Raw genomic sequence first — 55,251 nt, forward strand, 5'->3', positions numbered from 1 at the left:
ACCTTTAGAGAATCCTTTTTCCTCAACAATTCAATCCAATAGAAACCATATGCGATTCCCCTGGTGACGATGGGGAGGGTAGAAATCACCGCCCCGGTGCCACCAGCGAGAAGAATGCCCCTTGCGGATCAGTTGCCTGGACGATCCAGCTGCCGCCGGGGACTTCCATCGGGCCGTTGACGATCTTGCCGCCTGCTTCGTTGATCCGGCCGATGGCGGCATCGATTGCCGGCACATTGAAGTAGAAATTCCAGGCCGGCACGGGCATCTCCGCCGGCTTCGTCATGATGCCGCCGAAGTCGCGGCCGTCGATCTTGAAGATCTTGTATTGGCCCATCGGACCCATGTCGAAATCGGAACTCCATTCCCAGCCGAACATGCCGCAATAGAAATTGAAGGCCTTCGGGCCGTCACCGGCATAAAGCTCGTGCCAGCCGACATAGCCGGGTGCATTGGGTGCTGGCGCCTCCCAGTCCTGCCCTGGCAGCGGCGTGAAGAGGCAGAAGGCGGCGCCATAGGGATCGCCGACCACCGCGAAACGGCCGACGCCGGGAATGTCTGCCGGTTCGCGATAGACCTTGCCGTCCTTGGCAGCGATCGTCTTGGCCGCCTCATCGACACTGGGCACGCTGATATAGCCGGTCCAGCAAGGGGGCGTGCCCATGGCTTTCGCGTCGTCCGGCAGGATCATCAATCCGGCAATCGGCCCCGCACCGGCGCTGAACAAAGTGTAGGCCATTTCGATTTCCGGCATGCCGGCATCCTGGGCATCCCAGCCGACGACCTTGCGATAGAAGGCTTCCGCCGCCGCCATGTCGGTGGTCATCAGTTCGTACCAGACAAAATATCCCTTCGCAGCAGCCATTGTCTCTCTCCCTATTGCTTGCGGCGGTGATCGGCGATCGGCGATCGGCGATCGTGAGCTGCTTCCGGCACGTCCGGCTGGCAAGCCCTATCCATGACGTCTAAACACGGCGCTCCGGATCTTTGTTCCCTATGGCCTTCGGCCGCGACCTCGCGCAGCTAATCTCCCACGCTTCAGTGACAGCAGGATTGCGCCTTGGGGCTCTCCGCATATTCGTCATGACGACGAACGAAAGACATGGTGCCGTCTTCGTTGCGACCCTTGGGCGCTCGGTCGAGGATCATCAGCGTGCCGATCAGCTCTTCCGGGCCACGGGCATAGCTGGAGTAGGTATGAAAGATATCTCCGGCCTCGTTCTTATAGAAAGCGCTGAGACCTGGCAGCTCATCATGGCCTTCAGACGGGTCCATGGCCGTGAAATTGTAGAATATCGTCTCGCCGGCGAGCTGCTCCTTCGAGAAGGAGACGTGATAGTCGAAATTGAAATCGTCGGCGAAGGACGAGAACCACGGAAATTTCCAGCCCATGCGCTTCTTATAGGCCTCCACCTTCTCGAGCGGAGCACGGGAAACGGCGACCAGGCTGACGTCGTGATGATTGAGATGCGGCAAGGCTCCATCGAGATGATCCGCAAGGAAAGAACAGCCGGGACAGCCTGCTTCCCAATCCGGGCCGAGCATGAAGTGATAGACGATCAATTGACTGCGGCCGTCGAAGAGATCGGCAAGCGTTTTCTTGCCCGCCGGCGTGTCGAAGACATAGGTCTTGTCGACCTTGACCCAGGGCAAAGCCAGACGCTCGGCATTGACGCTGTCGCGCAGATGCGTCGCCTCCTTCTCCCGGGCAAGCAATTTGCGGCGGGCCTCCAGCCAAACGTCGCGGGAAACGATCTGGTTCATTGTCCGCCCTCCTCCGGCGTTCATTATTCCAAATCTTGACAAATATATTGATATCAATATTATTTCATCATGTCAAATGTGATTGAGATTCCCTTCGAAACAACGCTTCTGGTGCGCGATACCTGCCTTTGCCTGCATGTGCAGCGCGCCGCCCGAGCACTCGCGCGCCGCTTCGACGAGGCGCTAAGGCCGCTCGGGCTCACCAACGGCCAGTTTTCCCTGATGATGTCCCTGAACAGGCCGGAGCCCGCGCCGATGGGACCGGTCGCGATCCTGCTCGCAATAGACCAGACGACGCTGACAGCGGCCTTAAAGCCGCTGGAGCGGCGGGGCTGGGTGAATGTTCTCCCCAATCCTAGGGATCGCCGTGCCCGGCTTCTCAGTCTGACACCGTCAGGCAAAGCGGTGCTGGCCGCCGCGGTGCCGATCTGGGAGGCGACGCATGCCGAGGTGGAGCAGCAATTGCCCGATGGCAACGCTGACGGATTGCGGCGAGAGCTGCTGGCGCTGACCTGACCGCTATCTTCGCATCCGTGGATCGTCGCCGAAATCGCTGCGCGCGAAGCCGATGCGGCTCTTCGGAAAATCGCAAAGCGCCTGCACGCCGGCTGGCGACAGCCGAATGCGCCAGGTCTGCCGCTCGACAGGCTCGCGCGCGGCAAAGGCGCGAGCGGTCAGAAGCGCGATATTCTTGCCGCCCTTGGGATCACGGACGGACTGATAGAGGATCGCGTCAACGCCCCCTTCCCGCGCCGCATCGGCAAGCGACTGGCAGGCTTCGTAGCGGACAGGATCGGCCCAGGCTTCGCGATCGCGCGCCAATGGCGGGAGCGTCAGATCGACCGCCTGCTTGGTCGTAATCACAGCCGCGAAGGCGGTATATTCCGCCGCATTGGCGGGCAATGGCGTCTTCGGGGAATCGCTGAAGAAAAGCAGCCGGTAGAAGCTCATTTCCGCCAGTGCCGTCTCGACCTGCTCGGACGCATAGAAGACGCCCAGCGTGCGCCCTGCCCGGCGGAAGCGCGAGCCGTAGGGATAGATCGCGCCATAGCGAAAGGGCGTGGCCAGCAGATAATCCAGTCCGGCGCATTCCGGCGGCAGGGTGGGCTTGCTCTCTTCCAGAAGGGTCTCGAGAAGCGCCTGCTCCTCCAGCGTGTCGACCAGCTTCAATGTCGAGACCTGATGCTGCGCCTCCACCAGCCGCCAATAGCGGCCGGAAATCGGCCGGGCCTCAGACGAGAGCGCGTCGGGCGTCCAGGTATGCAAGGACATCGGTCAATCCGGAAATGGAAGTGATCTTTTCAAGCGGCGTTGCGCTGAAGGCGAGATTGGGATTGCGCAGCCATTGCCGCGCCACAGCCTCGTCGCCGCCGACGATCGCATCGAGCGAGCGGAAAAGACGCACGAAAAGGACGGCGAGTTCGAACGGCTTGCTGTGATGTTCCAGCAGATGGTCCCGCCGCTTCATGCGCGACACCGTCGCTTCCGAAACGCCGATGACATCTGCGAGTATGCGTGCGTTCAACCCCAGCCGCTCGGCGGCATTGACGGCCGCCTTGGTGATGACCAGAGCCTCGCCGGGGATTGCATGATGTATCGCTTGAGCATTTGCCATAGCCACATCCTTTCTCAAGAAAATATATAGCAACTTTCTTGCAAAAGAAAAAGGGGCGACACGCCGAAAAGCGTGTCGCCCCTTTTTGTGTACCGTCCGCTCCGTCAATCCGGAGCGAAGGCAGAGCTATTCTCAGGCAACCGTGACCGGCACTTCCGTCGAGGTGCGCAGAGCGTGGCTGTAAGGGCAAACGATGTGGGCTGCGGCAACGAGCTTTTCAGCTTCAGCCTTGTCCAGGCCCGGAATGTGAACCGACAGCGCCACTTCGATGCCGAAACCGCCGCCATCTTCGCGCGGACCGACGCCGACCGTTGCGGTCACCTTGGCGTCTTCCGGAATCTTGACCTTCTGCTGGCCCGCCACAAATTTCAGGGCGCCGAGGAAGCAGGCGGAATAGCCGGCAGCGAAGAGCTGTTCAGGATTGGTGCCGGTGGCGCCATCACCGCCAAGTTCCTTCGGCACGGTCAATGTGACGTCGAGGACGCCGTTTTCGGAAACAGCATGGCCGGCGCGGCCGCCGGTGGCAGAAGCTTTGGTCGTGTAGAGAATAGGCATGTCGGATCTCCTTTGCGGGGTTAGATGGGTTTTGTATATAACACGATTTAATCGTGCGCAATATATTTTTGCGATTTGATTTTGAAAAGTGAACCTGTGACAATGACACTAACAACAAAATGGTGGAGCAGCGATGACAGACAAGGTGCAGGGGCAAGCAATTCCGGATGAGGAAAAGCGGCTGGAGCGGCAGCTTTGTTTTGCAGTCTACGCCACCGCACATGCCTTCAATCGCGCCTATAAGCCGATCCTCGACCGTGTCGGCCTGACCTACCCGCAATATCTGGTGATGCTAGTACTTTGGGAAAAGGGCTGCCTGCCGGTCAAAACCATCGGCGAACAGCTCGATCTCGACTCGGGCACGCTGTCGCCGCTGTTGAAGCGCCTGGAACAGGCTGGCCTGATCGGCCGTGCGCGCGATCCGAAGGACGAACGGCAGGTGATCGTTTCATTGACGGAAAAGGGCACCGGCATGCAATGCCAGGTCAGCACCATCATGTCCGCCATCGGCGAAGCCACTGGCTGCGACATGGATGAAGTGGCCAGCCTGCGCGACCGCCTGCAACGGCTAAGGGCGAATTTGACGGCTGAATGAAAGCCGCCAAACCCGCCCTATCCTATCGTAAAACTATGTAAGCCTAGGCCTGCGTTACCAGGATCGGCGCGCGTTCCGGCACGCGATCGTAGAGATCGATGACATCCTGGTTCAGCAGACGGACGCAGCCGGAGGAAACGGCCTTGCCGATGGAGCGCCAGTCCGGATTGCCGTGCAGACGGTAGAGCGAATCCTGATTGTCCTCGAAGATGTAAAGCGCACGCGCGCCAAGTGGGTTCTTCAGGCCAGGATCCATGCCGCCATTGGCGATCGAATATTTGACGAGTTCCGGCTGGCGAGCAACCATTTCGTCCGGCGGGTTCCAGCGCGGCCACTTCTTGCGCCACTGGATGACGCCGCGGCCCTGCCAGGCAAAGCCCTCACGACCGACGCCAATGCCATAACGCATCGCCGTGCCACCCGCTTCGGTAACATAGAGGTGACGCTCGCGCGTGTTGACGACGACGGTGCCGGGCGCTTCACCGGTCGGGTCGGCAACGCGCTGGCGATAGAATTGCGGATCGATCTGCTGATAGGGCACGGGCGGAATGATGAAACCGCCATCCTCCACGGCCGCGTACATCACGGCCGGATCCGGTTGTTCGCCGCCATAACTGGAGAACCAGCTACGGAAGGGGCGAGAGGCCGGAGCGCCGGTGTATTGCACCGGGCTAACGACAGGGCCGCTTTCGACCGTGGAAGCGCAGCCGGCGAGCGTCGAAACGGCGCCGATACCAGCGAAAGCGAGGAAATTTCGTCGGGAAAAAGAAGAGGGCAGGCTCATGTCGACAGCATCATTCCTGTTGGAAGGGAAGCGAGAACCGATGACAACAAAGCTGATTCGGCTTCCCACGAGATTCGCAGAGACAGGAGCAAAACTAAAGAGCGCAAACCGGTCCGGCTATCGCACTTATGCAACATCACGAAAATTTGTTATAAACTGTCGTTATAAAACGACAATTTCCGCCTTATCGGGTACCCGACTATAGAGATCGATCACATCCTGGTTGAGCATACGCACGCAACCGGATGATGCCGCCTTGCCGATCGACTGCCAATCCGGCGTCCCGTGGACGCGATAAAGCGTGTCCTTGCCGCCCTTGAAAATATAGAGCGCCCGCGCGCCAAGCGGATTGGTTGGTCCAGGGTTCATGCCGCCACGTTCGGCCGAAATTGGCCTGATCTGCGGTTCACGCGCCACCATTTCAGCCGGCGGCGTCCAGCGCGGCCATTTCTGCTTCCACTGGATCATGCCCCTGCCATGCCAAGCATAGCCGGCAGCACCCAGACCGACACCATAGCGCATGGCGCGACCACCCGGCTCGATGAAATAGAGATAGTGGCTGCGGGTATCGACGACGATCGTTCCAGGCCGTTCATTGGTCTGATAGTCCACCTCCTGACGCAGGAACTGCGGATCGATGCGCTTGTAGGGGATGGCCGGCAGCGTGAAATCATCCTCACTCTTCTGCGCATACATGGCCTGATGCACGGGATTGAAGGTCGGCAGGCCGTAGGTCTGGTGGAATTGCGTGCGGAAGAGATCGCGCGATTGCGGCACCGGCTGCACCGGCAGGCGCTTCACCTTCTGCGGATCGATGCCTTCCGGCCGATAGAAGACAGGCGAGGTTTCCTGTACGAACCGGTCGGGGTCGGTCGCGCCCGTATCGGGAATGATGCTGCAGGCGGACAGCATGGCAAGAGCCGCCATGGCAGGCAGAAGGCGGGAAACAGGCAAAAGATCGGCCATCATCGGGAACCAGTTGGAATATGGATCAGTGAGCCGCATGATGACCGGCCCGGCTGGCGCGAGGCTGGCGTCGATCGCAAAGATATTGCACCAGGAGGTCAAACTTCTGTTTTCCCTCGCCCTGGCTTGGGTTAGACCTGAGCCAGACGGAGGATGGCATGAATAGCGACAGTCTCGACCCGAATCTTTTTGCGCCGGCAAGCCGGGACGCCTGGCTCAAGTTGGTGGGCCGTGCGCTGAAGGGGGCCGACTTCGAGGAGGCACTGGTATCGCGCACCGATGACGGCATCGCGATCCAACCACTCTATGCCCGCCGCCCCGACGCCACTCCGCTGCCACGTCGCCGGATCGACGCCCCCTGGACGATCAGCCAGCGCATGGACGACCCGGATATCGACCGCGCTTTCACACAACTCGACGCGGATCTCGCCAACGGCGCGAGCGGTATCAGTCCCATCTCGAACGCCAGCCCATCGGCCTTTGGCATCGGCGTAGACGCAGAGGCGGACAGGCTCGCGGCAAGATTGGCAGCCGCGCTTTCGGGCAAGGATATCTCGCTGCGCCTTGATGGCTTTTCCCCGGCCCTTGCCGAGGCGCTTGCCGGTTCCTCCAAGCTTGCAAACCTGCATGCCGGTCTCGACATCTTCACGTCGGGCAGTGTGACCAACGCGCTGACAGACAGCTTCAAGCGCCTGCTTGATACGGGAGGTGCCGGTACGATCCTCAATGCCGATGGCCGCGCCGTCCACAATGCCGGCGGCACGGAAGCACAGGAACTGGCCGTCGTTGCCGCCTCCCTCGTCGCGCATTTGCGGGTGCTGGAACAGGTAGGCTTGGCACCGAAGGCGATCCTGAAGGCCACAAGCCTTTGTCTTTCGGCCGATCAGAACCAGTTCGTCACCATGGCGAAAGCCCGCGCCGCGCGGATGATCTTTACCCGCATCGCTGAGGCCTGCGGCGTTTCCAATCCGCCTGCGGCCCATCTCTTTATGGAAACCAGCTACCGCATGCTGACCCGGCTCGATCCGGAAACCAATATTCTGCGCAACACCATCGCCGTCTTTGCCGCCGGTACTGGGGGCGCCGATGAGATTTCTGTGCTGCCGCATACGCTCACCCACGGCATTCCGGACCCGCTGGCGCGGCGGCTGGCGCGCAATACGCAGACCGTCCTGATCGCCGAAAGCCATCTCGATCACGTCATCGATCCCGCCGCCGGCGCCGGCGGCATCGAGGCGCTGACGGATGCGCTGGCGGAAAAGGCATGGGAGATCTTTGTCGGCATCGAACGTGACGGCGGGTTAGCGAAGATTATCGCCAGCGGCCAGTTAGCCTCGATGGTGGCGGAGGCACGCGCAAGCCACGCGGCAAAGCCGATCGTGGGGACGACATTGTTTGCGATGAAGACGGAGCGGCCGGTCGTGGTCTTGGGAGATCTGGGAACTGTTACGGGCGGCATGGGGTTGAGGCCGGTGCATCTTGATGAAGAGGCGCCCCTATGACCGCCATCCCCGACTTCAGCAAAATCGGCTGGCAAAAACCAAAGATAGCCGCATCGAAAACCGACGCTCCCTCCTGGCAAACCCCGGAAGGCATCGCTGTCAAGCGCGCCTATGGCACAGCCGATCTTGCCGGCCTGAACTTCCTCGACACCTATCCGGGTGCCGCCCCCTTCCTGCGCGGCCCCTACCCGACCATGTATGTCCAGCAGCCCTGGACCATCCGCCAATATGCCGGCTTCTCCACCGCCGAGGAATCGAATGCCTTCTATCGTCGCAATCTCGCGGCTGGCCAGAAGGGCCTTTCCGTCGCCTTCGATCTCGCCACCCATCGCGGCTATGACAGCGATCATCCGCGCGTGGCGGGCGATGTCGGCATGGCGGGTGTGGCGATCGATTCCATTCTCGACATGCGCCAGCTCTTCGACGCCATCCCGCTTGATGAAATGAGCGTGTCGATGACCATGAACGGCGCGGTGCTGCCGGTGATGGCGCTCTATATCGTCGCGGCGGAGGAACAGGGCGTTTCCGAGGACAAGCTGTCGGGCACGATCCAGAACGATATCCTCAAGGAGTTCATGGTCCGCAACACCTATATCTATCCGCCGCAACCCTCGATGCGGATCGTTTCGGACATTTTCAGCTATACCAGCCAGCGGATGCCGAAGTTCAATTCGATCTCGATTTCCGGCTATCACATGCAGGAGGCCGGTGCGACGGCGGATCTGGAACTGGCCTATACGATCGCCGACGGCATCGAATATGCCCGCGCCGGTGTTGCCGCAGGCCTCGATATCGACAGTTTCGCGCCGCGCCTCTCCTTCTTCTGGGCCGTTGGTATGAACTTCTTCATGGAAGTCGCCAAGATGCGCGCTGCACGGCTGATCTGGGCGGCGCTGATGCGGAAGAACTTTGCACCGAAGGACCAGAAATCGCTGGCGCTCAGAACCCATAGCCAAACCTCCGGCTGGTCGCTGACGGCACAAGACCCGATGAACAACATCATCCGCACCATGGTCGAGGCTATGGCGGCGACACAGGGCCATACGCAATCCCTGCACACCAATTCCTTCGACGAGGCGCTGGCACTGCCGACCGATCATTCGGCCCGCATCGCCCGCAACACACAGATCATGCTCCAGAAAGAATCCGGCACCACCGGCATCATCGACCCCTGGGGTGGCTCGGCCTATGTCGAGCGGCTGACGCATGATCTGGCGGCCCGCGCGCTGGCCCATATCGAAGAGGTCGAGGCGCTCGGCGGCATGGCGAAGGCGATCGAGAAGGGCATTCCGAAGCTCCGCATCGAAGAGGCCGCCGCCCGCACGCAGGCGCGCATCGACAGCGGCCACCAGACCCTCGTCGGCATCAATTTCTCACGGCCGGAACAGGATATCGAAGTCGACGTGCTGAAGGTGGACAATTCCGAAGTCCGCGCCCGGCAGCTCTCGAAACTGCAGCAATTGAAGGGCACCCGCGAAACGGCGGCGGTGGAGAGCGCTTTGGATACGCTGACCGACGCCGCGCGCAACGGCACCGGCAACCTGCTCGATTTCGCCATCAAGGCGGCACGGGCAAGAGCAACGGTCGGCGAGATCTCGCTGGCGCTGGAAAAGGCCTATGGAAGGCATGTCGCCGAGATCAAAACCATCTCCGGCGTCTACCGCAAGGAAGTCGGCGATGCCGATCCCGTCTTCAACAGGGCTGTTGCCAAGGTCGAGACATTCCGCAAGGCACGCGGCGAAAAACCCCGCATCCTCGTCGCCAAGATGGGCCAGGACGGCCACGATCGCGGCCAGAAGGTCATCGCCACGGCATTTGCCGATCTCGGCTTCGATGTCGTCGTCGGCGCGATGTTCCAGACGCCGGAGGAAGTGGCCGATGTCGCCGTGCGCGAAGGCGTCGATATCATCGGCGCCTCATCGCTCGCCGCCGGCCATCTGACGCTGGTGCCAGAATTGAAGGAGGCGCTCAGCCGCCGCCATGCCGGCCGCGTCCTCATCGCCGTCGGTGGCGTCATCCCGCCACAGGATTTCGCCGCACTGGAAGCCGCCGGCGCCGATGCGATCTTTCCGCCGGGAACGGTGATCGCGGAAGCGGCGGTGGCGCTGATCGATCGGCTGATGAGGTGACTGCTTAACACTCGATTTCGGACGGAAAAACCGCTGCGCACTTTTCCTGGAATTGCTCTACGCCGCCACACTCTTGAAGAACTGGATGCTCTGCTCGATTTCCGCCGGCAGGGCCGAGGTATGGTTGCCCTGAACAGTCGCCACCTCGATCTTGACGCCAGCGGCAACGGCGCGCTTGGCAAGCAGGGCGGCACGGCCATCGAAATGGCTTTCCTCCGTGCCGTGCATCACCTTCACCGGGCATTTGAAACTATGCGCGTAGCAGAGCGGCGAACGCATCTGGAATTCGCGCGGATTCTTGGCGTTGAAGCGGATATCCTCGGGATAGCGGTGGAAAAAGGCGAAGGCATCCGGATTGCCGGAGATCGGCGCGACGGCCCGGAAGCGCTTGGTCGACATCGCCGTCAGCATCGCCAGGGTGCCGCCGACGCTGTGGCCGGCAAGGAACAGACGATGCGGGTCGACGCCGGGAAGATGGCGCAGGCGATCGGAGGCGGCAAGCACGTCCGCCACTTCATCGTAGAAGCCGGAGAAATTGCCCTTCTGGCCGTTTTCGCCGCGCATCGACGGGATCATCAGGACATAGCCGGCATCGATATAGGCTTTCGCCTGCAGCCAATGGCCCTGGCCGATGGCGTTGCCGCCATGCAGGAACAGCACCGCCGGCCTCGGCTTCGGCGTGCGCTCGTAGCGCGACACCCAGGCGACCAGCTCAAGCTCGCCGCCGAGGCCACTGCGATAAAAGATCTGGTCGGCGCCGATAGGGGCGACCAGCGGCTCGTATTTGTCGGGCGCCGGCCCCTTGCTTAGAAGATCGGTTCGAAACTTGTGGCGTTCCTTGGCATAATCGCCGGCCAGAAGCGGCGGATCGGCCGGGGCGTCGGCCGTCTTGGCGACCGGAGCCTTGGGATCTACGCTCTTCGGATCTGCAACCTTGGCATCCGCCGCCTTGCTCTCAAGGACCTTGGTGTCGGTTGCTCTAGCGATGTTGGGGGCCAGGAGAGTTGCGGCGAGACCGGCAAGAACGATGCGACGGTTGGGGCGAAATGCTTTTTCTTCAGACGATGTCATATGCTCTGTCCAAATATGCCCGGCGAATCGATATCTGCACCGGTTGAAAGGCGAGGCCAATTCACTTTGTAGTGAGGAATCAGCCCAATCTATTCATCAACCGTGGGAGCCTTGGCGTCAATTAGCGCCACCAAAGTTTCCAGCCGGTCCGCCTCATAGGGCGGTTTCTCCGGCCGGAGACGGGCAATGCGCGGAAAACGCATAGCAACGCCGGATTTATGCCGCGTCGAGCGATTGATCCCTTCAAAGGCGACTTCGAGGACAAAGCCGAAATCGCGGTCGGCCCGCACGGCCCGCACCGGGCCGAAGCGATCGACCGTATTGTTGCGCACGAACTTGTCGAGCACTTCAAGTTCGGCATCGGTGAAGCCGAAATAGGCCTTGCCGACCGGCACCAATTGTTCGCCCTCCGGCGTCATCGACCAGACGCCGAAGGTGAAATCGGAATAGTAGCTGGAACGCTTGCCATGGCCGCGTTGGGCATACATCAGCACCGTATCGACATTGTAGGGATTGCGCTTCCATTTGAACCAAGGCCCCTTGGCACGGCCGGCGAGATAGGCGCTGTCGCGGCGCTTGATCATGACGCCCTCGATGACGGGATCCGGCGGGGACGAACGCAGCTGATCCAGCTCCTCCCAGGAGGTGAAATCGACCAGCGGCGACAGATCGAAACGATCATGTGGCGCTGCCTCGATGATTTCCGTCAGCCGCTCGCGCCGGTCGAGAAAACCGCGGGCACGCACATCCTCCTCGCCGTCGAAGAGCAGATCATAGGCGCGGATGAAGGCCGGATAGCCCTCCAGCATCTTTGTCGTCACCGTCTTGCGGTTCAGCCGCTGCTGCAGGTCGGAGAATGTGCGCGTCGCGCTGTTGGAGCGCACCGTGCCGCCGATCAGCAGCTCGCCATCAACGACGCCATCGAAGCTGATCGCATCGACAATATCGGGGAAAGCGCCGGAGATGTCGTCGCCAGAGCGTGAATAAAGTTTGCTCGTCGCGCCCGCCCGCGAAAGCTGGACGCGGATGCCGTCCCATTTCCATTCGGCGGCAAAATCCTTCGGGTCGAGCCCCTCGAGATCGCTCGGCTCGACAGGATTGGCCAGCATGACGGAATGAAAGATCGCCGGCGTCGCCAGCACCGGCCGGTCGGCTTTGCCCTCCAGCCATTGGAACAGGCTCTCATAGGGCGGCTGCAGACCATGCCACAGCGTTTCAATCTCGGTCACGTCCTTGCCGCTCAGCTCCGCCAGCGCCTGCTTGGCCAGCCGCGCCGACACCCCGATGCGCAGCGCGCCGGTCGCAAGCTTCAGGAAGGCGAAGCGGCCGGACGTGTCCAGCCGGTCGAGCAGATCGCGAACGAAGCTACGCACCTCGGTACGCCCTAGCGCATTCATGCGGCGCACGACCTCGCCGAGCCTGGGCTGCTCGCCGGGCGGGCGGACGATATCGCTTTCCTTGTCCCAGACCAGCGAGATGGTCTCAGCGAGATCGCCGACATAATCGTAGGAATAGCGGAACAGCACCTCGTCCATGCGCTCCAGCACGAGTTCGCGCAGCATGGCCGGCTTGACGTTGCGCACTTCAAGCGTGCCGGCGATTGCGGCCAGCCCGTAACCACGATCCGGGTCCGGCGTATCGCGGAAATAATCGGTCAGCAGCTTCAGCTTGCCATTACGGCTCGGCGTCAGCACCAGGCGGTCGAGAAGATCAGCGAAGGCTTTCATCAGTCGCCCTCGTCTTCATAGCCGATCAGATGCAGCGGCTTGGCGGTGATGCCCTGCAATTCGCACCAGCGCACGAGAGCTTCCTCGCGCCCATGGGTGACCCAGACTTCGCCCGGCTTCAGCTCCGAGATCGTCTCGGTCAGCTCCGGCCAGTCGCAATGATCGGAGATGACCAGCGGCAGCTCGACGCCGAGTTGCTTGGCGCGCTGGCGCACCATCATCCAGCCGGAGGCAAAGGCCGGGAGCGGATCATGAAACCGCCGCGCCCAACGGTCGGAAAAGGCCGATGGCGGCCCGACGACGATGGCGCCCTTGAAGATCGACTGATCCCGGCTTTCCACCGTTGCCGGCAACAGCTCGCCGAGCGCGATGCCCTGCCCGGCATAATAGCCGCATAGGGTCTCCAGCGCGCCGTGAATATAGATCGGCCTGTCATAACCGGCGTCGCGCAACAGCCGGATGACGCGCTGCGCCTTGCCGAGCGCATAGGCACCGACCAGATGGGTACGCTCCGGAAACTGCCGGAGCGAGGCCAACAGCTTTTCCGTCTCCGCCATCGGATCGGGATGATGGAACACCGGCAATCCGAAGGTCGCCTCAGTAATGAAGACGTCGCAGGGAACCGGCACATAGGCCGCGCAGGTCGGGTCCGGCCGGCGCTTGTAATCGCCGGAGACGACGATGCGCAGTCCGTCCTTCTCCACCGCGATCTGCGCGGAGCCGAGCACATGGCCGGCCGGATGAAACCGCACCTTCACCTCATTGATGATCACTTCCTCACCGAACCCAACCGCCTGCTCCGATCCGGCAAAGCCGCTGCCGTAGCGTATCCGCATGATATCAAGGGTCTGGCGGGTGGCAAGCACATGGGCATGGCCGGCGCGGGCATGATCGGAATGCCCGTGCGTGATCAACGCCCGCTCCACCGGCCGCACCGGATCGACATAGAAGCCGCCGATCGGACAGAACAGCCCTTCGGGGGCGGGATAAAGCAGTTGCTCCGGTCTCATAGGGAAAAGATAGTCTAATTTACGCAATTATGTAGCGATCAGCGGCGTTTTTCGATTGAATCCGCGCTCGGGCGGCTGATCGGGCAGGTCGAAGACCAGGACATCCTCGCTATGCGGCCTCGCTTTCGCAACGACGACGCCGTTCGGATCGACGATGGCGCTGCTGCCATAACTCATCCAGCCATCGTCATTGCTGCCGACGACATCCGATGCCATGACCCAGCATCCCGTATGCCTTGCGCATACTTGTAGGCCGGAGATACCTGGCTTATGCCATATCTCCGCCTTGTGCGGCCGCAGCATCAGATTGATGGGATTGCAGATGAGACCGGCTCCCTTTTTGGCAAGCCGGGATGCCGTGTAGGGGTATCTGAGATCGGCGCAGATATTGATGCCGAAGCGCCAGTCGTCGAGCGGCCAGATCGGAAAATCCGTTCCCGGCGTACAGCCGCTTTCCAGCGGATGCGCCTTGGCATAGACCCCGATTATCCGGCCAGCCTTCGCCACGATTGCGCTGTTGTAGATCGCCTCCCCTCGCCGCTCGAAAAGGCCGATGATCGCCGTCGTCCTCCCCGACGCACAGCGGCCGACCAAGGCATTCAGGGCGGGGTCATCGAGAGAGAGGGCGCGCCGCCTGGCAATTGCCTCGTTGTAGCTATGGCCCTGAAGATAGCACTCGGGGAAAAGAGCGAGATCGATGCCTTGTGCATCCGCCCATGCGAGGTCACGCGCAAGCACCTCACCCACCGCATCGACGGCGTCGAACAATGCCAGACGTTGAAAGGCCGCGATCCGCATGGCGAAGGGCTAACACGCTTCGCGAGTCGTCCCCAGAGCGGCGCGTGATTATTTCCGCGGCGGCGCAGGCGTAAACGAAGGGATAAAACGGAAGTCCTAGCGATCATTTTTGCACCAGAATGGGACAGATACGGATGGCACGCTTTCTGCTTCCGTAAGCATTGTTTTGGGAGTTCGTCATGATGCAGCGCCGCGCGTTCATCGCCTACATCACCGCCTCGGCCGCGGCCGGCCTTCTTGCACCACGCAGCTTTGCAGCACCGCTTGCCAAAATCGCCGGGGCCGAAATGCGTGGGCCGATCGACGCCATCGCCTACAAGACGACGCCGGGTACCAGCGATATCCGGAGCGGCAAGCTGCAAGCGATGATCGACAGCGCCGCGCGGGACAACACGCCTCTCTTCCTGCCGCCCGGAAACTACAACGTCTCGAACCTGACCCTGCCGGACAATACCCGCATCACCGGCGTGCCCGGCGCTTCACGGCTGGCCTATAGCGGCGACGGCCATCTGATGAGCGCCGACAAGGCCAGGCGCATCGAACTTTCCGGCCTCGTGCTGGATGGCGGCAACCGCTGGCTTGCGGACTATGCCGGAGGGCTGCTGCAATTTACCGGCGTCGACGAGGTGCTGATCGACAATTGCGAGATCGCCGGCAGTCGCAAGCATGCGCTGCAACTGGAGCGCTGCGGTGGGCGGATCGAGCGCAGCCGGATATCGGGCGCGGCCGATGCCGGACTCTATTCCGTCCAGTCGGCCGGATTGACGGTGACGGGCAATACGGTCGAGGATTGCGGTAATGGCGGCATCCTCATCCACCGCTGGGACAGGGGCGAGGATGGCAGCATCGTCACCGGCAACCGCATCGCCCGCATCGGCGCCAATGACGGCGGCACCGGCCAGAACGGCAACGGCATCAACATTTTCCGCGCCGGCGGCGTCCTGGTTTCCGGCAACCGGATCGCCGATTGCGCCTTTACCGCCGTCAGGGCCAATTCAGCGTCGAACGTGCAGATAACAGGCAATCAATGCCTGCGCTCCGGCGAGACCGCAATCTTCTGCGAGTTCGAATTTGAGGGTGCTATCGTTAGCGACAACCTGATTGACGGAGCTGCGAACGGCATCGCGATTGCCAATTTCGACAAGGGTGGCCGGCTTGCCAGCGTCACCGGCAATATCATCCGCAACCTGTCGCTGACCGGCCCCTATCCTCAGGAGAGCGGTTTTGGCATCGGTATCTCCGCCGAAGCTGATACGCTGATTGCATCGAATCTTATCGAAAACGCCCCGCTCTGGGGCCTGAAGCTTGGCTGGGGTCCCTACCTCCGCAACCTCGTCGCCACCGGCAACATCATCCGCCAAACGCCGATCGGCTGCGCCGTCTCCGTGGTCGAGGGCACAGGTTCGGCGGTGATCTCGGACAATCTGTTCCAGCAGGTGGAAAAAGGCGCTGTTATCGGCTTCCATTGGAACAAGCCGGCGACGGGCGATTTGGCGTTGAAGGGACAAGAAGAGTTTCCGCAGCTGACAATCGAGAAAAACAGGCGGGCCTAGCCCCTCATCTCCACTTCGGCTGCCGTCGCTCGAAGAAGGCCGTCAGCCCCTCTCTTGCCTCCTCGCTCTCCCACGCCTCCACCAGCTGCAGGATGACACGATCGATGAGTTCGTCGGTGATCGGCATGCCGAGTGAACGGGCCAGCGCCTTGGCGCGGGCGGCGGCCTGTGGCGAGGCGGCGAGGAAATGATGGATTTCGGATTCGACGGCATCGTCCAGCGCATCCTCGGGCACGACGCGGGACAGCAGCCCGGCGGCATGAGCCTGCCAGGCGTCGATGATCTTGCCGGAGAGGAAGAGCGGGCGGGCGTTCGCTTCGCCGATGCGGGCGACGACATAGGGGCTGATGGTCGCCGGGATGATGCCGAGCCGCACCTCTGTCAGGCCGAAGCGGGCGGTGGCGGCGGCAATCGTCATGTCGCAGACACTCAAGAGCCCGATGCCGCCGCCGAAGACATTGCCGTGCACGCGGGCGAGCAACGGCTTCGGCATTTCATTCAGCGCCTTGAACAGCATGGCCAGCCGACGAGCCTCGACGATACGCCCGGCGCGGGTGGCATCGAACTGCGCGCGCATCCAGCCGAGATCGCCGCCGGCGCAGAAACTTGCCCCCTCGCCCGCAAGGACGACGACGCGCACGCGCTCATTGCCGCCGAGATCATGGGCCGCCGCCGTCAGCGCATCGATCATCTCCGCCGACAAGGCGTTGTGCTTTTCCGGACGTGCCAGCGTCAGCTGGGCGACACCGCGTTCGTCGATGGCGATACGGATCGTTTGCGATGTCATGCGGCACTCCTGAGGCTACGGGCGAAGGCGGCGGCGTGGCTAAGTTTTTCCTCGTCAAGGCCAGTCTCGAAGCCGTGCGTCGTCAGATAGTCGTGGACCGCGACAGTATCGACATTGCCCTTGGCGCCGGGGGCGAAGGGGCAGCCGCCGAGGCCGCCGGCGGCGGCGTCGAACACCCTGAGGCCACGTTCCAGGGCAACGGCGATATTGTCCAGCGCCCGGCCAGACGTATCGTGAAAATGGCCGGCCAGCATGGTGGCCGGAAGTTCGCCGAGCACAACTTCCAACATCCTATTCACCGCCTCCGGCATGCCTCTGCCGATCGTGTCCCCCAGGCTGATCTCATAGCAGCCAAGCCCTCCCAGCAACCCGGCAACGCTGGCGGCATTCGCCGGTGGCATCGTACCTTCATAGGGGCATTCGACAACGCAACTGACATAGCCGCGCAAGGGAATACCGCGATTGCGGCAGGCCTCCGCCACCGGCCGGAAACGCTCGATGCTTTCGGCAATGGAGCAATTGATATTGCGCATCGAGAAGCTTTCGGAGGCCGAGGCGAAGACCGCCACCTCGTCGGCGCCGGCGGCAAGCGCTGCCTCGAACCCTCGCCTGTTCGGCGTCAGTGCTGCATATTTGATACCCGGCTTGCGTTTGATCCCGGCCATGACCTCGGCGGCATCGGCAAGCTGCGGTACCCATTTCGGACTGACGAAACTGGTAACCTCGATGCGCTCGAAACCGCAGTCGGAGAGCAGATCCACCAGTTTGATCTTGTCCTGCGTATCGATCTGCCGCTCTTCGTTCTGCAAGCCGTCTCGCGGCGACATTTCGACGATGGTGACATGGTTGGCAGCCCGGTCGGTCATGCCGCATCCTCCGGCCGGAGCGACAGCAGCACGGCGCTTTCGCTGGTCTGGTCGCCCTCGCCCACATTCAGGCTTTCCACCACACCGTCGCGCATCGCGGCCAGTGTCAGCTCCATCTTCATGGCTTCCATGACGATCAGCGCCTGACCCTTCGCCACCACATCGCCCTCCCGCACCCTTACGATCTTGACGAGGCCGGGCATCGGCGCAATCAGTCGATCGCCGCCGGCCGCCTCTTCCGCCCCGCCGTCCAGCGGATCGGGCCAATGGACATGATGGGTGCGGCCGTCGAGGAAAAGCGTCATGGCATGCAGCGTCCGGGAAATGGTGACGCTCAGTTGCCGACCATCGATCTCCACCCGGCACGTATTGTCGCTGCGATCAACAAGGCGGACGGTGACAGTACGATCATCAAAATGCACCGAGAAGAGGTCCCGTCCTTTCGCAATCACGCGGCAGTTCGTCTGGCCGCCGCCATGATGCAAAACGACGGGACGGCTTGCCTCACCCCAAAGCTGCCAGGCGCCGAGCGATGCCCAGGGGTCATCGCTCAAGGACCGCTTGAAGCCACCCACCTCGACGATAGCGGCAATGGCGAGCGCGATATCATCAGGTGCCTGCACCGACGTCAGGGCCTCCACCTCGCGGTCGATCAGACCCGTATCCGGGTTGCCGGCGACGAAATCCGGCTGCTCGCTCAAACGGATAAGGAAATCGAGATTGCTCGCCGTTCCCGCCACCTGTGTATCCCGCAGCGCTCGTGTCAGCTTGCCGAGCGCCGCTTCGCGAGTTGGGGCATGAACGATGAGCTTGGCAATCAGCGGATCGTAGTATGGCGTGATGCTGTCGCCCTGGCGCACGCCGGCGTCGATGCGGGCATCGCTCTTGGGAAATCTCAGATGCGCCAGCGTGCCAGTCGCCGGCAAGAATCCGCGCGACGGGTCCTCGGCATACAGCCGTGCCTCGAAGGCCCAGCCGTCGATCGTCAGTTCAGCTTGCGTCTTCGGCAAGAGCTCGCCGCTCGCAACCCGCAATTGCCACTCGACCAGATCGACCCCGGCAATCGCCTCGGTAACGGGATGCTCGACCTGAAGGCGCGTGTTCATTTCCATGAAGAAGAACCGGTCCGGCAACAGGCCCTGCGAGACATCGGCGATGAATTCGACAGTGCCGGCGCCGCGATAGTCGATGGCTCCCGCCGCGCGGACGGCGGCTTCGCCCATGGCGCTGCGCATCTCCGCCGTCATACCGGGCGCTGGCGCCTCCTCGATCACCTTCTGGTGCCGTCGCTGAAGCGAACAATCGCGTTCGAAGAGATGCACGGCATTACCGTGGCTATCGCCAAACACCTGGATTTCGATGTGACGCGGCTGGATCAGATATTTTTCGATCAGTACGGCGTCATCGCCAAAGGCCGATTTCGCCTCGCGCCTTGCCGCCTCCAACGCCGCCGCAAAATCCTCCGGCCGGTCGACACGGCGCATACCCTTGCCGCCGCCGCCGGCCCGCGCCTTGATCAGCACCGGAAAGCCGATCTCGGCTGCCCGCTCGGCGAGAAACGCCGCATCCTGCTTGTCGCCGTGATAGCCGGGGACGACCGGCACGCCGGCCTGCTCCATCAGCGCCTTGGCCGCATCCTTGAGGCCCATGGCCCGGATCGAGGCGGGCGACGGGCCGATGAAGGTCAGTCCGGCTTTCTCAACGGCTTCGGCGAAATCGGCATTTTCCGAGAGAAAGCCATAGCCCGGATGGATGGCCTCCGCGCCGGATCGCTGTGCAGCCGCGATGATCCGCTCCTTCGAAAGATAGCTCTCGCTGGCGGCAGCCGCGCCGATATGGATCGCTTCATCGGCAAGCGCGACATGCAAAGCACCGACATCGGCGTCGGAATAGACCGCGACCGTTCGGACACCCAGATGCCTTGCCGTCCGGATGATCCGGCAGGCGATTTCTCCGCGATTGGCGATCAGTATCTTCGAAAACATGGGCAAACCCTATTGCGCGGCGATAACCTCGACCTCGAGCAGCCAGGCCGTATCGAAAATGCCGGCGATCACCACCGTCATGGCTGGCGTCAGCGAACCGAGATATTCGGCGCGGATCTCGCGGTTCTCCATGGTGTGGTGACGGTCGGCAAGAAAGACCGTCACCTTGACGATGTCGGCCTTGCTCATGCCGGCGGCCTTCAACTGGGCGTCGACATTGAGCCAGGCCTGGCGGGCTTGCGCCTTGAACCCCTCCGGAAGTGCATCATCTGATGTCATCGGAATCTGGCCGCTGACGAACAGCAATTTCTCGAAATTCTCGAGCTTCACGGCCTGGGCATAGCCGCCACGCGGCTGTGGTGCGTTCTTGGCATTGATGGCGTCGCGTTTCATCTCAATCTCCTCACATCCTGAACAAGCCAAAGCGCGTGTCTTCGATCGGCGCATTGAGTGCGGCCGACAGCGACAGCGACAGCACATCGTGGCTCTTGCGCGGGTCGATGATGCCGTCGTCCCAGAGACGCGCCGAGGCATAGAGGGGATGGCTCTGGGTTTCGAACATTTTCAAGGTCGGCTGCTTGAAGGCCGCCTCTTCCTCTTTCGTCCAGGGCTTGCCGGCGCGGGCCAGTGCCTCGCCGCGCACCGTTGCCAGCACGCCAGCCGCCTGCTCGCCGCCCATGACGGAGATGCGGCTGTTGGGCCAGGTCCAGAGGAAACGGGGCGAATAGGCGCGACCGGCCATGCCGTAATTACCGGCACCGAAGGAGCCGCCGATCAGCATGGTGATTTTCGGCACTTTGGTCGTCGCCACCGCCGTCACCAGCTTGGCGCCGTGCTTGGCGATGCCCTCGGTCTCGTACTTCCGTCCGACCATGAAGCCAGTGATGTTCTGCAGGAAGACCAGCGGGATCTTGCGCTGCGAACAAAGCTCGACGAAATGCGCGCCCTTCACGGCCGACTCCGAAAACAGCACGCCATTGTTGGCGATAATGCCGACGGGAATGCCGTGAACATGGGCGAAACCGCAGACCAGCGTCGCGCCATAGCGCGCCTTGAACTCGTCGAAGCGCGAGCCGTCGACGATGCGGGCAATGACTTCGCGGACATCGTAGGGCGTGCGCAGATCGGAGGGCACAATGCCGAGGATTTCTTCTGGATCATAGAGCGGCGGCTCCGGCGCGCGCAGTTCGACGGTGATGGGCTTGTGACGATTGAGATTGGCGACTGCTTGCCGCGCCAAGGCCAGCGCATGGGCATCGTCGCGCGCCAGATGGTCGGCAACGCCCGAAAGGCGCGTATGCACATCGCCGCCGCCGAGATCTTCCGCCGAAACCACTTCGCCGGTCGCGGCTTTGACCAGCGGTGGCCCGGCGAGAAAGATCGTCCCCTGCCCTTCGACGATGATGGTTTCGTCGGACATGGCCGGGACATAGGCGCCACCCGCCGTGCAGGAGCCCATGACCACGGCGATCTGCGGAATGCCGGCCGCCGACATATTGGCCTGATTGTAGAAGATACGGCCGAAATGATCGCGGTCGGGAAAGACCTCATCCTGGTTCGGCAGGTTAGCCCCACCGGAATCGACCAGATAGAGGCAGAGCAGATTGTTTTCCGCCGCGATCTCCTGCGCCCGCAGATGCTTCTTCACCGTGACCGGATAATAGGTGCCGCCTTTGACGGTGGCGTCGTTGCAGACGATCATACAATCACGGCCGGAAACGCGGCCGACGGCGGTGATCAGCCCTGCGCCTGGCGCTTCGTCGCCATAGAGGCCATGTGCGGCCGTCGCGCCGATTTCAAGGAAAGGCGTCGCCGGATCGATCAATCCCGCCACCCGGTCTCGCGGCAGCATCTTGCCGCGCCCGACATGCCGCTCGCGCGCCTGCGCACCGCCACCTTCCGCTGCCCGCAAGGCTGCCGCCTCGGCCACACCGATTGCCTCCAGCATCGCGGCACGATTGTCCCTGAACCGGTCCGAATGGGTGGAGATCTCTGATTTCAGGACGGTCATGCGGCATCACCAATGTGTTGGGGGGAAATCTCGAAATCAGACAGTCTCGCCAAACAGCTCCCGCCCGATCAGCATGCGGCGGATTTCGGAGGTGCCGGCGCCGATCTCGTAGAGCTTTGCGTCGCGCAGCAGCCGGCCGGCTGGGTAATCGTTGGTGTAGCCGTTGCCGCCGAGCGCCTGGATGCATTCGAGCGCCAAAGCTGTCGCCTTTTCGGCGGCATAAAGAATGCAGCCGGCCGCGTCCTTACGGGTCGTCTCGCCGCGATCACAGGCGGCGGCGACCGCATAGACATAGGCGCGGGCGGCGTTCATCGTCACATACATGTCGGCAAGCTTGCCCTGCATCAGCTGGAATTCGCCGATCGGCTGGCCGAACTGCTTGCGCTCGTGCAGATAGGGCAGCACGACGTCCATGCAGGCGGCCATGATGCCGAGCGGTCCGCCGGAGAGCACGACACGCTCATAATCGAGGCCGGACATCAGCACGCGGACACCACCATCGACCTGACCCAGCACATTCTCCGCCGGGACTTCGCAATCGATGAAAACCAGTTCCGACGTGTTGGAACCGCGCATGCCGAGCTTGTCGAGTTTCTGGCCGACAGAGAAGCCTGTAAATCCCTTCTCGACCAGAAAAGCGGTGATGCCGCGCGGGCCGGCATCCGGCGTGGTCTTGGCGTAGACGACCAGCACCTCGGCATCTGGGCCGTTGGTGATCCACATCTTGCTGCCGTTCAAAATATAGCGGTCGCCACGCTTTTCGGCATGGAGCTTCATCGACACGACATCGGAGCCGGCGCCCGGCTCAGACATGGCAAGCGCGCCGACATGCTCGCCGGAAATCAGCTTCGGCAGGTAGCGTGCCTTCTGCTCCTCATTGCCGTTGCGGTTGATCTGGTTGACGCAGAGATTGGAATGGGCGCCATAGCTGAGGCCGACCGAGGCCGAGGCGCGGCTGATTTCCTCCATGGCGACCGTATGCGCGAGATAACCGAGGCCGGCGCCGCCATAGGCTTCGCCGGCGGTGACGCCGAGCAGGCCGAGATTGCCCATCTCTCGCCAGAGCTGCATGGGAAAGCCGTTGTTGCGATCGATCTCGTCGGCAAGCGGCGCGATACGCTGGCCGGCAAAGCGGCGCACGCTGTCGCGCAATGCCTCGATCTCGTCGCCGAGCGCGAAATTCAGTCCCCCGTCATACATGGCTTTCTCCTCCCGCTTCTCTCCTGAGCATCACGCCGCGTCAGCGGGAACGTGTTGCTTCTCCTGCGGCATTTCATAGGTCTTCAGCTTCTCGGCGATCCGCGCCATGACCTTCCGGGCGGCCTCCTCCTTGACCGGTCCGTAGCCTCTGATCTCATCGAACAATGACAGAATAGCAAGGGCCTCTGCTTCATTATCCGCGCGCAGGCGACCGAGGACACGCTTGGCGATCGCTTCATACTCACCGATCAACCGGCGCTCGAGCCGACGTTCGGCCATGTAGCCGAAGGGATCGAAGGCGGTGCCGCGCAGCCGTTTCATCGGTGCGAGCCGGCGCAGCAGCGGCAAGATCCAGGGGCCGAATTCCCGCTTTTTCGGCCGACCGTTCGGATCCTTGCCGGCGAGCATCGGCGGCGCGAGATTGAGAGCCAGCTTGAAATCACCTTCCATCTCATCGCGCAAATGCGCCTCGAATGCCGGGTCGGTCAGAAGCCGCGCTACCTCATATTCGTCCTTATAGGCCAGCACCCGCGCATAGGTGACGGCAACGGCGAAGGGCACCTTGTCGGAAAGCTGAGCCTTGGCTGCCACAGCCGAAGCGCGTGTGACGAAACCGGCATAACGATCGGCAAGAGCGGCATTCTGATAGGCGGTCAGATGCGCCTTGCGGTGGGTGATCAGTTCGCCGAGGCTCATCTCCACCAGTGTCTTTTTCGCATCCGGCTCGGACATCATCTCGTGCACGGATTGCGGATCATGTGCCAGCAGCCGGCCCCAATGGAAAGCGGAGAGGCTGGCCTTGACCGCCACACCATTGAGCTCGATCGCCTTTTCGATGGCTTCCAGGGACAGCGGCAGCAGGCCGCGCTGCCAGGCAAAGCCGGTGAGCAGGATGTTGGTCGACATGGCATCGCCGGTGACTTCGCTTGCGACATGGCCGAAATCGAGGAAGACGGATTTGTCGGAGACGGTCTTGGCAATGGCGTGCTGCACCGAACCGACCTTGAAATCGAAATCGCGATTGCGAACGAAATCGGCGACCGGCATCAGGCCGGTATTAACGATAGCGGTGGTGCGGGCGGCAGAGCAGAGCGTGATCGCGTCCTTGGAGGCGCCGACCACTTCGTCGGCGGAAAGCAACAGGTCGGCGCCGCCGTTGACGATGCGCGACGAGGTGACGTCGGCCTGATTGTGGCCGATGCGCAGATGGCTCATCACGGCGCCGCCCTTTTGCGCGAGGCCCGCCATATCAAGGATCATCGGCACCTTGCCGTCGAGATGGGCCGCCATGCCGAGGATGGCGCCGATCGTCAGAATACCGGTGCCGCCAACGCCGGCGATGGCGATGTTCCAGGGACGCTCGCCGAGAGCCGGAACTTCCGGTATCGGCACCTCAACATCGGCATGTTCCAGCGCCTTGCGCTTGCGGCGCTTGCCGCCATGGACGGTGACGAAGGACGGGCAGAAGCCTTTGACGCAGGAGAAATCCTTGTTGCAGCTCGACTGGTTGATCTGGCGCTTGCGGCCGAATTCGGTTTCCAGCGGTTCGACGGAGATGCAGTTGGACTGCACGGAGCAATCGCCACAGCCTTCGCAGACGGCGGGATTGATGAAGACGCGCTTGGCCGGATCCTCGAGCAGACCACGGCTGCGACGACGGCGCTTTTCGGCGGCGCAGGTCTGGACGTAGACGATAGCCGAACAGCCCTCGGTCTCGCGTAGCGTCAGCATGACCTGATCGATATTGTCGCGATGCAGGACCTTGACGCCCGGAGCCAGATCCGATGCCTGATAAGCCTCCGGACTTTCAGAGAGCAGATAGATCGGCTTGACGCCTTCGCCGTGCAGCTGGCGGGTGACGAGTTCCGGCGTCAGATAGCCATCGATCGGCTGGCCGCCGGTCATGGCGACAGCGTCGTTATAGAGCAGCTTGTAGGTGATATTGACCTTGGCGGCGACGGACTGGCGGATAGCGAGAATGCCGGAATGGAAATAGGTGCCGTCGCCAAGATTGGCGAACATGTGCTTCTCGTCGGTATAGCGGGCGATTGCCGTCCACGGCACGCCCTCGCCGCCCATCTGCGTAAAGGTCTCGGTCTTGCGGTCCATCCAGGTGACCATGTAGTGGCAACCGATGCCGGCCATGGCGCGGCTGCCCTCGGGCACGCGGGTCGAGGTGTTGTGCGGACAGCCGGAGCAGAAGAACGGTGTGCGGTTTACCGGCGCGACATGGGTGCGGCTGATCTGGCCGCGCTCGGCGAGATAGGTGAGCTTGGCGGCGATGCGATCATGTAATGAACGATCGAGATCGAGCTTGACGATGCGGCCGGCGATGGCGCGGGCCACCGCGCCGACGGTCAGCGCCGCCGACAGGCTGAGATAGGGCTTGTCGTGCTCGTCGAACTTGCCGACGATACGCGGGCGGACGTCCGAGCGCCAGTTGAAGAGCTGCTGCTTGATCTGGTTTTCGATGATCTCGCGCCGCTCCTCGATCACCAGCACCTCGTCCAGCCCCTCGGAAAAATGCCGCACGGCTTCCGGCTCCAGCGGCCAGGGCATACGCACTTTCAGGATCCGCAGGCCGATCGCCGCCATTTCCCTCGGGCCGATTTCAAGTTCGCGCAGCGCCTGCAACACATCCTCATAGGCCTTGCCGGAGGAGATGATGCCGAAGCGCGCGTTGGGCACGTCATGGGTGACTTCATCGACGCGATTTGCGCGGGCAAAGGCGATGGCTGCATAGGCCTTGTAGGTCTGCAGACGATCGTCCTGCACCAGCGGCGGATCGGGCCAGCGCAGGTTCAGTCCGCCGGGCGGCAGCTCGAAATCGGTGGGCAGCACGAATTGCCTTCTTTCGCCGGAGAGGTCGACGGCCGCCGTGGTCTCGATGGTATCGGCGATGAACTTCATGCCGACCCAGCAGCCGGAATAACGCGACATAGCGATGCCGAGTAGGCCGTATTCGAGGAATTCGTGGATGGACGAGGGATAGAGCACCGGAATGACCGCCGACATGAAATCATGGTCGGTCTGATGCGGAATGGTGGAGGATTTGGCGGAGTGATCATCGCCGGCGAAACAGAGCACACCGCCATGTTTCGAGGTGCCGGCGGCATTGGCATGTTTCAGCACGTCGCCGGAGCGATCGACGCCGGGGCCTTTGCCGTACCAGATACCGAGTACGCCATCCTTGCGAACACCGGGCGATAGGCCAACCTGCTGCGTGCCCCAGACGGCGGTGGCGGCAAGGTCTTCGTTGATACCAGGCTGGAAGGTGACGTCATGCGCGTCGAGATAGGTCTTGGCTTTCAGCAGCTGCTGATCGTAGCCGCCGAGCGGCGAGCCGCGATAGCCGGATATGAAGGCGGCGGTGTTGAGACCGGCAGCGCGATCGCGGCGCATTTGGGTCATGGGCAGACGCACCAGCGTCTGCAGGCCGGTCATGAAGACACGACCCTCGTCTGCGGTATATTTGTCGTCAAGCGATACGCTCGTCGCAAGCATCTGCTCTCCTCCCGAGATCGCAGTCACCAATCGCGCATGGACTTTTTCGCCGGATGCCTCCTACCGCACCCGAAGAAAACCACGACTCGAATCTAACATGCACGGAGGCTAATTTCCGAACAAAGGAGGCGAGCGGACAGCATGATTTGCAAAGATTCCGGGCTGCTTGTGGATATTTTCGTGCTTGTCTTCGGTGCCTGCCATCCGCCCTCACCCTTCGAGGCTCCGGCTTGCAGCCTCCGCACCTCAGGGTGAGGGCTAGCCTTTTGCAACTAGTCGCCATGTTACCCTGTATTTCTCGGTAAGCCGCTCCGCCTCATCCTCAGGCGCATTTCGGAGCAGAGCGCAGAAATGCCTCGAAGGACGGGGCGGCCCCAGCAGACACCACCCATCAAAAGCTTTCATCCAGATATCAGCGAACACCTCTTCCTTTCGCCAATAGCCGCCAATACCCTCGCTCGACTAAAAACACTTCGGAGACGGAACATGCTGACAATCTATGGCGTCTATCGCTCGCGTGCATCGCGCAATTACTGGATGGCGGAGGAAATCGGCATCGAGTTCAAGTCCGTACCGGTGCTACAGGCTCGCCGGCTGGATAACCCTTTAAGCCCCGATGCGCCGCTCAACACGCTGTCACCGGAGTTCCTGGCGATAAACCCGATGGGTTTGATCCCGAGCATCAAGGACGGCGATCTCGTCATGAACGAATCCCTGGCGATCAATCTCTACCTCGCCCGCAAATATGGTGGCCCGCTTGCCGGCAAGACGGTGGAGGAGGAAGGGCATATTTTGATGTGGACCATGTGGGCGGCGACCGAGGTTGAGCCCTATTCCGTCGCACTCGTCAGGATCTACGATAACGGCCTTGAGAACAGCGAGGCCGGCAAGGCCGGGATCGCGGTTGCCTGCCGCTCACTGAAGAAGCCGCTGGACGTGCTCGAGCAGCATCTTCAGAACCAGGATTATATCACCGGCAATCGCTTCACCGTCGCCGACCTCAACGCCGCCGAAGTCCTGCGTTATGCGCAGACAGAACAAGAGCTGTTCGATAGCCATCCGAAGGTGAAGGCCTGGATCGAGCGCTGCCAGTCACGCGCCGCTTACAAGGCGATGCAGGCAGGCCGAGCCAAAGAGCCAGTCTGAGGTCGCCTCACTGGAAGAGCCGCATGCTCTCTTCCATCTCCTGGCGCATCCATGCCTTAAAGGCCGTCACTTTCTTCGCCTCGCGCACGCCTTCGGCCGTGATGAAATAATGGCCGAAGCCGGTTTTGGCGCGGATGCCAAAGGGATCGACGAGGCTTTTGTGTTCCAGAGCGTGTACCGCCAGCGTCTGCCAGGCGAGCATGACACCCTGGCCGGCCATGGCGGCATCGAGGCAGAGCGAGGCGTCGTTGAAGATATGGCGCGTTTCCATGCTCTCGCCGGAGAGGCCGGCCTGTTTCAGCCAGACATCCCAGGTGAACATGGCGTGCCCGTCGATGATTGCGGGCACGTTCAGCAGATCGGCGGGTTCCTTGAGCGTAGCGGCGATCTGCGGCGTGACGACGGGAAAGACCTCTTGCGCGAGCAGCAGCTCCGAACTGACGCCCGGCCATTGTCCCCTGCCGACGCGGATGCCGATATCGACATCCGAGGTCGCCGGATTGACGAGTTGCGTGGTGGCATCGATGCGCAGGCGGATATCCGGATAGCGCTTGGCAAACCGATCCAGCCGGAACACCAGCCAGCGGGCGGCAAGAACCGGTGCGACCGAGATGGTAAGAATATTGTCGTCCCGATACTGCGCAACGGTCACTGCCGCCGATAGCGCCTGAAACCCCTCGCGAAGCCGCGCCAGCACCGCGGTACCCGCTTCCGTCACCGCCATGCCCTTCGGCGTGCGTTCGAACACCGGCCGACCCAACTGCGCCTCTGCCTTGATTACCTGCTGGCTGACCGCACCGATGGTGACGCCAAGCTCATCGGCGGCCGCCTGCAACGACCCGAGCCGGCCGACCGCTTCCAGGGCACGAAGCCCGTTCAGATGAACGCTGTTGAGATTTCTCATATAGAATATCTATACCGACATCCTGGCAATCTCAATTGTAATAGTGCGAAATTCGCGCGATCATTGCAGCATAGATTCAGAAACCGCCACCGTCCTACCGATCGATGCGCCTTCAGGACGCACCATCGCGGGAGAACAAGGAGGCATGTCATGTCGATACTGAAGCTTTTCTTCAATCACCTGCTGGACGAGGATCGCGAGCCGCAGGCCGATCCGCTGCAACATCCGGCCCTAGCAGCGATGTCGCTGGAAGAGCTGGCGGACCTGCCGCTGATGCCGGAAAATCTGGGGCGAAAGACGGACGAGCGGGACATGCGACCGACGGAATGTGCGTGAACGCGCTCATGGTGACGCCCAATGATAGCTTTCCAGAACTTTCCTGTCGCCATCAAGAGAAATGGACCATGCCTCAAGGCCGGGAATGAGGTTTTCGTACCACAATCTTTCAACGCAGGGCGTGGTACAGTTCGTATATGCGTAACCAGGATATAACCGGTCCGGTTTTTCGCGCGCGGTCGGGCGCCCGAGCTTGGTCAGAACGACCTTTTCCGTATCGCCTATCGCAACAGTTTCAAAAGCAGCCCGCCATCTTCTGTCGTAGTGGATATGCCCCTCCATAATTGCCATGAACGCTATCACGACAATGGCGGTTGCAAACGTTACTCGACCCTCTCGACTGATCGGCATACGGCTCTCTACAAGGTCAGGGTTGGCTCCATGCCTCATAATTTATATTCTCTTTTGCGCAGACACAATCAGAGAGAGCATGGCAGATGGGCGCTGAGACCGATACCATTCTCCAGCGCCTTCTGCGGCTCGTAGCAGCTGCCCGCCTACCCGACGTCGAGATCAGCACCCATTACGGTCTGCCGGCGCTGAAGGTCGGCGGCAAAGCATTCGTCTCGGTCAAGAACGCCGAAACCATCGTGCTATCCCTGCCAGTCGACCGCAAAGAACAGCTCATCGAGATGGCGCCGGAGGTCTATTTCCAGTCGGATCATTATATCGGCTGGCCGTCGCTGCCGCTGCGCATCGCCGAAATCGACGACGCGGAATTGCAGGATCGGCTGGTCGAAGCCTGGCGGTTCCGCGCGCCGAAAAAGCTGCGGGCCACCTTCGACGCCGTCTGATCAAGCCTGCTGGGCAGCGATTGCCCTTTGCACGGCCGGACGTTCCAGCATGCGGGCGTGATGAGCGCTGACCTTTTCGAAGCGGGCCAGATCGACACCGTCGCCGGGCAGCCACCGCGTCAGGGTGAAGAGATAGCCGTCGGCGACGGTATATTGCTCGCCCATCACCCATGGACCTTCCAGCATTGTCTCTTCGATCAGGGCAAAGCTTTCGCCCATGGTCTGCGGCACCTTAACCTTCATCGCCTCGATCGCTGCCGCATCGTCGGTCCAGCGATGGCCACGCATCTTATGGGCATGATTGATATGCACCGTCGAGGCGAGATAGCTGTTGAAGGCCTGCATGCGGGCAAACTCGAAGGGATCGTCGAGCGGCGCCAGCTTTGCCTGCGGGGCGATCTGCGCGACATAGGCAAGGATCGCCACATTTTCGGTGATGACGCCCTTGTCGGTGATCAGCGCGGGAACGCGGCCCTTGGGATTGATCGCCAGATATTCCGGCGAACGCTGCTCGCCCGTGGCAAAACTGATGGGTCTGGCTTCGTAGGCAAGACCGGATTCTTCAAGCGCGATCAGGCTCGCGAGCGCACAGGTGCCCGACGCAAAATACAAATTCAGCATGATATCGATTTCCGCTTCGTTGGAGACTGAGCGAACTATAGCCGGTTTGGATTTGGGCGAAAGCCATGATCGTCCGCGAAGTATGGGGCCGACCCTTGTGGTTCGAGGCCTTGCCGCCTTCGCTAACGCTGCTGCGTCAAGACGCCTCACCATGAGGGCGGAATTCGATCCGTAGCCGAGCAGGAAAGGTTAGCCCTCATGGTGAGGAGGCCCATGGGGCCGTCTCGAACCACGAGGGCGGGTGTTAAGCCCCTCAACCGCAGCCTGGCACATCCTCCAGCCGATGCCAGACGGGAATGCCGCGTTCGCGGGCGATGCGGACGTCGTTGTCGGCGCCCTTGGATTCGCCCGGCAGCCTAAGCACACCCTCGCAAAGTTGCAGCAGCCGGTAGGCGGTTGGGTGGAAGATGTCCTCATAGAGATCGTCACCGATGCTCTTGCCGCCGGCGGCATGCCAGACCGGCAGGGCGACCCATTCGCCGATCATCGGCAGGTGCCCTGCTCTGAACAACGCATGGGACGGCGCTTCCAGCCGCTTGAGATTTGCGGCCATCTTTTCGGGATCGTCCCCGGTTCCGGAGCGATAGGGTCCGGCAATCAGGATCAACATGTCACATCTCCTTTTGCTCCTGCCCATTGCAGGAATTTGCACGAAAATGCATTAAATTCCTTGATTGTCGACTCTTTTCTGATAAATTCACGATACATCATGAATTATCGTGCAAAAGCAGGCAACATGCTCACCAGTCAACGAAAGACCCTCATCCTCGATATCCTGCGCCGCGATGGCCAGGTCATCGCCAAGACCGTCGCCGACGATCTCGGCCTGTCCGAGGACACGATCCGCAGGGATCTTCGAGAGATGGCGGCGGAAAAGCTGCTGAAACGCGTGCATGGCGGCGCACTGCCGCTCTCGCCTGAGCTACCCGATTTCTCGGCGCGGCAGAACGTATCGTCGGAGGCGAAGCGTCAGCTCGGCGCCTATGCGGCGGGAATGGTTCGGCCGGGACGGACCGTGTTTCTCGATGGCGGCACGACGAATGCGGAAATCGCGCGCCACCTCCCCAGGGATTTTGCCTTCACCATCGTCACCCACAGCCCGACGATCGCTGGCGAACTGGAGCATCACCCGACAGCCGAAGTCATCCTGATCGGCGGCAAGCTCTATAAGCATTCGATGGTGGCAACGGGGGCCGTGGCAATGGCGGCGATCTCGCTGGTGCGGCCGGACATCTTCTTTCTCGGCGTTACCGCCATCCACCCCGCCCGCGGCCTTTCGACCGGCGATTTCGAAGAAGCCGCCATCAAGCGGCATATCGCGCAATGTTCGGCGGAAACCTATGTGCTGGCGACGCAGGAGAAGCTGGACGCCGCCTCGCCTTGCCACATCCTGCCCATTACGGCAGTTTCGGGCGTGATCGTGCCATCAGATATGACGGAGGAGAGTCTGGTGCCCTATCGGAGTGCAGGGATGCCTATTTTTGCCGTGTGACCGAAAGCACGGCACCGCCCCGTTTGACTGGCGAAAGAGGCAGCTGTCTTAAACTTGCGCTATCATGCCCACATACGGTGTAACAACGACACTAACCTGCGAAAATATGCACCCATTGCATGGTTGTCGCGTCTGTCGGGCTATTTCATCGAAAGTGGGTTGTAAGAGCATGAACGAACGTCGAATTCATCAGCTCTTCGAGATCAGCGTGCTGTTGAAGGGAGCCCATGCCCTGATCGAATGCATTGGCGGAATAGCGCTTGCACTCATCAGCACCGATACGATCGTTCATCTCGTGAACCTGCTTACCCAAGACGAATTGGTCAAGAATCCGAACGACTTCATCGCAACGCACCTGCTTTCCTGGGCGCAAAACTTCTCCCTCACGACCAAGCACTTCTACGCATTCTATCTCCTGATCCACGGCCTGGTGAAAGTGCTGCTCGTCATCGGTCTTCTCAAGGGCAAGCTATGGGCATATCCGGCGTCCCTGGCGGCTTTGGGGCTGTTTATCGTCTACCAGCTCTATCGCTTCACCGAGACCCATGGGATCGGGCTTCTGGTGCTGACCGCCTTCGACCTGCTAGTCATGGTCCTGATCTGGCATGAATACAGGCTCGTGCGGCAGCATCTGCCAGGCAAATAGACAACCTTAAGACACAACGGTATTCTAAGCCGTCAACGCTGCCGTCGCCCTGATATCGCCGACATGGATGCGGTTCCAGTTTTTAAGCGCCTTGTTAGCCATGGCTAACAGGCCGGCATTGATGTCACCGTCTTTTTCGAAGAAGCGGGCGAGTGTGGCGGCCACCATGGCTTCGGCGGCGCGGGTGTTGCCGTCATCGCATTTGACCGCGATAGCAATGCCCTGTTCCGGGATCGCCGCGCAGAAGACGCCTTCGGCGCCGGTCTTGGCGAAGATCTCGCCGGGATCGATCTGCATCAGCTTCGTGCAGGCGCGGTCCGTGCCGGCGACATAGAAGGGCTCGGCCATGCAGGCGTCGAGCAAGCGGCGCGAGGCCCTGGCGCGCAACGGCTCCAGTCCGTTGCCGGTCGCCATCTTGGCAAAGCCATGCGCCAGACTTTTGAGCGGCACGGCATAGCTCGGGATGGCACAGCCGTCGATGCCGCAATTGTCGTGGCCGAGCGGCGTTCCCATGAGGCTCTGCATCGTCGCACGGATCTGCTGCTGTAGCGGGTGGTCGTAGCCGACATAGCCGGCGGGATCGATACCTTGATGACAGCAGGCGCAGATGAAACCGGAATGCTTGCCCGAACAATTGTTATGCAGCGCCGTCGGCTTGTCGAGCGTGCGCGCCTGATGGATAATCGTCTTCTGGTCGAAAGACCAATGCGCGCCGCATTCGAGCGTGGCGACATCCCGACCAGCCCGCGCAAGCATGGACGCGGCCATCGCCACATGCTCGTCCTCGCCATTATGCGAAGAGCAGGCCAGCGCCAGCTCCTTGGCGCCAAAGCCATAGGCATCCGCCGCACCGCTTTCGACCAGCGGCAAAGCCTGCATCGCCTTGCAGGCGGAGCGCGGAAACACGCCCGCCTCGATATCGCCAAGCGAGAAAACCAGCTTCCCGTCACCATCGACCACGGCGACCGAACCGCGATGACGGCTCTCCACGAGATTTCCACGGGTGACTTCGACGCAGACGGGATTGGACATGATGGAAAGCGCTCTTCGATTTGCGGGATGAGGTATTGTTAGCCGCTGCTTGGAGAGTTGCCAACCGGCATGTAGCGATCTGTGTATTATAATTGACAGCTATTGGATGTGTATTATAGTACACAAATGATCGAAGTTCGCCAGACCGCCGAATTTGCCGATTGGCTTGGTAAACTCAAGGATATCAATGCGGTTGCCCGCATTCAGGTGAGAATTCGTCGTCTCTCGCTCGGCAATCCCGGCGATGTGAAGCCCGTTGGCGAGGGCATCAGCGAACTCCGCATCGATTACGGCCCGGGATACCGGCTCTACTATCATAAACGTGGCCAGACTCTCGTTCTGCTCCTGTGCGGCGGTGATAAAGCAACGCAGAGCGCAGATATTGCAAAAGCCAAAGCACTCGCGAAGGAGGCTTGATCATGGCACTTGAAACCAAACCCTGGGATCCGACGGAACATCTGAACAGCGCCGAGGCCATTGCAGCCTATGTCGAAGCTGCATTCGAGGACGGCGATCCTGCGCTGATTGCCGCCGTTATCGGCGATGTCGCCCGCGCCCGCGGCATGACACAGCTCGCGAAAGAAGCCGGCGTCAGCCGCGAGACCATCTACAAGGCGTTCAGCGAAGGCGGCAATCCGACGCTGGAAACATTGACCGGTGTCATTCGAGCCCTCGGCTTGAAACTAACCGTGCGCGCTGCCTAGCCCTTCGCTCAAACCGCCGCCCGAATCCTGTAAGCACACCGCCTCGCCCCGAGCAGAATATGCTCCTCCCGCTCCACGCTTGCCGCCAGCGCCTCACGAAACGTCTCGAGCTCCGATCGGCAGAAGCCGGCGCAGACGCTCGCGGCTGAACAGATGGGGCAGTGGTTTTCCACCAGCATGACGGAGCCGTCCTCCTCCAGCCAGTGATCGGCCATATAGCCTTCGCGTGTGCGAATGGCCGCAAGCGCGGCAACGCGTGAGGGAAGATCGGAGCCGATATCGATTTCGCTGCGGTAGTGCTTCAGTGTCTCCACCTCACGGGCTGAAATCACCGCATTGACCGCCCCCTGCCCGAGCTGGTCGGCCATGGTTGCCAGAAGCGTCGCGGTGAGGTCGGCGTGGCCGTCGGGAAACTGGCGGTTGCCGGCGGGCGTCAGATGCCAGAGCTGTCGTGGCCTGCCTCGGCCCGAGGACGCTTCCGTCACCGGCTCGACCAGGCCCTCCTCCGCCATCTTCGTCAACTGCTGGCGCACCGCTTCCGACGATATGCCGAGTGCGCTGCCAAGCGCTGCTGCAAGCTGCGGACCATCAGTTTTCAACAGGATCAGGATTCGGTTGACGGGCGACTGACGCATTTTTCCAAGTTTTCTCTTGTTTTAATTTCGAGACGCTGTAATTTTCCAATCTATAACTTGGAAAATAATTATTCGCCAGGGAAAACACCGAGGATCATCCGATGTCCAGCATCGACCACGCAGATATGTCCCGCTCCGACTCCATTTTCACTCTCTTCTCACCCCGGCTCCTGCCCGCGACACTAATGCTCGGCGGCGGCGTCACGCTCTACGCCGTCGAATCCTACATCACCGCGACGCTCGCTCCATCCATCGTTCGAGACATTGGCGGGCTGGAGCTGTTTTCCTGGATGACAACGCTTTTCGTCGCGGCCGGCGTCCTCGGCTCGATCACCGTTGCGACACGACCGAGAGGCATGGGCTTGCGTGCGGTCTATGTCGCGGCGGCGCTGATATTCGGCGCCGGAAACCTGATCTGTGCCATCGCGCCCACGATGCATGTCGTGCTGGCCGGCCGCGCCGTACAGGGTTACGGCGTCGGCATGCTCGCGGGTCTCGCCTATGCCTTTATTCGCTTCGTTTACCCCGAGCCGATGTGGCGCAAAGCCTCCACGCTTTACGCCGCAATATGGGGCGTCGCCACGGTGCTCGGGCCGACGCTCGGCGGGATGTTTTCCGCCGGTCACGCATGGCGCGAAGCCTTCGTTATTCTTGTACCCGTGGCCGGCCTCATGGCCGTTTCAGCGCGGTGGCTGCTGCCGAAGGTCAAGGACGATCGCGCAGAGGGGAAAACGCCGCTGGTCCAGATCGCGCTTCTGCTCACCGCGGTCCTGCTGACGAGTTTTGCGAGCACAAGCGATCATGAATTCTACAAGATCCTGCTGATCGGCCTATCCGTCGCTTTCATCGCGGCAATGTTGATCTTCGAGCGCAAGGGGCAGACCCGGCTGCTGCCGAAGGGTGCCGTTACTCTCGCCAAGCCGATCTCCCGGCTCTACCTGATGATGTTCACCATGATGCTGGTGCTGACGAGCGATATCTACATTCCGTACTTCCTGCAGAACCTGCACGGCGTCGCACCGCTCGCCTCCGGCTATCTCGTCGCGCTGGTGGCGCTCGGCTGGACCGTGGCGGCCTTCTTCAGCGCCTCGTTTTCAGGACGTCAAGCCGCCATTGCGATCATCATCGGCTGCGTGCTTGAAACCGTCGCCACCGCGTCGCTGATCCCCTTTGTCGCCAGAGACAATCCGGCCGGCCATCTCATCTGGCTCGCGCCCGCCGTCATCTCCATGTTCCTGATGGGCTTCGGCGTCGGTCTCGGCTGGGGACATCTGATCGCCAGGATCATCAGCCTTGCCGAGCAAACAGAGCAGGACAAGGCTTCGGCCGCCATTTCGATGGTGCAGTCGCTCGGCGGCGCCTTCGGCGCGGCACTCGCCGGCGTCATCGTCAACAGTGCCGGGCTGGCCCATCCTGGCGGCATTGCCGGCAGCCTGTCGGCGGCGACATGGCTCTATGCGCTGATGGCCCTGCCTGGCCTCGTCGCCATCGCCATGTCGTTCACCCTCAGGCCAGCTTCAGCATGATCTTGCCGATGTGATTGCTGGTCTCCATCAGCTTGTGGGCGTCGATGACGTCATCGAAGGCGAAGGTCTTGTAGATGACGGGGGCAATCCTGCCCTCGTCGAGCAGCGGCCAGACCTGGGAGAGGAGATCGTCGCGGATGGCGCGTTTTTCTTCCGCCGTGCGCGGGCGCATGGTCGATCCCGTCACCGTCAGACGCTTGACCATGATCGGCTGCAGGTTGGCCTTTTCGGCCACCGCGCCGCCTAGGAAGGCGATGATCGACAGGCAACCGTCCTTGGCAAGTGAGGCGAGGTTTTTCTCGAAATAGGCAGCGCCGATCATGTCGAGGATGATATCGACGCCATGGCCGGTTTCCGCCTTGATGACCTCGGCGAAATCTTCGTCCTTGTAGTTGATCGCCCGCTTCGCGCCGAGCTTCTCGCAGGCCTCGCACTTCTCCTTCGAGCCGGCAGTGGCGTAGACCGTGGCGCCGAAAGCGTGGGCAAGCTGGATTGCCGTCGTGCCGATGCCGCTGGAGCCACCATGGATCAAGACGCTCTCGCCTTCGGTGAGGCCGGCCATCTGGAAAAGATTGGCCCAGACGGTGAAAAACGTCTCCGGCAGCGCCGCCGCGCGAACGGCGTCATAGCCATTGGGGAACCGCAAAGCCTGGCTGGCCGGGATGGCGCAATATTCGGCATAGGCACCGCCATTGGCGAGACCACACACCTTGTTGCCAATGGCAAATTCCGTGACACCGCGTGCGACATCGACGACCTCGCCGGCGACTTCCAGCCCGAGTATGGGGCTGGCATCCTTCGGCGGCGGATAGATGCCCTGCCGCTGCGCCACATCCGGCCGATTGACGCCGGCCGCCTGGACCCAAACGAGGATCTCGCCGTCCTTCAACACCGGCAGGGGCTTGCGGGCAATCGTCATCACCTCGGGGTGGCCGAAGGACGGCAGATCCACAAAACGCATTTCAGACGGCAAGCGCATGGCTCGACTCTCCTCATCCCAGCAAAGCAATGGAGATAGTTTAGCGCATGCCGCTTGAAAAGAAGCTGGTATGGGAGGGCGTCAATTCGTCTCGCCTAGGCTCAGGAGCGAAATGCCGATTTCGCTCTCCTTCGCTCGCGCCTTGATGCCGGCGATCGAGGTGCTGACGCGGTTGATATCGTCGATGACCAGCCCCTCGGGCAGCTCCAAAATGCCGATGGAACAACGCATCAGCGGGAACATGGCCTCGGCGCCGCTGCGGTCATGGCCACGGATACGGCCCGCGGCGCGGTCGTCCACCGAATAGAACTCCAGCACATCGGCGTGGAAATCGGCAAGCAGCCTATCCAGGATCTCGCAAAGCTCCTCTACAGTCCAGCCGGAGATGCCGATGAAGAAATCATCGCCGCCGACATGGCCGAGGAAATGACGCTCGGCGAAGAAATAGCGCCGCATCAGGGCGGCGAATAGCGAGATGGCGTGATCGCCAAGATGGAAGCCATAGGCATCGTTGAACGGCTTGAAATTGTCGAAGTCGCAATAGCAGAAGTGCCTGACCTCATCGCCATCACGGCCGGCGCTCTGCATGAAGTCATGAATGGCGCGGTTGCCCGGCAGGCCGGTCAGCGGGTTCTGGTCCTGGGCGACCTTGAGCTGCTTTTCGTTGATGACCTTGATCAGCGAGGCCGCCGAGACGATGCCGGCATAATGCGTGCCCTCGGTGACGATCAGGCAATCACTGCTTTCCATATTGGCGAAGATCGCCATCAGCGTGTCGGCGTCGGAATCCAGGCCGACGATCGGCGCCATCTCGACGAAATGGGAGATCGAGCGCTCATAGACCTTGTTTTTCAACAGGTCGCGGCCGAAGGGCTGGTAGATGTATTCCTTCAGCTGATACTCGTGGATGATGCCGCGCGGCTCGCCATTGGCATTGACGACGGGAAAATAGGCGCGACGCGGATTGCGGCGGAAGAGTTCGAAAACGCTGTCGATGCTGTCGTTCTCGCCGATGGTCGGTAGCACCTCGATCTGCTTGCGGATGAGAATTTCGTCCAACGATTGGCTGTTGCGCGCCATCTTGCCGAGATCCTGCAGATGCGGAAAGGCGGGCTTCAGCTCGTTGACCAGCATCGTCGGGCGAGCGATGAACCAGCCCTGGACGAGATCGACGCCGAATTCACGGCAGGTCAGGAACTCCGCCTCGGTCTCGATCCCCTCGGCAATGACGCGGGTACCAAGAACATGGGCGATATTGACGATGTTTCTGAGGATATGACGCTTGCGGGCGTTACGATCGATATTGGCGACGAAATGCCGGTCTATCTTGAGATAGTCGACGGGATAGTCGGCCAGGAGCTTCATTTCACCATGGCCGACGCCGAAATCATCGATCGCCAGCTTGAAACCGGCATCGCGCATCTTGGTGATCAGATCGGAAAACTCCGGCACGCTGGTATTGTCGAAGCGCTCGGAGAGCTCGAAGCAGATGGAGGACGGCGCAATACCGGCCTTCTTCATGTGCTGTAGCAAACCATCGACCAGCAGGTCGCCCTGCGGGATCAGGCGGACATCGAGATTGAGGAAGAGAGTTGCAGTGCCGGCGTTAGGCAGCGTTGCGAATTTCGCCAGTGCACGGCTTGTGACCATCTGCTCCAGCCCCAAGAGCTGGCCGATGCGCTCGGCCTCATCGAGAATGTCGATCGGGCTGTCGAAACCGATCCGCTCCTGCCCGCGCATCAGGGCTTCATAGCCGAAGACCGTGCCCGTGCCGGCTTCGACGATCGGCTGGAAAGCATTTTCGATCACGAGTTTGGCAAGCGTGACAATCTGGTCGCTGGCATACCGGCGCAATACGCCAGGCTCGACGGCGGCAGTCAGGGACATGCCCATCTCCACTAAAGAATTTTTGATCTAAGTTTTTGAGTAAACTTTGGATTTATCGCGTTTTCGGCTCAAGATGGGCCACAGGCGTCAACGAAACCTTTCCCCTATGTGAAAGTTTCGTGAATGGTAAAAGAACGTTAACCATAAATGCAGCCGCCTCGATCCGGGGATCGGCGACACCGGCTTCGCAAGATGCGAAGTCCTTGGCGCTCAGTTATGTCGGTGTGTTTCCGCCTCGTAATCGGCGAACATGTCAGCGACACACCGGCTGCTCTTCACCACACCATCGGGGTCATTGGCGGGATCATTGGCCGCATGCGGCACATCGCAGATCTCGCCACGCTTACGCGCCGCATCCCACATGCGCAACGCCTCGCGCACGACTTCGCTACTCGATGCATAAGTACCCGTGTCGACGGCCGCTCGGATGCCGGCGGCCTGAAGCGGAGAGATGGAAACCGTTACCATCGGCATGATATTCCTCCCTTGTAATTCTTAGGCAGAATTCTTCGCTGGAGACCCGCTCCAGATGTGTAGCCGGAGCCTTCAGGGCGCGTCTCCATGAACACGCATGCTCTCGACTATGGCACCGAGCACTCAGTGGTTCAGTGCCGCTGCATTCCGCATGACAGCCCTCAGAGAGTAACCCCGCTCACGTCTCTTGTCAAAAATTCGTATTCCGTTACCGCCGGTTTTGCCCGCCTCTATTGCCTGAGCGCAAAGCCGAAAGCCATCAGCGTCCAGCCCTGGAACGTCAGATCAACCGCCAGGAAAAGGCCGAGAACCCAGAGGCTGTTGACCGGCCAGCCGAGCGCAATCGCAATGCCGGCGAGTGCGGTGACCACGCCGCCGATGACGATCCAGACCCAGCCCCGCTCCGGCTTCAGCTTGCGCCCGACCCAGACGCGAAATGTACCGGCGATCAGCAATGCGATGGCAAGGAAGAGCGTCAGCGCTTCCGAGGCGAGCAAGGGATTGGCGAAGGCAAGAATGCCGGCAAGCGTATAGAGCAGGCCACTCAATATCCAGAACAGGATATGCTCCCATCCCCGCACCTGAAAGGCATGCGCCAGATGGATGATGCCGCCGATCAGCATCAGCATGCCGACATAGTAGACCGACGCGACGGTGGCGACGAAAAGATTGCCGAAGGCGATGGCGCCGCAAACGAGCAGAAACACACCGAGCGCGACGAACCATCCCCATTTTTCGCGCATTGCAGACGGGGGAACCTCATCCAGAACATTGACCATGACTGCACCTCCTCCTGTCAAAGAGTATGGCACAGAAATGCAACTCGAAAAGGGGGGCAGGATTTTCAGCCCCATATCCAGCTGCCAAGTGATTTTTTTATTGATTGATCAGTCAATCAAAAATACACTGCTCCGAACTCAGGGGTAGCTGATGCCGAAAGTCGGAATGGAACCGGTGCGCCGCAAGGCGCTTGTGGACGCGGCGATGCGCGTGATCGGCGATCACGGCTCGCTGACCGTCACCATGTCCGAAATCGCCAAGCAGGCCGGCGTTTCTCCCGCTCTTGCCCATCACTACTTCGGCAGCAAGGAACAGTTGCTGATCGAGACCGTCCGTCATCACCTACAGCGGCTGCGCGACAGCACGGTGACGGCGATGAGGGCCGCAAAGACACCGCGGGAAAAACTCTCCGCCGTCATCCATGTCAGCTTCCACGCCGATCAATTCGCGCCGGAGACGATTGCCGCCTGGCTCGCCTTCTACGCCGAGGCGCAGCGCTCCGAAGAGACCCGCCGCTTCCTCGTTATCTATGCCCGGCGGCTGCGCTCCAACCTGCTCGCCAACCTCAAAGCACTGTGCCCGCCCGACGATGCCGAACGCATGGCCGAGGGTGCCGCTGCCATGATCGACGGGCTCTATATCCGCCAGAGCCTGCGGTCGGCACCGATCAGCATCGAAGGATCGATCGCGCTCACCGAAGACTATCTGACGATGCATCTGAACGCGCTGGGAGGCCGATAGAATGCTGACCGTATGGGGCCGGAAATCGTCATCCAACGTACAGGCGCTGATGTGGTGCATCGGCGAGCTTGGCCTTGACTACAAGCGCATCGATGCCGGCTTCACCTACGGGGTCGTCGACACGCCGGAATTCCTGGCGATGAACCCGAACGGCACCGTGCCGGTCTTGCGCGACGGCGACGGCGAGCCGCTGTGGGAAACAGGCGCTATCCTGCGCTATATCGCCGAGCAATATGCGGATGAGGACTTCTGGCCGAAGGAGCCTGCGCACCGTGCCCAAATCGATAAATGGACCGAATGGGCGAAGCTCAATGTGGCGCTGAATTTCACCGCCCCGGTGTTCTGGCGTGTGGTCCGGACCGCACCCGCCTTGCGTGATGATCCTGCCATCAGTGCCGCCCTTGCCGCTCTCGGCAAAAAGTTCGACATCGCCGAGACGCAACTTGAACAGCATCCTTTCCTTGCAGGTGAGAAGCTGACGCTGGCCGACATCCAGTTCGGCCATGTGCTCTATCGCTATTTCGACATCGACATCCCGCGCCCTCCCCGTCCTCGGCTGGAGCGCTACTACCGAAACCTGACCGAACGACCTGCGTTCCAAGAGCATGTCATGGTGTCTTACGAAGAATTGAGGGTCCTATGATGCGTGCGCAACCGAAAGCTTCCCATTTCATCGACGGCGAATATATCGAGGATACCGACGGCACCGTCATCGAAAGCATCTATCCGGCAACCGGCGAAGTGATCGCCCGGCTGCATGCGGCTACCCCCGCCATCGTCGAACAGGCAATCGCCGCTGCCAAGCGGGCGCAGCCGGAATGGGCGGCGATGAGCCCGACAGCCCGCGGCCGCATCCTGAAGCGCGCCGCCGACATCATGCGCGAGCGCAACCGCGAGCTTTCGGAGCTTGAAACGCTCGACACCGGCAAGCCGATCCAGGAAACCATCGTCGCCGACCCGACCTCGGGCGCCGACAGTTTCGAGTTCTTCGGCGGCATCGCAGCTGCCGGCCTCAATGGCTCCTACATCCCGCTCGGCGGCGATTTTGCCTATACCAAGCGCGTGCCGCTCGGCGTCTGTGTCGGCATCGGCGCCTGGAACTATCCGCAGCAGATCGCCTGCTGGAAAGGCGCTCCGGCGCTGGTGGCCGGCAATGCCATGGTGTTCAAGCCTTCCGAAAACACGCCGCTCGGCGCGCTGAAGATCGCCGAAATCCTGATCGAGGCCGGTCTGCCGAAGGGGCTCTACAATGTCATCCAGGGCGACCGCGAGACCGGGCCGCTACTGATCAACCATCCCGACGTCGCCAAGGTGTCGCTGACCGGCTCGGTGCCGACGGGCCGCAAGGTCGCCGCCGCCGCCGCCGGAAGCCTGAAGCACGTCACCATGGAACTCGGCGGCAAGTCGCCGCTGATCGTCTTCGACGACGCCGATATCGACAGCGCCATCGGCGGCGCCATGCTTGGCAATTTCTATTCGACCGGTCAGGTCTGCTCGAACGGCACGCGCGTTTTCGTCAATCGCAAGATCAAGTCCGAATTCCTGAAGCGCCTGAAGGCGCGCACGGAAGCCATGCTGATCGGCGATCCCATGGACGAGGCGACGCAAGTCGGCCCGATGGTGTCCTGGGCACAGCGCGAAAAGGTGCTGTCCTACATCGAGAAGGGTAAGGCCGAAGGCGCGACGCTGGTGGCCGGCGGCGGTATTCCGAACAATGTGTCCGGCGAAGGCTATTACGTGCAGCCGACCGTATTCGCCGACGTCACCGACGACATGACCATCGCCCGCGAGGAAATCTTCGGGCCGGTCATGTGCGTGCTCGATTTCGATGACGAGGCGGAGGTGATCGCCCGCGCCAACGACACGGAATTCGGCCTATCCGGCGGCGTCTTCACCGCCGACCTCACTCGCGCCCACCGCGTCGTCGACCAGCTCGAGGCCGGGACGCTGTGGATCAACGCATATAATCTCGCACCGGTCGAAATCCCCTTCGGCGGCTCCAAGCAATCCGGCTTTGGCCGCGAGAATTCGTTGGCAGCACTCGAGCATTATTCCGAGCTGAAGACGGTCTATGTCGGCATGGGGCCAGTCCAGGCGCCTTATTGATACACCTCCCCCTTGAGGGGGAGATCGCCGCATAGCGGCGGGTGGGGGTGACCAGCCGCAACGCTCATACCAGTGATCACCCCACCCCGGCCTGCGGCCGACCCTCCCCCTCAAGGGAGGGTGCAAAACCACTTCGATCTACGCCCCTATCCATCTGGAACACATCGTCATGCAAGCAGATTTCGTCATTATCGGCTCAGGTTCCGCCGGCTCCGCCATGGCTTCGCGGCTGTCGGAAGACGGCAAGCATACGGTTATCGTGCTGGAATTCGGCGGCAGCGATGTCGGGCCGTTCATCCAGATGCCAGCGGCGCTTGCCTGGCCGATGAGCATGGACCGCTACAATTGGGGTTATCTCTCCGAACCGGAACCGCAGCTCAACAATCGGCGCATCACCGCCCCGCGCGGCAAGGTGATCGGTGGCTCCTCCTCGATCAACGGCATGGTCTATGTCCGTGGCCACGCCGAGGACTTCAATCGCTGGGAAGAGCTTGGCGCCCAGGGTTGGGCCTATGCCGATGTGCTGCCCTACTTCAAGCGGATGGAGCATTCGCATGGCGGCGAAGACGGCTGGCGCGGCACCGACGGGCCGCTGCATGTCCGGCGCGGCGACGCCCGCAATCCGCTGTTCCATGCCTTCATTGAGGCCGGCAAGCAGGCGGGCTTCGAGGCGACGGAAGACTATAATGGCGGCAAGCAGGAAGGCTTCGGCCTGATGGAGCAGACGACCTGGATGGGCCGGCGCTGGTCTGCCGCGACCGCCTATCTGAAACCGGCGCTGAAGCGGCCAAATGTCGAGCTGATCCGCTGCTTCGCCCGCAGGGTGGTGATCGAGAACGGCCGCGCCACCGGTGTCGAGATCGAGCGCGGCGGCAAGATCGAGATCGTCAAGGCGAACCGCGAGGTGATCGTCTCGGCCTCCTCCTTCAACTCGCCAAAACTGCTGATGCTCTCCGGCATCGGTCCCGGGCAGCATCTGCAGGAGATGGGCATCGAGGCGAAGCTGGACCGGCCGGGCGTCGGCGCCAATCTGCAGGACCATATGGAATTCTATTTCCAGCAGACCAGCCTGAAGCCGGTCTCGCTCTATTCCTGGCTGCCCTGGTACATGCAGGGCATCGTCGGGGCGCAGTGGATGTTCTTCAAATCCGGCCTCGGGACCTCCAACCAGTTCGAAGCCTGCGCCTTCCTGCGCTCGGCGCCCGGCGTCAAGCAGCCGGATATCCAGTACCATTTCCTCCCCGTCGCCATCAGCTATGACGGCAAGGCAGCGGCGAAGAGCCACGGCTTCCAGGCGCATGTCGGCTATAACCTGTCGAAGTCGCGCGGCGCGGTGACCCTGCGCTCCTCCGACCCGAAGGCCGACCCGGTCATCCGCTTCAACTATATGAGCCATCCGGAAGACTGGGAAAAATTCCGCCACTGCGTCCGCCTCACCCGCGAGATCTTCGGGCAGAAGGCTTTCGATGAGTATCGCGGCCCGGAGATCCAGCCCGGCCCCGACGTCCAGACCGACGATCAGATCGACGCCTTCCTGCGCGAACATCTGGAAAGCGCCTATCACCCTTGCGGCACCTGCAAGATGGGCGCAAAGGACGATCCGATGGCCGTGGTCGATCCCGACACCCGCGTCATCGGCGTAGAGGGCCTGCGGGTTGCCGACAGCTCGATCTTCCCCAGCCTCACCTACGGCAACCTCAACGGCCCCTCGATCATGACGGGCGAAAAGGCCGCCGATCATATTCTCGGCAAGCCGAGGCTGGCGCGATCGAACCAGGAACCGTGGATCAATCCGCGCTGGGAAGTGAGCGATCGGTAGGTTTGGCGAACCTCAGTGATAGTCGTCTTCGCGCTGATGTCGGATCGCCAGTATCGTCACTGTGTCGCTGTCTTCGATTTCGAACAGAGCGAGATAGCCGGCAGAGCCGAAGGGGATGACCAGTTCGCGGAGGAATGAATTGTCCGAAGACGCTTTGCGGCAGCTGAATGGAAAGGTCTCGAGAAATTCGGTTGCCTTTACAATCGCCTGATAGGCTCTTTCCGCCAGATCAATGTCTCTCAGGAGAAGGTAGTCGTAAAGCCGATCGAGATCTTTGACTGCTCCCGGCGAATAGCGGACGGCAAACTTCATTTCTGTTTGGAGGCTTTTGCGGCCGCAAGCTTGCTTTTCAGCTTTCCGAGCACCTCATCAGCACCGTAATAGACGCCCGTATGCTTGGCTTCCTCTCGTGCGGCCATGCCCCGCGCGATGAATTCCGCCTGCGTCCGCCGATAGTCGATCTGGGCTCTTAGCGAATTCTCCAGGAAAGCGGACAGGGTCTCGCCCTCCTTCAGCACGCTCTCGGCAGCAGCGCGCAGCTCCGGGTCGACTCTAAGCGACGGAATGGAAGCGGATTTCATGGACAACCTCTTGCATTGCAATTGCGATGCATTCTAGGAGGCTGTCAGAATGTGTCAAGACTCAGATAAGCCTTGGCCATAAAGTGAAGTCTTGTAAGAGAGTGTGAATATCCTGCCCCGTCGTTTTTAAGCAGACTGTTCAGAATTGAGTCCTAAACGGACATATCGCTCAGCCCGCCGGTTTAAAATCCCATGCCCCCGATCTATCGCAAATCCAAGCTCCTCCGCCGCTCCCGCGTTTTCTGGGGCTCGATCCATCTATGGCGGCCGCGATTGGTGTTCTGGACGGGAGCGCTCGCGATCGGGGTAATCAGCGTCGGCTTTGCCAAGCTGGCCGATCTGGCGCAGCGCGCCTTTGCCGGAGTAACGAGCTCGGGGGAATGGAGCTGGTTGTTGCCGCTTGTGCTGACGCCGCTTGGCTTCGTGCTCTCCGCCTATCTCGCCACGACGCTGTTTCCCAATGCGCAAGGCAGCGGCATTCCGCAGGCGATCGCCGCGCGGCACCTGCATCATGATGAGGACCGCACCAAGCTGCTGTCGCTTCGTCTTGCCTTCGGGAAGATCGTGCTGACCATCCTCGGCCTCTTCTGCGGCGCCTCGATCGGCCGCGAGGGGCCGACGGTGCAGGTGGGCGCGTCCTTCATGCTGGCCGTCGCCCGCTTCAGCGGCATGGCGCAGGCGAAGGGATTGATCCTTGCCGGCTCGGCGGCGGGCATCGCGGCGGCCTTCAACACGCCGCTCGCCGGCGTCGTCTTCGCCATCGAGGAAATGAGCCGCACCTATGAATCGCGTGCCAATGGCTTGGTGCTGACGGCCGTCATCCTCTCCGGCCTCGCGGCGCTTGGCCTCTCCGGCAGCTATAATTATTTCGGTACCGCAAGTGTCGCGCCGACAGCGCTTGTGGATTGGGTTCTCGTGCTGATTTGCGGTATCGGCGGCGGCGCGCTTGGGGCGGCCTTCAGCGGCTTTGCGCTCTATGCCGGCATCCGCATCCGCCGCTGGGCACAGCCGCAGCCCCTCAAGCGCATGCTGATGCTCGCCGGCGGCTGCGGTCTTCTCGTTGCGGCCATCGGCGTCTCTACCGGCGGCAATACCTTCGGGACCGGCTACGAACAGGCGCGCGGCGCGGTGGAAGGGCACGCCCTGCCCCTGCTCTTCTTCCTGGAAAAACTGTTCGCAAGTTTCCTGTCGATGATCTCGGGCATTCCCGGCGGCATCTTCGCGCCGTCGCTGGCGGTTGGCGCCGGTCTCGGCAGCACGGTCGGCACGCTGATTGGCGGCAGCATCGCTCTCGCGGCAATCCTCGGCATGGCGGGCTATTTCGCCGGCGTCGTACAGGCGCCGATGACCGCCTTCGTCATCATATTGGAAATGACCGGCGACCATCAGGCCGTCATCCCGATCATGGCGGTGTCGATGATCGGCTATGTCACCTCGCGCCTGCTATCGCGCGAGCCGCTCTATCACGGCCTGTCACGCGTCTTTATCGCGGCGGCGATCCGGGCGCGGCGGACAATGGAGAAAGAGGCAGGCGAAGAACACGTCGCCCACTGAGAGCTACGCCAAAAGGCGTGTAACTTCCGCTTCATCGGGCAGCGCCACCGCATCGGCGATGGTGGTCGAGAACAGAACCTTGCGGGTGGCGTCGGCAACCCTTGCGAAGACATGGCGGATTTCGCAAGTCTGCTCGCCGTCGCAATCCTCGCAGCGGCGATAGGCCGTGATGGAAAGACAGGGCAATGGCGCGATCGGACCGTCGATGATACGCAGGATCTCGCCGAAGGTGATCTCCTCGGCCGGCTTGCGCAGGAGATAGCCGCCCTGCTTGCCGCGGCGGCTGATGACGATACCCTGATGCTTCAGGTCGAGCAGGATCTGTTCCAGGAATTTCTTCGGGATTTTCTGTTGGGCGGCGATGTCGGAAATCATCATCGGATTGCCCGCTTCGGCCTGAGCCAGAGCAGATAGCGCCCGCAACGCGTATTTTGCTTTTTGAGTGATCATTTCGAACCGCTTACACACACATACGATGCGCTCACCCGATACACCGGCCACATCGCTTCGGAACTCTTAAACCCTTGGCCGGCCCCGCTCCGCTTCAAGCACGCGGATTGCGGAAAGTCTGAAGCGCCAGCAACCCAGCCTTGTTTTCAAGTCTTCTTACTATGCCCATAGTTTAGCGCATAATTTGGCGTTCTGCATCTTTTTGGCCATCACTTCCGATTTCCGTTTGACAAGCCGCGTGTAACTCTACTATTTCTATAGACATTAAAGCAAGCACTTAGATATGACTAGTCTTATCGGCGCCTCCCTGCCGGCCCGCTTCAGAGGGCAAAACGCCTTGGTTAACAGCCGAGGCGGTCGGTTTTTCGCATCGGAGCGGCTTCGTGGAGATATTTGCTCCCTATCCCCTCGCTTTCGAAATCCGTTTTTCTGTCCGCTGTCCTCTCAAACTGCGATACTCGCCGCAATTTCAGGACAGGATTCCCCATGACTGCCATCAATCGTATCGAAGAAGCCGGGACGCTGAACAGCCGGTTGGCGGCGCTTGACCTTGCCGGCCGCCTGTCTCTGGTCGCCGGTCTCGGCGGCCGCACCGTGTTCACGACCTCCCTCGGCATCGAAGATCAGGTCATCACCGCTGAGATCGGCAACCATCGCCTGCCGATCGACGTCGTGACGTTGCAGACCGGCCGCCTCTTCCCCGAGACCCTGGCGCTGATCGACGAAACGGAAAGCCAATACGATATCCATATCAGCCGTTATGAGCCGGAGCAGGCCGACATCGACGCCTATGCGGCGAAGTATGGCCTCAACGGTTTCTACGAGAGCGTCGAAGCCCGGCATGCCTGTTGTGGCGTGCGCAAGCTGAAGCCGCTTGCGCGCGCTCTTAACGGCGCCACGATCTGGGTCACCGGCCTGCGCCGCGGCCAATCGAACAATCGCTCCGACACACCGTTTGCCGAGTACGACCCCGAACGTAATCTGATCAAGGTCAACCCGCTCGCCGACTGGGATATCGATGTGATCCGCACCTATGTCGCCGACAATAGCGTGCCGGTGAACCCGCTGCACCAGCGCGGCTATCCCTCGATCGGCTGCGAACCCTGCACCCGCGCCATCAAGCCGGGCGAGCCCGAGCGGGCCGGCCGCTGGTGGTGGGAAAACGACGAGACGCGCGAATGCGGCCTGCATGTTGCGGAAGAAGCCACAGTCGCCGCGCAATGACATACCCCGCCGGTTCCCGGCATCGGCTCAAGGCGCGGTCCTCGCCGCCGCCAGCCCACCGGGACCCAAAGCATCCTATTCTTTCCGGCCAGCCTTCCGGTCGGGACAAATGATTAAGTTCTGGAGTTGAAAATGCCCGATAGCCGTCCGGATACGGAACTCTCCAATCCGCAAAGCACCAAGCCGCCGCTCGACCCGCATCTGAAGGCGCTGGAAAACGAATCCATCCATATTTTCCGCGAAGTTGCGGCCGAATTCGAGCGTCCGGTGATGCTCTATTCGGTCGGCAAGGATTCCTCCGTGCTGCTGCATCTGGCGCGCAAGGCCTTCTATCCCGGCCGCGTGCCCTTCCCGCTGCTGCATGTGAACACCGGCTGGAAATTCGCCGAGATGATCGCTTTCCGCGACGAGATCGTGAAGAAATACGATCTCGACCTGATCGAGCACATCAATCCGCGCGGCAAGGCGGAGAACGTCACTCCGTTCACCCACGGCTCGGCGCTCTATACCGACATCATGAAGACGGAAGGGTTGCGCCAGGCACTGGACGCCGGCCAGTTCGACGCCGCTTTCGGCGGCGCACGCCGCGACGAGGAAGCCTCGCGTGCCAAGGAGCGCATCTATTCCTTCCGCACGCCGGATCATCGCTGGGATCCGCGCAATCAGCGCCCGGAGCTCTGGAACGTCTATAACGGCCAGATCCGCAAGGGCGAGAGCGTGCGTGTCTTCCCGCTGTCGAACTGGACCGAGGTCGATATCTGGCGCTACATCCAGGCCGAAAACATCCCGATCGTGCCACTCTATTTCGCCGAGAAGCGTCCGGTCGTCGAGCGCGATGGCATGATGATCCTGGCCGCCGATCCACGGCTGGAGCTGCTGCCCGACGAAGTCAAGCGCGAGGAGCTCATCCGTTTCCGCACGCTCGGCTGCTTCCCGCTGACGGGCGCGATCCGCTCCACCGCCACCACCCTTGAAGACGTTATCGCAGAGCTGGAAATCGCCACGGTTTCCGAACGACAGGGCCGCGCCATCGATCGCGACCAGTCCGGCTCCATGGAAAAAAAGAAGCGCGAAGGATATTTCTGAGATGACCGCAGCCGTAACCGCAAACGTCGTCACGTTACCCGCAGCCGAGCCCCTCAAGGCCGTGCGCGATACGCGTCCGCTTCGCCTGATCACTTGCGGCAGCGTCGATGACGGCAAATCCACGCTGATCGGCCGTCTGCTCTGGGATACCAAGGCCGTCAAGGAAGACCAGGCCGCCACGCTGCAGCGCGATTCCACCGGCAAGCAGAACGATCTCGGCCTGCCCGACTTCGCGCTGCTGCTCGATGGCCTGCAGGCCGAGCGCGAACAGGGCATCACCATCGATGTCGCTTATCGCTATTTCTCGACCGACAACCGCTCCTTCATCGTCGCCGACACGCCCGGCCATGAGCAGTACACCCGCAACATGGCGACCGGCGCTTCCACCGCCGATCTCGCCATTCTGCTGATCGACGCACGCCTGGGCATTCTCGAGCAGACGCGCCGCCACGCGACGATCGCCTCGCTGCTCGGCATCAAGCAGTTCGTGCTTGCCGTCAACAAGATCGACTTGACAAATTACGACCGCGCCGGCTTCGAGAAAATCGCGCATGATTTCCGCGAATTCGCGCTATCGCTCGGCGTCAAGCAGATCACCGCCATCCCGATGTCGGCGCTGAAGGGCGAAAACGTCGTCTATTCCGGCCAGGCTGCCATGCCCTGGTACAATGGTCCGACGCTGGTCGAGACGCTGGAGCTTGCCACCGTGCGCTCGGCGCAGTCCGTCGGCTTCCGCCTGTCCGTGCAGCGCGTGTCCCGCCCGGGAGAAAGCTTTCGTGGCTATCAGGGCACGGTTGCCGGCGGCTCGGTGAAGCCGGGCGACAGCGTCATGATCCTGCCGTCGGGCATGGTTGCCAACGTCGCGAAGATCGTCACCTTTGATCTCGTGCGCAATGCAGCCGTTGCCGGCGATGCCATCACGCTCGTGCTCGACCGCCAGGTGGACGTATCGCGCGGCGACATGATCGTCGCCATCGACAGCCAGCCGCAATCCGGCCTTGCCTTCGACGCGCAGATCGTCGCGTTGCAGCCGGAAGGTATCGAGCCCGGCAAGCGCTACTGGCTGAAGAGCGGCAGCCGCCGCCAGCGTGTGCAGGTGCAGCCGATCGCGCAGCTCGAGCTGAAGACCGGCGCCTGGGCACCGGCGCAAGCCCTGTGGATGAACGCCATCGGCAAGGTCCGTCTTTCCTTCGACGAAGCAGCCGTCTTCGACCCTTACGATCAGAACCGTTCGACCGGCTCCTTCATCCTGATCGACCCGGACAGCAACAACACGATCGCCGGCGGCATGATCACCGGCAAGCGCACCGATCTCGGCGGCATCCACAAGGAGGGCCAGCGCGTTCTCCTGTCGCTGCCGGCAGACCTTGCCGACCAGATCATGGCCAGCGAACTCTTCGCCAGCCGCCGCGACGAGACGGAAGTCCGCCGCGTCACCGCCGCGCAAGCCGCCGATATCTGGGCGAACGCGGCCAGCGATATCTGATCCAGATAAGATCGACGACAAAAAGGGGCCTAATGGCCCCTTTTTCATGCGTTTGCGGCACCTGCCAAGACTTCGCAGCTTTTCGCAAAAAGCCGTTCGCTCAGAAAATCGACGAAGACGCGGACCTTCGGCGACAGGTGACGGTTCGACGGCCAGAGCAAATGAAAATGACCGGGGCCGTCGATGTAATCATCGAGCACCGTTTGCAGCTTGCCTTCACTGAGCGGACTGCGCGCGAGGAAATCCGGCATGCATCCGATGCCGAGGCCGCTGATGACGGCGCCGCGCAGAGCCTCCATATTGTTGCAGGACAGAACGGTTTGCATGCGCAATTCCGGCCCACCATCGGACAGGGCCAACGGCCAGTTCTGTAGCTTGCCGCTGTTGGGGAAACGAAACCGGATCGCCAGGTGATCGTCAAGGTCGCGCGGGCAACCCGGGACGCCGTGACGCTCGAGATAGGCAGGGGCTGCACAAAGCAGCATCTGGAATGGCCGCAGGGTCCGCGACATCAGCCGCGAGTCCGGCAAATCCCCGCTGCGGATCGCGACATCGACACCCTCTTCGATCATATCGACAATGCGGTCGTTGAAATCGATGTCGAGTTCGACATCCGGGTAGCGGGCAAGGAATTCGGGCAGCACCGGCAGCAGGAAATGGTAGCTGACGATGGGCACGCTGACGCGCAGCCGTCCGCGTGGTACGGCCACCGCCTGGGCAAGCGACGCCTGGGCGTCGTCGAGATCGTCCAGCACCCGCCGGCAACGCTCGTGAAACAGGCGCCCCTCCTCGGTCAGGCGAATGCTGCGGGTGGAGCGCTGCATCAACCGCACCCCGAGCTGCCGCTCGAGATTGGTCACCGCCTTGCCGACGGCCGAGGCCGAAAGACCGAGCACGCGCCCGGCGGCCGCAAAGCTGCCGAGATCGGCGCTTCGCACAAAGGCATTGAGGCCACTTAGCCGATCCATCTTCATTTCCATTCGATCGTTTTCTTCCGGTATATATGGAATTCTAGCCACATTTTCAGTCAATTGCATCAAAACTATCCTATCTGGGTATTCCAATGCTCCCGCAGATGATGACGACCGCCCTCGAAGACGGTTTGTTCCCCCAAGTCATCCGTAGGGCCTCTTTTGTTCAAATTCAGCGGATATCCCGATGCATCCCAACAAGACAAAGGCCGCAAGCCCGGCCGAAAAACTCTTCGTTCTGATTGCCGTGTGCTGCGCGGCTGCCGCCATGCCCCTCACCTTCACCGGCCCCGCCGTCGCCTTGCCGGCCATCAGCCGGACGCTCGGCGGTAGTCCGATTGCGCTCAACTGGATCACCAATGCCTTCATGTTGACCTTCGGCAGCAGCCTGATGGCCGCCGGCGCGCTTGCCGACGGCTTCGGGCGCAAGCGCATCTTCCTCTTGGGGCTCGGTGGCTTCGCCCTGTTCTCGGCGGGACTGGCCTTCGCCGGTGATATCGTCTGGTTCGATATTCTGAGAGCCTTGCAGGGCATGGGGGCGGCAGCAGCCTTTTCCGGCGGCATGGCGTCTCTCGCACAGGAGTTCGACGGCACAGCGCGCATGCGCGCCTTCAGCATCGTCGGCTCCAGTTTCGGTGTGGGGCTGGCTTTCGGGCCGATCGCCTCCGGTCTGATGATCGAGGCCTTCGGCTGGCCATCAATCTTCATACTTGTCGTCATCCTCGCCGCTCTGGCCTTTGGCCTCGGCGCGCGCTTCCTCACCGAGTCCAGAGACCCGGACGCTGCCAGTCTCGACTGGCCCGGCGCCCTCAGTTTCACGCTCGCTCTGACGCTCTTCACCTACGGTGTCCTTCGCGCGCCGGAAAACGGCTGGGGCGACCCGTTGGTCATTGTCCTGCTGGTGGGCGCGGCATTGCTCTTCCTGGCCTTCGGCATCATCGAACGCGTCGTAAAACGGCCGATGCTGGATCTCACCCTGTTTCGTTATCCGCGCTTCGTCGGCGTACAGCTGCTGGCGGCGGCCCCCGCCTATGCCTTCGTCGTGCTGCTGATCCTCCTGCCCGTCCGCTTCGTCGGCATTGAGGACATGAGCGAGGTCGCCGCCGGCCGCATGATGGTCGCCCTGTCGGCGCCGCTTCTTATCCTGCCGATCGTTGCCGGCCTGCTGACACGATGGTTTACGGCTGCCACCATCTGCGGCGCGGGACTTATTATCTCCGCCATGGGCCTGTTCTGGCTCAGCTATCTCACCACGGGATCGGCACCGACTGCGTTGATTGGTCCGCTGCTGACGATCGGTATCGGGATCAGCCTTCCTTGGGGGCTCATGGACGGATTAGCCGTCAGCGTCGTGCCGAAAGAACGCGCGGGCATGGCGACCGGCATCTTCAGCACCACCCGCGTCGCCGGCGAAGGCGTGGCACTGGCCGTCGTCAGCGCCATCCTTTCCTCTTTCATTCAGTCAAATCTCGGCGCGGCAGCCGGGGACCGTGCATCTTTCGCAGCACAGCGGCTGGTTACGGGCAATCTGCTTGACGCAGCCTCCAGCGTACCTGCAATCGGGCATGCCAGGTTGATCCAAGGCTACAGCGACGCCTTTAGCGAGTTGCTATGGCTCCTGACGGCAATCACGGCTCTCACCGCAATCGTCGTCTTCACCTTTCTCGGTCGTCGCAATACGGCGGAGAGCGCCATGGAAGCCGCGACGCTGGAACCGATGGACAATGCCGAGGCACCAAAGGCATCCAACGCCTGACATCGCTTCCGCATCGAAGGTGGGTTGGCGCGACAGTGTCAGCCTACCCCACATTGTCTATAGCGGGCGCGGGCTAACCGACTTTGGGCCGCAAGTGGCCATCAGCGCGCTCGTCGCCGACACGCAATCATCCCGCGATTTCCTCCGACCCTCGAAAGGCATGATAACACATTGAAAATACTTGTAAAAACTACAGATTCTCTTCTCGTATCCGCTACGGAATATTTCGCAGACACACAAAATGTGTGCGATGCGGGAGGTTGAACCAGGTTGCGAAACCGTGACGAGACTGGCGTTCCGGCGCACTGCTGCTATATGACATCCCCATGATAACAGAGCGCTTTTTGAAGATTGTTGCTTGGGGCTACATCGCGGCACTGGTTGCCGTGACCTTCGCGCATCTCAATTGGCAGGCCGAGTTTGGCAATCCCTTCAATCTGTATCGAGCCGTCGCCCTCTGCCTTGCCGGCATGCTGGCACGGCTGGCCTATCCGCAATCGCCCTCCTTCACCTGCCTGCTGATGATTGCCAGCGTCTCAGCGCTCTGCTTCTCGCATTTTCTGGTGAACGGCAATTACGGTTCGCCCATGGACCTAATTGTCGCCATGACAGGCGCGCTCTGGGGTCTCGCAATCGGCGCCATGCTCAGCAGACTGATATCGCCGACCTCGAAGCGAACCGCGCTGTATTAAGCCAGCGCCCTTCAGCCATCATCGGATGTAGACGCCCGTTTGTCGACGTCGGCAAAGGCGTGCGTTGCGTTTGAGCGCAGCATCCCAGCTTTTCACACAGCAACGTAACAGTGACTCTCGACAAGTCGCCAGCCGCCCGACGAGGCGTCAATTTCCGATTTCCTACTCCAAATTGATCATTACGCAGCCAATATTATGGCAAGCTTACTATCTATGTTTGCAAATGTGGCTTTCATGCAACTAGAAATGAAAAATCACGAAAACGTCATTCTCAGAAAAATATATCATATAACTTTGCAGGAATTCGTCTTTAATAGCGAACAGAAGCGGGTGGGGCCCGTTTCTCCCGAGTCGGGGTTTTTAACAGGGATAGGGTGAGGCACGTCGATTTTTCGGCGCGATAGCCT

General features: G+C 61.3%; 55 protein-coding genes. 23 read left to right on the plus strand and 32 right to left on the minus strand.

The genetic code is table 11. From position 1 onward, the window contains the following. Nucleotides 1-85 precede the first annotated feature (85 nt). Together AC1RO0_RS27585 and AC1RO0_RS27590 are read right to left on the minus strand one after the other, a co-directional pair. The gene (locus tag AC1RO0_RS27585; protein ID WP_498595748.1) at nt 86-865 is read right to left on the minus strand and encodes a VOC family protein; all 780 of its coding nucleotides are present in this window, start codon (nt 863-865) and stop codon (nt 86-88) included. 173 nt (nt 866-1,038) lie between these two features. Further along, nucleotides 1,039-1,764, minus strand: coding sequence for a DUF899 domain-containing protein (locus tag AC1RO0_RS27590; RefSeq protein ID WP_498595749.1), 726 nt, complete (start codon nt 1,762-1,764; stop codon nt 1,039-1,041). A gap of 69 nt (nt 1,765-1,833) precedes the next feature. On the opposite strand from AC1RO0_RS27590, the gene AC1RO0_RS27595 reads away from it, so the two are divergent. Beyond that, nucleotides 1,834-2,280, plus strand: a complete 447-nt coding sequence (locus tag AC1RO0_RS27595) for a MarR family winged helix-turn-helix transcriptional regulator (RefSeq protein WP_498595750.1) — start codon at nt 1,834-1,836, stop codon at nt 2,278-2,280. Between the two features lie 3 nt (nt 2,281-2,283). Here AC1RO0_RS27595 and AC1RO0_RS27600 read toward each other — a convergent pair whose 3' ends face one another. The 3 genes from AC1RO0_RS27600 to AC1RO0_RS27610 form a co-directional block, all read right to left on the minus strand. Then, the gene (locus AC1RO0_RS27600; protein WP_498595751.1) at nt 2,284-3,036 is read right to left on the minus strand and encodes an RES family NAD+ phosphorylase; all 753 of its coding nucleotides are present in this window, start codon (nt 3,034-3,036) and stop codon (nt 2,284-2,286) included. Then, complete coding sequence (locus AC1RO0_RS27605) at nt 2,996-3,379, minus strand: antitoxin Xre/MbcA/ParS toxin-binding domain-containing protein (RefSeq protein WP_498595752.1); 384 nt, start codon at nt 3,377-3,379, stop codon at nt 2,996-2,998. Before AC1RO0_RS27605 ends, AC1RO0_RS27600 begins: the two co-directional genes overlap by 41 nt. A gap of 132 nt (nt 3,380-3,511) precedes the next feature. Further along, the gene (locus AC1RO0_RS27610) at nt 3,512-3,934 is read right to left on the minus strand and encodes an organic hydroperoxide resistance protein (protein ID WP_371109071.1); all 423 of its coding nucleotides are present in this window, start codon (nt 3,932-3,934) and stop codon (nt 3,512-3,514) included. A gap of 133 nt (nt 3,935-4,067) precedes the next feature. Here AC1RO0_RS27610 and AC1RO0_RS27615 point away from each other — a divergent pair, with 133 nt between their 5' ends. Beyond that, nucleotides 4,068-4,529 (plus strand): MarR family winged helix-turn-helix transcriptional regulator, encoded by a 462-nt coding sequence (locus AC1RO0_RS27615; protein ID WP_498595753.1) that lies wholly within the window; start codon nt 4,068-4,070, stop codon nt 4,527-4,529. Between the two features lie 43 nt (nt 4,530-4,572). Here the strand turns inward: AC1RO0_RS27615 and AC1RO0_RS27620 are convergent, their stop codons facing one another. Beyond that, nucleotides 4,573-5,313 carry a L,D-transpeptidase gene (locus AC1RO0_RS27620; RefSeq protein ID WP_498595754.1) on the minus strand — a complete coding sequence of 247 codons (741 nt, stop codon included), beginning with the start codon at nt 5,311-5,313 and terminating at the stop codon, nt 4,573-4,575. Between the two features lie 162 nt (nt 5,314-5,475). Beyond that, nucleotides 5,476-6,279 (minus strand): L,D-transpeptidase, encoded by an 804-nt coding sequence (locus AC1RO0_RS27625; RefSeq protein WP_498595865.1) that lies wholly within the window; start codon nt 6,277-6,279, stop codon nt 5,476-5,478. Nucleotides 6,280-6,437: 158 nt separating this feature from the next. Between AC1RO0_RS27625 and AC1RO0_RS27630 the strand changes: the two genes are divergently transcribed. Beyond that, the gene (locus AC1RO0_RS27630) at nt 6,438-7,781 is read left to right on the plus strand and encodes a methylmalonyl-CoA mutase family protein (protein WP_498595755.1); all 1,344 of its coding nucleotides are present in this window, start codon (nt 6,438-6,440) and stop codon (nt 7,779-7,781) included. Beyond that, complete coding sequence (scpA, locus tag AC1RO0_RS27635) at nt 7,778-9,910, plus strand: methylmalonyl-CoA mutase (protein WP_498595756.1); 2,133 nt, start codon at nt 7,778-7,780, stop codon at nt 9,908-9,910. Before AC1RO0_RS27630 ends, scpA begins: the two co-directional genes overlap by 4 nt. A gap of 57 nt (nt 9,911-9,967) precedes the next feature. Here the strand turns inward: scpA and AC1RO0_RS27640 are convergent, their stop codons facing one another. From AC1RO0_RS27640 to AC1RO0_RS27655, 4 genes are all read right to left on the minus strand, one after another. Continuing rightward, nucleotides 9,968-10,981: an alpha/beta hydrolase family protein gene (locus tag AC1RO0_RS27640; protein ID WP_498595757.1), complete on the minus strand. Its 1,014-nt coding sequence runs from the start codon at nt 10,979-10,981 to the stop codon at nt 9,968-9,970. Between the two features lie 89 nt (nt 10,982-11,070). Continuing rightward, a complete protein-coding gene (locus AC1RO0_RS27645; protein WP_498595758.1) occupies nt 11,071-12,708 on the minus strand; it encodes a cisplatin damage response ATP-dependent DNA ligase in 1,638 nt (545 codons plus the stop codon). Then, nucleotides 12,708-13,718 carry a ligase-associated DNA damage response exonuclease gene (locus tag AC1RO0_RS27650; RefSeq protein WP_498595759.1) on the minus strand — a complete coding sequence of 337 codons (1,011 nt, stop codon included), beginning with the start codon at nt 13,716-13,718 and terminating at the stop codon, nt 12,708-12,710. Before AC1RO0_RS27650 ends, AC1RO0_RS27645 begins: the two co-directional genes overlap by 1 nt. A 27-nt stretch (nt 13,719-13,745) precedes the next feature. Beyond that, nucleotides 13,746-14,516, minus strand: coding sequence for a carbon-nitrogen hydrolase family protein (locus tag AC1RO0_RS27655; protein ID WP_498595760.1), 771 nt, complete (start codon nt 14,514-14,516; stop codon nt 13,746-13,748). Between the two features lie 179 nt (nt 14,517-14,695). Here AC1RO0_RS27655 and AC1RO0_RS27660 point away from each other — a divergent pair, with 179 nt between their 5' ends. After that, nucleotides 14,696-16,069: a TIGR03808 family TAT-translocated repetitive protein gene (locus AC1RO0_RS27660; protein WP_498595761.1), complete on the plus strand. Its 1,374-nt coding sequence runs from the start codon at nt 14,696-14,698 to the stop codon at nt 16,067-16,069. A 4-nt stretch (nt 16,070-16,073) separates the two neighbouring features. On the opposite strand, the gene AC1RO0_RS27665 is transcribed toward AC1RO0_RS27660, so the two are convergent. From AC1RO0_RS27665 to AC1RO0_RS27695, 7 genes are read right to left on the minus strand one after another with little or no spacing between them, the layout of a single operon-like run. Further along, nucleotides 16,074-16,856 (minus strand): crotonase/enoyl-CoA hydratase family protein, encoded by a 783-nt coding sequence (locus tag AC1RO0_RS27665; protein WP_498595762.1) that lies wholly within the window; start codon nt 16,854-16,856, stop codon nt 16,074-16,076. Beyond that, complete coding sequence (locus tag AC1RO0_RS27670) at nt 16,853-17,722, minus strand: hydroxymethylglutaryl-CoA lyase (RefSeq protein WP_498595763.1); 870 nt, start codon at nt 17,720-17,722, stop codon at nt 16,853-16,855. Before AC1RO0_RS27670 ends, AC1RO0_RS27665 begins: the two co-directional genes overlap by 4 nt. After that, a complete protein-coding gene (locus AC1RO0_RS27675; RefSeq protein WP_498595764.1) occupies nt 17,719-19,707 on the minus strand; it encodes an acetyl-CoA carboxylase biotin carboxylase subunit in 1,989 nt (662 codons plus the stop codon). Before AC1RO0_RS27675 ends, AC1RO0_RS27670 begins: the two co-directional genes overlap by 4 nt. A 9-nt stretch (nt 19,708-19,716) precedes the next feature. Continuing rightward, on the minus strand, nt 19,717-20,100 hold the full coding sequence (locus AC1RO0_RS27680) for a RidA family protein (protein ID WP_007699356.1): 384 nt from the start codon (nt 20,098-20,100) through the stop codon (nt 19,717-19,719). 10 nt (nt 20,101-20,110) lie between these two features. Beyond that, entirely contained in the window at nt 20,111-21,718 is a 1,608-nt protein-coding gene (locus AC1RO0_RS27685) for a carboxyl transferase domain-containing protein (RefSeq protein WP_498595765.1), read from the minus strand. A gap of 36 nt (nt 21,719-21,754) precedes the next feature. Then, nucleotides 21,755-22,918, minus strand: a complete 1,164-nt coding sequence (locus AC1RO0_RS27690) for an isovaleryl-CoA dehydrogenase (protein WP_498595766.1) — start codon at nt 22,916-22,918, stop codon at nt 21,755-21,757. A 30-nt stretch (nt 22,919-22,948) separates the two neighbouring features. Further along, nucleotides 22,949-26,449 carry an indolepyruvate ferredoxin oxidoreductase family protein gene (locus AC1RO0_RS27695; RefSeq protein ID WP_498595767.1) on the minus strand — a complete coding sequence of 1,167 codons (3,501 nt, stop codon included), beginning with the start codon at nt 26,447-26,449 and terminating at the stop codon, nt 22,949-22,951. Between the two features lie 459 nt (nt 26,450-26,908). Here AC1RO0_RS27695 and AC1RO0_RS27700 point away from each other — a divergent pair, with 459 nt between their 5' ends. Further along, nucleotides 26,909-27,568, plus strand: a complete 660-nt coding sequence (locus AC1RO0_RS27700; protein ID WP_498595768.1) for a glutathione S-transferase family protein — start codon at nt 26,909-26,911, stop codon at nt 27,566-27,568. A 7-nt stretch (nt 27,569-27,575) separates the two neighbouring features. Here the strand turns inward: AC1RO0_RS27700 and AC1RO0_RS27705 are convergent, their stop codons facing one another. Continuing rightward, complete coding sequence (locus AC1RO0_RS27705; protein WP_498595769.1) at nt 27,576-28,472, minus strand: LysR substrate-binding domain-containing protein; 897 nt, start codon at nt 28,470-28,472, stop codon at nt 27,576-27,578. A 150-nt stretch (nt 28,473-28,622) separates the two neighbouring features. Between AC1RO0_RS27705 and AC1RO0_RS27710 the strand changes: the two genes are divergently transcribed. Continuing rightward, complete coding sequence (locus tag AC1RO0_RS27710; protein WP_498595770.1) at nt 28,623-28,808, plus strand: hypothetical protein; 186 nt, start codon at nt 28,623-28,625, stop codon at nt 28,806-28,808. Between the two features lie 6 nt (nt 28,809-28,814). Here the strand turns inward: AC1RO0_RS27710 and AC1RO0_RS27715 are convergent, their stop codons facing one another. Beyond that, the gene (locus tag AC1RO0_RS27715; RefSeq protein WP_498595771.1) at nt 28,815-29,159 is read right to left on the minus strand and encodes a hypothetical protein; all 345 of its coding nucleotides are present in this window, start codon (nt 29,157-29,159) and stop codon (nt 28,815-28,817) included. 86 nt (nt 29,160-29,245) lie between these two features. On the opposite strand from AC1RO0_RS27715, the gene AC1RO0_RS27720 reads away from it, so the two are divergent. Further along, a complete protein-coding gene (locus AC1RO0_RS27720; RefSeq protein ID WP_498595772.1) occupies nt 29,246-29,602 on the plus strand; it encodes an MmcQ/YjbR family DNA-binding protein in 357 nt (118 codons plus the stop codon). On the opposite strand, the gene AC1RO0_RS27725 is transcribed toward AC1RO0_RS27720, so the two are convergent. Further along, complete coding sequence (locus AC1RO0_RS27725; protein WP_498595773.1) at nt 29,603-30,223, minus strand: glutathione S-transferase family protein; 621 nt, start codon at nt 30,221-30,223, stop codon at nt 29,603-29,605. 253 nt (nt 30,224-30,476) lie between these two features. Next, nucleotides 30,477-30,833, minus strand: a complete 357-nt coding sequence (locus AC1RO0_RS27730) for a DUF4406 domain-containing protein (RefSeq protein ID WP_498595774.1) — start codon at nt 30,831-30,833, stop codon at nt 30,477-30,479. A gap of 126 nt (nt 30,834-30,959) precedes the next feature. On the opposite strand from AC1RO0_RS27730, the gene AC1RO0_RS27735 reads away from it, so the two are divergent. Both AC1RO0_RS27735 and AC1RO0_RS27740 read left to right on the plus strand, forming a co-directional pair. Further along, nucleotides 30,960-31,715, plus strand: coding sequence for a DeoR/GlpR family DNA-binding transcription regulator (locus AC1RO0_RS27735; RefSeq protein ID WP_498595775.1), 756 nt, complete (start codon nt 30,960-30,962; stop codon nt 31,713-31,715). Between the two features lie 169 nt (nt 31,716-31,884). Beyond that, nucleotides 31,885-32,361 carry a DUF2127 domain-containing protein gene (locus tag AC1RO0_RS27740; RefSeq protein WP_498595776.1) on the plus strand — a complete coding sequence of 159 codons (477 nt, stop codon included), beginning with the start codon at nt 31,885-31,887 and terminating at the stop codon, nt 32,359-32,361. 24 nt (nt 32,362-32,385) lie between these two features. On the opposite strand, the gene AC1RO0_RS27745 is transcribed toward AC1RO0_RS27740, so the two are convergent. Next, on the minus strand, nt 32,386-33,393 hold the full coding sequence (locus AC1RO0_RS27745) for an asparaginase (protein WP_498595777.1): 1,008 nt from the start codon (nt 33,391-33,393) through the stop codon (nt 32,386-32,388). Between the two features lie 126 nt (nt 33,394-33,519). On the opposite strand from AC1RO0_RS27745, the gene AC1RO0_RS27750 reads away from it, so the two are divergent. Together AC1RO0_RS27750 and AC1RO0_RS27755 are read left to right on the plus strand one after the other, a co-directional pair. Then, complete coding sequence (locus AC1RO0_RS27750) at nt 33,520-33,810, plus strand: type II toxin-antitoxin system RelE/ParE family toxin (protein WP_498595778.1); 291 nt, start codon at nt 33,520-33,522, stop codon at nt 33,808-33,810. 2 nt (nt 33,811-33,812) lie between these two features. Then, on the plus strand, nt 33,813-34,097 hold the full coding sequence (locus AC1RO0_RS27755; protein WP_498595779.1) for an addiction module antidote protein: 285 nt from the start codon (nt 33,813-33,815) through the stop codon (nt 34,095-34,097). Nucleotides 34,098-34,105: 8 nt separating this feature from the next. Here the strand turns inward: AC1RO0_RS27755 and AC1RO0_RS27760 are convergent, their stop codons facing one another. Next, complete coding sequence (locus tag AC1RO0_RS27760) at nt 34,106-34,732, minus strand: helix-turn-helix transcriptional regulator (protein WP_498595780.1); 627 nt, start codon at nt 34,730-34,732, stop codon at nt 34,106-34,108. Nucleotides 34,733-34,833: 101 nt separating this feature from the next. On the opposite strand from AC1RO0_RS27760, the gene AC1RO0_RS27765 reads away from it, so the two are divergent. Beyond that, nucleotides 34,834-36,258: an MFS transporter gene (locus AC1RO0_RS27765; protein ID WP_498595781.1), complete on the plus strand. Its 1,425-nt coding sequence runs from the start codon at nt 34,834-34,836 to the stop codon at nt 36,256-36,258. On the opposite strand, the gene AC1RO0_RS27770 is transcribed toward AC1RO0_RS27765, so the two are convergent. The 4 genes from AC1RO0_RS27770 to AC1RO0_RS27785 all read right to left on the minus strand — a co-directional run bounded on the left by AC1RO0_RS27770 (nt 36,239) and on the right by AC1RO0_RS27785 (nt 40,377). After that, the gene (locus tag AC1RO0_RS27770; protein WP_498595782.1) at nt 36,239-37,237 is read right to left on the minus strand and encodes an NAD(P)H-quinone oxidoreductase; all 999 of its coding nucleotides are present in this window, start codon (nt 37,235-37,237) and stop codon (nt 36,239-36,241) included. The genes AC1RO0_RS27765 and AC1RO0_RS27770 overlap by 20 nt on opposite strands. A gap of 81 nt (nt 37,238-37,318) precedes the next feature. After that, nucleotides 37,319-39,124: a bifunctional diguanylate cyclase/phosphodiesterase gene (locus tag AC1RO0_RS27775; RefSeq protein ID WP_498595783.1), complete on the minus strand. Its 1,806-nt coding sequence runs from the start codon at nt 39,122-39,124 to the stop codon at nt 37,319-37,321. 210 nt (nt 39,125-39,334) lie between these two features. Further along, nucleotides 39,335-39,598, minus strand: a complete 264-nt coding sequence (locus AC1RO0_RS27780; protein ID WP_498595784.1) for a ribbon-helix-helix domain-containing protein — start codon at nt 39,596-39,598, stop codon at nt 39,335-39,337. Between the two features lie 230 nt (nt 39,599-39,828). Then, complete coding sequence (locus AC1RO0_RS27785) at nt 39,829-40,377, minus strand: HdeD family acid-resistance protein (protein WP_498595785.1); 549 nt, start codon at nt 40,375-40,377, stop codon at nt 39,829-39,831. A 151-nt stretch (nt 40,378-40,528) separates the two neighbouring features. On the opposite strand from AC1RO0_RS27785, the gene betI reads away from it, so the two are divergent. The 4 genes from betI to betA all read left to right on the plus strand — a co-directional run bounded on the left by betI (nt 40,529) and on the right by betA (nt 45,044). Next, on the plus strand, nt 40,529-41,119 hold the full coding sequence (gene betI / locus AC1RO0_RS27790; RefSeq protein ID WP_498595786.1) for a transcriptional regulator BetI: 591 nt from the start codon (nt 40,529-40,531) through the stop codon (nt 41,117-41,119). 1 nt (nt 41,120) lies between these two features. Then, nucleotides 41,121-41,762, plus strand: coding sequence for a glutathione S-transferase family protein (locus tag AC1RO0_RS27795; protein ID WP_498595787.1), 642 nt, complete (start codon nt 41,121-41,123; stop codon nt 41,760-41,762). Then, on the plus strand, nt 41,762-43,225 hold the full coding sequence (gene betB / locus AC1RO0_RS27800) for a betaine-aldehyde dehydrogenase (protein WP_498595866.1): 1,464 nt from the start codon (nt 41,762-41,764) through the stop codon (nt 43,223-43,225). The genes AC1RO0_RS27795 and betB overlap by 1 nt, the downstream gene beginning before the upstream one ends. Nucleotides 43,226-43,394: 169 nt before the next feature. Further along, nucleotides 43,395-45,044, plus strand: coding sequence for a choline dehydrogenase (betA, locus tag AC1RO0_RS27805; protein WP_498595788.1), 1,650 nt, complete (start codon nt 43,395-43,397; stop codon nt 45,042-45,044). A 12-nt stretch (nt 45,045-45,056) separates the two neighbouring features. On the opposite strand, the gene AC1RO0_RS27810 is transcribed toward betA, so the two are convergent. Then, the gene (locus AC1RO0_RS27810) at nt 45,057-45,356 is read right to left on the minus strand and encodes a type II toxin-antitoxin system RelE/ParE family toxin (RefSeq protein WP_498595789.1); all 300 of its coding nucleotides are present in this window, start codon (nt 45,354-45,356) and stop codon (nt 45,057-45,059) included. Next, nucleotides 45,353-45,625 carry a YlcI/YnfO family protein gene (locus tag AC1RO0_RS27815; protein ID WP_498595790.1) on the minus strand — a complete coding sequence of 91 codons (273 nt, stop codon included), beginning with the start codon at nt 45,623-45,625 and terminating at the stop codon, nt 45,353-45,355. The genes AC1RO0_RS27810 and AC1RO0_RS27815 overlap by 4 nt, the downstream gene beginning before the upstream one ends. A gap of 192 nt (nt 45,626-45,817) precedes the next feature. Here AC1RO0_RS27815 and AC1RO0_RS27820 point away from each other — a divergent pair, with 192 nt between their 5' ends. Continuing rightward, nucleotides 45,818-47,179, plus strand: coding sequence for a chloride channel protein (locus AC1RO0_RS27820; RefSeq protein WP_498595791.1), 1,362 nt, complete (start codon nt 45,818-45,820; stop codon nt 47,177-47,179). 3 nt (nt 47,180-47,182) lie between these two features. On the opposite strand, the gene AC1RO0_RS27825 is transcribed toward AC1RO0_RS27820, so the two are convergent. Continuing rightward, nucleotides 47,183-47,629, minus strand: coding sequence for an RrF2 family transcriptional regulator (locus AC1RO0_RS27825; RefSeq protein WP_498595792.1), 447 nt, complete (start codon nt 47,627-47,629; stop codon nt 47,183-47,185). A gap of 486 nt (nt 47,630-48,115) precedes the next feature. Here AC1RO0_RS27825 and AC1RO0_RS27830 point away from each other — a divergent pair, with 486 nt between their 5' ends. The 3 genes from AC1RO0_RS27830 (at nt 48,116) to cysN (ending at nt 51,425) form a co-directional block, all read left to right on the plus strand. Next, a complete protein-coding gene (locus AC1RO0_RS27830) occupies nt 48,116-48,853 on the plus strand; it encodes a phosphoadenylyl-sulfate reductase (RefSeq protein ID WP_498595793.1) in 738 nt (245 codons plus the stop codon). A 132-nt stretch (nt 48,854-48,985) separates the two neighbouring features. Beyond that, nucleotides 48,986-49,939, plus strand: a complete 954-nt coding sequence (cysD, locus tag AC1RO0_RS27835) for a sulfate adenylyltransferase subunit CysD (RefSeq protein WP_498595794.1) — start codon at nt 48,986-48,988, stop codon at nt 49,937-49,939. Nucleotide 49,940: 1 nt separating this feature from the next. Continuing rightward, nucleotides 49,941-51,425 (plus strand): sulfate adenylyltransferase subunit CysN, encoded by a 1,485-nt coding sequence (gene cysN, locus AC1RO0_RS27840; protein WP_498595795.1) that lies wholly within the window; start codon nt 49,941-49,943, stop codon nt 51,423-51,425. A 44-nt stretch (nt 51,426-51,469) separates the two neighbouring features. Here cysN and AC1RO0_RS27845 read toward each other — a convergent pair whose 3' ends face one another. After that, complete coding sequence (locus tag AC1RO0_RS27845; protein WP_498595796.1) at nt 51,470-52,393, minus strand: LysR family transcriptional regulator; 924 nt, start codon at nt 52,391-52,393, stop codon at nt 51,470-51,472. Nucleotides 52,394-52,583: 190 nt separating this feature from the next. Between AC1RO0_RS27845 and AC1RO0_RS27850 the strand changes: the two genes are divergently transcribed. Both AC1RO0_RS27850 and AC1RO0_RS27855 read left to right on the plus strand, forming a co-directional pair. After that, on the plus strand, nt 52,584-54,152 hold the full coding sequence (locus AC1RO0_RS27850) for an MFS transporter (protein ID WP_498595797.1): 1,569 nt from the start codon (nt 52,584-52,586) through the stop codon (nt 54,150-54,152). A 344-nt stretch (nt 54,153-54,496) separates the two neighbouring features. Continuing rightward, a complete protein-coding gene (locus AC1RO0_RS27855) occupies nt 54,497-54,844 on the plus strand; it encodes a hypothetical protein (RefSeq protein ID WP_498595798.1) in 348 nt (115 codons plus the stop codon). Nucleotides 54,845-55,251: the final 407 nt, after the last annotated feature.

The sequence above is a fragment of the Rhizobium sp. GW821-FHT14E12 genome, assembly GCF_058803745.1.

Excerpts from the sequence above, each read along its gene's own strand:
- AC1RO0_RS27585 (WP_498595748.1), bottom strand. The coding sequence starts at position 865 with ATGGCTGCTGCGAAGGGATATTTTGTCTGGTACGAACTGATGACCACC.
- AC1RO0_RS27590 (WP_498595749.1), bottom strand. The coding sequence starts at position 1,764 with ATGAACCAGATCGTTTCCCGCGACGTTTGGCTGGAGGCCCGCCGCAAA.
- AC1RO0_RS27595 (WP_498595750.1), top strand. The coding sequence starts at position 1,834 with ATGTCAAATGTGATTGAGATTCCCTTCGAAACAACGCTTCTGGTGCGC.
- AC1RO0_RS27600 (WP_498595751.1), bottom strand. The coding sequence starts at position 3,036 with ATGTCCTTGCATACCTGGACGCCCGACGCGCTCTCGTCTGAGGCCCGG.
- AC1RO0_RS27605 (WP_498595752.1), bottom strand. The coding sequence starts at position 3,379 with ATGGCAAATGCTCAAGCGATACATCATGCAATCCCCGGCGAGGCTCTG.
- AC1RO0_RS27610 (WP_371109071.1), bottom strand. The coding sequence starts at position 3,934 with ATGCCTATTCTCTACACGACCAAAGCTTCTGCCACCGGCGGCCGCGCC.
- AC1RO0_RS27615 (WP_498595753.1), top strand. The coding sequence starts at position 4,068 with ATGACAGACAAGGTGCAGGGGCAAGCAATTCCGGATGAGGAAAAGCGG.
- AC1RO0_RS27620 (WP_498595754.1), bottom strand. The coding sequence starts at position 5,313 with ATGAGCCTGCCCTCTTCTTTTTCCCGACGAAATTTCCTCGCTTTCGCT.
- AC1RO0_RS27625 (WP_498595865.1), bottom strand. The coding sequence starts at position 6,279 with ATGGCCGATCTTTTGCCTGTTTCCCGCCTTCTGCCTGCCATGGCGGCT.
- AC1RO0_RS27630 (WP_498595755.1), top strand. The coding sequence starts at position 6,438 with ATGAATAGCGACAGTCTCGACCCGAATCTTTTTGCGCCGGCAAGCCGG.
- scpA (WP_498595756.1), top strand. The coding sequence starts at position 7,778 with ATGACCGCCATCCCCGACTTCAGCAAAATCGGCTGGCAAAAACCAAAG.
- AC1RO0_RS27640 (WP_498595757.1), bottom strand. The coding sequence starts at position 10,981 with ATGACATCGTCTGAAGAAAAAGCATTTCGCCCCAACCGTCGCATCGTT.
- AC1RO0_RS27645 (WP_498595758.1), bottom strand. The coding sequence starts at position 12,708 with ATGAAAGCCTTCGCTGATCTTCTCGACCGCCTGGTGCTGACGCCGAGC.
- AC1RO0_RS27650 (WP_498595759.1), bottom strand. The coding sequence starts at position 13,718 with ATGAGACCGGAGCAACTGCTTTATCCCGCCCCCGAAGGGCTGTTCTGT.
- AC1RO0_RS27655 (WP_498595760.1), bottom strand. The coding sequence starts at position 14,516 with ATGCGGATCGCGGCCTTTCAACGTCTGGCATTGTTCGACGCCGTCGAT.
- AC1RO0_RS27660 (WP_498595761.1), top strand. The coding sequence starts at position 14,696 with ATGATGCAGCGCCGCGCGTTCATCGCCTACATCACCGCCTCGGCCGCG.
- AC1RO0_RS27665 (WP_498595762.1), bottom strand. The coding sequence starts at position 16,856 with ATGACATCGCAAACGATCCGTATCGCCATCGACGAACGCGGTGTCGCC.
- AC1RO0_RS27670 (WP_498595763.1), bottom strand. The coding sequence starts at position 17,722 with ATGACCGACCGGGCTGCCAACCATGTCACCATCGTCGAAATGTCGCCG.
- AC1RO0_RS27675 (WP_498595764.1), bottom strand. The coding sequence starts at position 19,707 with ATGTTTTCGAAGATACTGATCGCCAATCGCGGAGAAATCGCCTGCCGG.
- AC1RO0_RS27680 (WP_007699356.1), bottom strand. The coding sequence starts at position 20,100 with ATGAAACGCGACGCCATCAATGCCAAGAACGCACCACAGCCGCGTGGC.
- AC1RO0_RS27685 (WP_498595765.1), bottom strand. The coding sequence starts at position 21,718 with ATGACCGTCCTGAAATCAGAGATCTCCACCCATTCGGACCGGTTCAGG.
- AC1RO0_RS27690 (WP_498595766.1), bottom strand. The coding sequence starts at position 22,918 with ATGTATGACGGGGGACTGAATTTCGCGCTCGGCGACGAGATCGAGGCA.
- AC1RO0_RS27700 (WP_498595768.1), top strand. The coding sequence starts at position 26,909 with ATGCTGACAATCTATGGCGTCTATCGCTCGCGTGCATCGCGCAATTAC.
- AC1RO0_RS27705 (WP_498595769.1), bottom strand. The coding sequence starts at position 28,472 with ATGAGAAATCTCAACAGCGTTCATCTGAACGGGCTTCGTGCCCTGGAA.
- AC1RO0_RS27710 (WP_498595770.1), top strand. The coding sequence starts at position 28,623 with ATGTCGATACTGAAGCTTTTCTTCAATCACCTGCTGGACGAGGATCGC.
- AC1RO0_RS27715 (WP_498595771.1), bottom strand. The coding sequence starts at position 29,159 with ATGCCGATCAGTCGAGAGGGTCGAGTAACGTTTGCAACCGCCATTGTC.
- AC1RO0_RS27720 (WP_498595772.1), top strand. The coding sequence starts at position 29,246 with ATGGGCGCTGAGACCGATACCATTCTCCAGCGCCTTCTGCGGCTCGTA.
- AC1RO0_RS27725 (WP_498595773.1), bottom strand. The coding sequence starts at position 30,223 with ATGCTGAATTTGTATTTTGCGTCGGGCACCTGTGCGCTCGCGAGCCTG.
- AC1RO0_RS27730 (WP_498595774.1), bottom strand. The coding sequence starts at position 30,833 with ATGTTGATCCTGATTGCCGGACCCTATCGCTCCGGAACCGGGGACGAT.
- AC1RO0_RS27735 (WP_498595775.1), top strand. The coding sequence starts at position 30,960 with ATGCTCACCAGTCAACGAAAGACCCTCATCCTCGATATCCTGCGCCGC.
- AC1RO0_RS27740 (WP_498595776.1), top strand. The coding sequence starts at position 31,885 with ATGAACGAACGTCGAATTCATCAGCTCTTCGAGATCAGCGTGCTGTTG.
- AC1RO0_RS27745 (WP_498595777.1), bottom strand. The coding sequence starts at position 33,393 with ATGTCCAATCCCGTCTGCGTCGAAGTCACCCGTGGAAATCTCGTGGAG.
- AC1RO0_RS27750 (WP_498595778.1), top strand. The coding sequence starts at position 33,520 with ATGATCGAAGTTCGCCAGACCGCCGAATTTGCCGATTGGCTTGGTAAA.
- AC1RO0_RS27755 (WP_498595779.1), top strand. The coding sequence starts at position 33,813 with ATGGCACTTGAAACCAAACCCTGGGATCCGACGGAACATCTGAACAGC.
- AC1RO0_RS27760 (WP_498595780.1), bottom strand. The coding sequence starts at position 34,732 with ATGCGTCAGTCGCCCGTCAACCGAATCCTGATCCTGTTGAAAACTGAT.
- AC1RO0_RS27765 (WP_498595781.1), top strand. The coding sequence starts at position 34,834 with ATGTCCAGCATCGACCACGCAGATATGTCCCGCTCCGACTCCATTTTC.
- AC1RO0_RS27770 (WP_498595782.1), bottom strand. The coding sequence starts at position 37,237 with ATGCGCTTGCCGTCTGAAATGCGTTTTGTGGATCTGCCGTCCTTCGGC.
- AC1RO0_RS27775 (WP_498595783.1), bottom strand. The coding sequence starts at position 39,124 with ATGTCCCTGACTGCCGCCGTCGAGCCTGGCGTATTGCGCCGGTATGCC.
- AC1RO0_RS27780 (WP_498595784.1), bottom strand. The coding sequence starts at position 39,598 with ATGCCGATGGTAACGGTTTCCATCTCTCCGCTTCAGGCCGCCGGCATC.
- AC1RO0_RS27785 (WP_498595785.1), bottom strand. The coding sequence starts at position 40,377 with ATGGTCAATGTTCTGGATGAGGTTCCCCCGTCTGCAATGCGCGAAAAA.
- betI (WP_498595786.1), top strand. The coding sequence starts at position 40,529 with ATGCCGAAAGTCGGAATGGAACCGGTGCGCCGCAAGGCGCTTGTGGAC.
- AC1RO0_RS27795 (WP_498595787.1), top strand. The coding sequence starts at position 41,121 with ATGCTGACCGTATGGGGCCGGAAATCGTCATCCAACGTACAGGCGCTG.
- betB (WP_498595866.1), top strand. The coding sequence starts at position 41,762 with ATGCGTGCGCAACCGAAAGCTTCCCATTTCATCGACGGCGAATATATC.
- betA (WP_498595788.1), top strand. The coding sequence starts at position 43,395 with ATGCAAGCAGATTTCGTCATTATCGGCTCAGGTTCCGCCGGCTCCGCC.
- AC1RO0_RS27810 (WP_498595789.1), bottom strand. The coding sequence starts at position 45,356 with ATGAAGTTTGCCGTCCGCTATTCGCCGGGAGCAGTCAAAGATCTCGAT.
- AC1RO0_RS27815 (WP_498595790.1), bottom strand. The coding sequence starts at position 45,625 with ATGAAATCCGCTTCCATTCCGTCGCTTAGAGTCGACCCGGAGCTGCGC.
- AC1RO0_RS27820 (WP_498595791.1), top strand. The coding sequence starts at position 45,818 with ATGCCCCCGATCTATCGCAAATCCAAGCTCCTCCGCCGCTCCCGCGTT.
- AC1RO0_RS27825 (WP_498595792.1), bottom strand. The coding sequence starts at position 47,629 with ATGATCACTCAAAAAGCAAAATACGCGTTGCGGGCGCTATCTGCTCTG.
- AC1RO0_RS27830 (WP_498595793.1), top strand. The coding sequence starts at position 48,116 with ATGACTGCCATCAATCGTATCGAAGAAGCCGGGACGCTGAACAGCCGG.
- cysD (WP_498595794.1), top strand. The coding sequence starts at position 48,986 with ATGCCCGATAGCCGTCCGGATACGGAACTCTCCAATCCGCAAAGCACC.
- cysN (WP_498595795.1), top strand. The coding sequence starts at position 49,941 with ATGACCGCAGCCGTAACCGCAAACGTCGTCACGTTACCCGCAGCCGAG.
- AC1RO0_RS27845 (WP_498595796.1), bottom strand. The coding sequence starts at position 52,393 with ATGGATCGGCTAAGTGGCCTCAATGCCTTTGTGCGAAGCGCCGATCTC.
- AC1RO0_RS27850 (WP_498595797.1), top strand. The coding sequence starts at position 52,584 with ATGCATCCCAACAAGACAAAGGCCGCAAGCCCGGCCGAAAAACTCTTC.